49 protein-coding genes, 1 tRNA gene and 2 pseudogenes (1 of these 52 running past the window's edge) are annotated in these 53993 nt (G+C 34.4%); 34 read left to right on the top strand and 18 right to left on the bottom strand.

Features of this window, described 5'->3' with window-relative positions; genetic code table 11:
* From J3U66_RS06430 to J3U66_RS06365, 14 genes are all read left to right on the top strand, one after another.
* The coding region (locus tag J3U66_RS06430) for a DUF2345 domain-containing protein (RefSeq protein WP_267348445.1) at positions 1–1331 on the top strand (1331 nt) is incomplete at its 5' end.
* A 54-nt stretch (positions 1332–1385) separates the two neighbouring features.
* Entirely contained in the window at positions 1386–2621 is a 1236-nt protein-coding gene (locus tag J3U66_RS06425; RefSeq protein ID WP_267348443.1) for a hypothetical protein, read from the top strand.
* Positions 2622–2666: 45 nt separating this feature from the next.
* Entirely contained in the window at positions 2667–3053 is a 387-nt protein-coding gene (locus J3U66_RS06420; protein ID WP_267348441.1) for a hypothetical protein, read from the top strand.
* Positions 3054–3075: 22 nt separating this feature from the next.
* Entirely contained in the window at positions 3076–3459 is a 384-nt protein-coding gene (locus tag J3U66_RS06415; RefSeq protein WP_267348439.1) for a hypothetical protein, read from the top strand.
* Between the two features lie 247 nt (positions 3460–3706).
* The gene (locus J3U66_RS06410; RefSeq protein WP_267348437.1) at positions 3707–4690 is read left to right on the top strand and encodes a M15 family metallopeptidase; all 984 of its coding nucleotides are present in this window, start codon (positions 3707–3709) and stop codon (positions 4688–4690) included.
* Positions 4662–5120, top strand: coding sequence for a hypothetical protein (locus tag J3U66_RS06405; protein ID WP_267348435.1), 459 nt, complete (start codon positions 4662–4664; stop codon positions 5118–5120). The genes J3U66_RS06410 and J3U66_RS06405 overlap by 29 nt, the downstream gene beginning before the upstream one ends.
* Before the next feature lie 147 nt (positions 5121–5267).
* Positions 5268–5708 (top strand): hypothetical protein, encoded by a 441-nt coding sequence (locus J3U66_RS06400; protein WP_267348433.1) that lies wholly within the window; start codon positions 5268–5270, stop codon positions 5706–5708.
* 105 nt (positions 5709–5813) lie between these two features.
* On the top strand, positions 5814–6989 hold the full coding sequence (locus J3U66_RS06395; RefSeq protein ID WP_267348431.1) for a hypothetical protein: 1176 nt from the start codon (positions 5814–5816) through the stop codon (positions 6987–6989).
* Position 6990: 1 nt separating this feature from the next.
* Positions 6991–8043: a hypothetical protein gene (locus J3U66_RS06390; protein WP_267348429.1), complete on the top strand. Its 1053-nt coding sequence runs from the start codon at positions 6991–6993 to the stop codon at positions 8041–8043.
* 141 nt (positions 8044–8184) lie between these two features.
* Positions 8185–9162, top strand: coding sequence for a hypothetical protein (locus J3U66_RS06385; protein WP_267348427.1), 978 nt, complete (start codon positions 8185–8187; stop codon positions 9160–9162).
* A 329-nt stretch (positions 9163–9491) separates the two neighbouring features.
* Entirely contained in the window at positions 9492–10562 is a 1071-nt protein-coding gene (locus J3U66_RS06380) for a hypothetical protein (RefSeq protein WP_267348425.1), read from the top strand.
* Positions 10563–10592: 30 nt separating this feature from the next.
* Positions 10593–11654, top strand: coding sequence for a hypothetical protein (locus J3U66_RS06375; protein ID WP_267348423.1), 1062 nt, complete (start codon positions 10593–10595; stop codon positions 11652–11654).
* 81 nt (positions 11655–11735) lie between these two features.
* Entirely contained in the window at positions 11736–12389 is a 654-nt protein-coding gene (locus J3U66_RS06370; protein ID WP_267348421.1) for a hypothetical protein, read from the top strand.
* A gap of 581 nt (positions 12390–12970) precedes the next feature.
* The gene (locus tag J3U66_RS06365) at positions 12971–14152 is read left to right on the top strand and encodes an NAD(P)/FAD-dependent oxidoreductase (protein ID WP_267348419.1); all 1182 of its coding nucleotides are present in this window, start codon (positions 12971–12973) and stop codon (positions 14150–14152) included.
* Between the two features lie 14 nt (positions 14153–14166).
* On the opposite strand, the gene J3U66_RS06360 is transcribed toward J3U66_RS06365, so the two are convergent.
* The gene (locus J3U66_RS06360) at positions 14167–15603 is read right to left on the bottom strand and encodes a sigma-54 interaction domain-containing protein (RefSeq protein ID WP_267333812.1); all 1437 of its coding nucleotides are present in this window, start codon (positions 15601–15603) and stop codon (positions 14167–14169) included.
* A 256-nt stretch (positions 15604–15859) separates the two neighbouring features.
* Here J3U66_RS06360 and J3U66_RS06355 point away from each other — a divergent pair, with 256 nt between their 5' ends.
* From J3U66_RS06355 to J3U66_RS06340, 4 genes are read left to right on the top strand one after another with little or no spacing between them, the layout of a single operon-like run.
* Positions 15860–17257, top strand: a complete 1398-nt coding sequence (locus J3U66_RS06355) for a diaminopimelate decarboxylase family protein (protein ID WP_267333811.1) — start codon at positions 15860–15862, stop codon at positions 17255–17257.
* Positions 17258–17312: 55 nt separating this feature from the next.
* On the top strand, positions 17313–18725 hold the full coding sequence (locus tag J3U66_RS06350) for an APC family permease (protein WP_065633707.1): 1413 nt from the start codon (positions 17313–17315) through the stop codon (positions 18723–18725).
* Positions 18726–18742: 17 nt separating this feature from the next.
* Complete coding sequence (locus J3U66_RS06345) at positions 18743–19849, top strand: alanine/ornithine racemase family PLP-dependent enzyme (RefSeq protein ID WP_267333810.1); 1107 nt, start codon at positions 18743–18745, stop codon at positions 19847–19849.
* Between the two features lie 55 nt (positions 19850–19904).
* Positions 19905–21299, top strand: coding sequence for an amino acid permease (locus J3U66_RS06340; protein WP_267333809.1), 1395 nt, complete (start codon positions 19905–19907; stop codon positions 21297–21299).
* 134 nt (positions 21300–21433) lie between these two features.
* Here the strand turns inward: J3U66_RS06340 and J3U66_RS06335 are convergent, their stop codons facing one another.
* The 5 genes from J3U66_RS06335 to rpsP form a co-directional block, all read right to left on the bottom strand.
* Positions 21434–22036 carry a MarC family protein gene (locus tag J3U66_RS06335; protein ID WP_267333808.1) on the bottom strand — a complete coding sequence of 201 codons (603 nt, stop codon included), beginning with the start codon at positions 22034–22036 and terminating at the stop codon, positions 21434–21436.
* A gap of 164 nt (positions 22037–22200) precedes the next feature.
* On the bottom strand, positions 22201–22551 hold the full coding sequence (rplS, locus tag J3U66_RS06330; protein WP_065633703.1) for a 50S ribosomal protein L19: 351 nt from the start codon (positions 22549–22551) through the stop codon (positions 22201–22203).
* Positions 22552–22582: 31 nt separating this feature from the next.
* A complete protein-coding gene (gene trmD / locus J3U66_RS06325; protein WP_267348417.1) occupies positions 22583–23335 on the bottom strand; it encodes a tRNA (guanosine(37)-N1)-methyltransferase TrmD in 753 nt (250 codons plus the stop codon).
* A gap of 16 nt (positions 23336–23351) precedes the next feature.
* Positions 23352–23882, bottom strand: coding sequence for a ribosome maturation factor RimM (gene rimM, locus J3U66_RS06320; protein ID WP_141671527.1), 531 nt, complete (start codon positions 23880–23882; stop codon positions 23352–23354).
* A gap of 24 nt (positions 23883–23906) precedes the next feature.
* Positions 23907–24155 (bottom strand): 30S ribosomal protein S16, encoded by a 249-nt coding sequence (gene rpsP / locus J3U66_RS06315; RefSeq protein ID WP_025314644.1) that lies wholly within the window; start codon positions 24153–24155, stop codon positions 23907–23909.
* 431 nt (positions 24156–24586) lie between these two features.
* Here rpsP and J3U66_RS06310 point away from each other — a divergent pair, with 431 nt between their 5' ends.
* Positions 24587–24862, top strand: coding sequence for a hypothetical protein (locus J3U66_RS06310; protein WP_267348415.1), 276 nt, complete (start codon positions 24587–24589; stop codon positions 24860–24862).
* A gap of 267 nt (positions 24863–25129) precedes the next feature.
* Here the strand turns inward: J3U66_RS06310 and J3U66_RS06305 are convergent, their stop codons facing one another.
* The 8 genes and pseudogenes from J3U66_RS06305 to aas all read right to left on the bottom strand — a co-directional run bounded on the left by J3U66_RS06305 (position 25130) and on the right by aas (position 33420).
* Positions 25130–25504 (bottom strand): DUF956 family protein, encoded by a 375-nt coding sequence (locus tag J3U66_RS06305; RefSeq protein ID WP_267333805.1) that lies wholly within the window; start codon positions 25502–25504, stop codon positions 25130–25132.
* A 148-nt stretch (positions 25505–25652) separates the two neighbouring features.
* On the bottom strand, positions 25653–26564 hold the full coding sequence (locus J3U66_RS06300; protein WP_065633698.1) for a PTS system mannose/fructose/sorbose family transporter subunit IID: 912 nt from the start codon (positions 26562–26564) through the stop codon (positions 25653–25655).
* A gap of 17 nt (positions 26565–26581) precedes the next feature.
* Positions 26582–27382 carry a PTS mannose/fructose/sorbose transporter subunit IIC gene (locus J3U66_RS06295; RefSeq protein WP_065633697.1) on the bottom strand — a complete coding sequence of 267 codons (801 nt, stop codon included), beginning with the start codon at positions 27380–27382 and terminating at the stop codon, positions 26582–26584.
* Between the two features lie 20 nt (positions 27383–27402).
* Positions 27403–27951, bottom strand: a pseudogene (locus J3U66_RS12910) (PTS system mannose/fructose/N-acetylgalactosamine-transporter subunit IIB); the annotation flags it as partial.
* 47 nt (positions 27952–27998) lie between these two features.
* Positions 27999–28371 (bottom strand): annotated as a pseudogene (locus J3U66_RS12905) (PTS sugar transporter subunit IIA); the annotation flags it as partial.
* Between the two features lie 808 nt (positions 28372–29179).
* Entirely contained in the window at positions 29180–30091 is a 912-nt protein-coding gene (gene murQ / locus J3U66_RS06285; protein WP_267333803.1) for an N-acetylmuramic acid 6-phosphate etherase, read from the bottom strand.
* A complete protein-coding gene (lplT, locus tag J3U66_RS06280) occupies positions 30078–31286 on the bottom strand; it encodes a lysophospholipid transporter LplT (protein ID WP_267333802.1) in 1209 nt (402 codons plus the stop codon). The genes murQ and lplT overlap by 14 nt, the downstream gene beginning before the upstream one ends.
* Positions 31279–33420, bottom strand: coding sequence for a bifunctional acyl-ACP--phospholipid O-acyltransferase/long-chain-fatty-acid--ACP ligase (aas, locus tag J3U66_RS06275; protein WP_267333801.1), 2142 nt, complete (start codon positions 33418–33420; stop codon positions 31279–31281). The genes lplT and aas overlap by 8 nt, the downstream gene beginning before the upstream one ends.
* A gap of 194 nt (positions 33421–33614) precedes the next feature.
* Here aas and J3U66_RS06270 point away from each other — a divergent pair, with 194 nt between their 5' ends.
* Positions 33615–34589, top strand: a complete 975-nt coding sequence (locus tag J3U66_RS06270) for a hypothetical protein (protein WP_267333800.1) — start codon at positions 33615–33617, stop codon at positions 34587–34589.
* A 68-nt stretch (positions 34590–34657) separates the two neighbouring features.
* Here J3U66_RS06270 and gpsA read toward each other — a convergent pair whose 3' ends face one another.
* The 3 genes from gpsA to J3U66_RS06255 are packed head-to-tail and all read right to left on the bottom strand — an operon-like array spanning position 34658 to position 36659.
* A complete protein-coding gene (gene gpsA / locus J3U66_RS06265; protein WP_267343686.1) occupies positions 34658–35671 on the bottom strand; it encodes an NAD(P)H-dependent glycerol-3-phosphate dehydrogenase in 1014 nt (337 codons plus the stop codon).
* A 44-nt stretch (positions 35672–35715) separates the two neighbouring features.
* The gene (gene secB, locus J3U66_RS06260) at positions 35716–36189 is read right to left on the bottom strand and encodes a protein-export chaperone SecB (RefSeq protein ID WP_267333798.1); all 474 of its coding nucleotides are present in this window, start codon (positions 36187–36189) and stop codon (positions 35716–35718) included.
* A 29-nt stretch (positions 36190–36218) separates the two neighbouring features.
* Entirely contained in the window at positions 36219–36659 is a 441-nt protein-coding gene (locus tag J3U66_RS06255) for a rhodanese-like domain-containing protein (RefSeq protein ID WP_267333797.1), read from the bottom strand.
* 728 nt (positions 36660–37387) lie between these two features.
* On the opposite strand from J3U66_RS06255, the gene glnA reads away from it, so the two are divergent.
* The 12 genes from glnA to fruA all read left to right on the top strand — a co-directional run bounded on the left by glnA (position 37388) and on the right by fruA (position 52351).
* A complete protein-coding gene (gene glnA / locus J3U66_RS06250; protein WP_065633690.1) occupies positions 37388–38797 on the top strand; it encodes a glutamate--ammonia ligase in 1410 nt (469 codons plus the stop codon).
* 74 nt (positions 38798–38871) lie between these two features.
* Complete coding sequence (gene glnL / locus J3U66_RS06245; RefSeq protein WP_267333796.1) at positions 38872–39921, top strand: nitrogen regulation protein NR(II); 1050 nt, start codon at positions 38872–38874, stop codon at positions 39919–39921.
* Between the two features lie 11 nt (positions 39922–39932).
* Entirely contained in the window at positions 39933–41393 is a 1461-nt protein-coding gene (glnG, locus tag J3U66_RS06240; protein WP_267333795.1) for a nitrogen regulation protein NR(I), read from the top strand.
* Positions 41394–42026: 633 nt separating this feature from the next.
* The gene (locus tag J3U66_RS06235; RefSeq protein WP_267348413.1) at positions 42027–43226 is read left to right on the top strand and encodes a hypothetical protein; all 1200 of its coding nucleotides are present in this window, start codon (positions 42027–42029) and stop codon (positions 43224–43226) included.
* 265 nt (positions 43227–43491) lie between these two features.
* On the top strand, positions 43492–44448 hold the full coding sequence (locus J3U66_RS06230) for a siderophore ABC transporter substrate-binding protein (protein ID WP_267333793.1): 957 nt from the start codon (positions 43492–43494) through the stop codon (positions 44446–44448).
* A gap of 8 nt (positions 44449–44456) precedes the next feature.
* Complete coding sequence (locus tag J3U66_RS06225; protein ID WP_416379636.1) at positions 44457–45416, top strand: ABC transporter permease; 960 nt, start codon at positions 44457–44459, stop codon at positions 45414–45416.
* Entirely contained in the window at positions 45406–46377 is a 972-nt protein-coding gene (locus J3U66_RS06220; protein ID WP_416379590.1) for an iron chelate uptake ABC transporter family permease subunit, read from the top strand. The genes J3U66_RS06225 and J3U66_RS06220 overlap by 11 nt, the downstream gene beginning before the upstream one ends.
* Entirely contained in the window at positions 46374–47129 is a 756-nt protein-coding gene (locus tag J3U66_RS06215) for an ABC transporter ATP-binding protein (RefSeq protein ID WP_267348411.1), read from the top strand. The genes J3U66_RS06220 and J3U66_RS06215 overlap by 4 nt, the downstream gene beginning before the upstream one ends.
* 167 nt (positions 47130–47296) lie before the next feature.
* On the top strand, positions 47297–48325 hold the full coding sequence (gene cra / locus J3U66_RS06210; protein ID WP_267333789.1) for a catabolite repressor/activator: 1029 nt from the start codon (positions 47297–47299) through the stop codon (positions 48323–48325).
* 188 nt (positions 48326–48513) lie between these two features.
* The gene (gene fruB, locus J3U66_RS06205) at positions 48514–49716 is read left to right on the top strand and encodes a fused PTS fructose transporter subunit IIA/HPr protein (RefSeq protein WP_267348410.1); all 1203 of its coding nucleotides are present in this window, start codon (positions 48514–48516) and stop codon (positions 49714–49716) included.
* Entirely contained in the window at positions 49716–50651 is a 936-nt protein-coding gene (gene fruK, locus J3U66_RS06200) for a 1-phosphofructokinase (RefSeq protein WP_267348408.1), read from the top strand. The genes fruB and fruK overlap by 1 nt, the downstream gene beginning before the upstream one ends.
* Positions 50652–50659: 8 nt before the next feature.
* On the top strand, positions 50660–52351 hold the full coding sequence (fruA, locus tag J3U66_RS06195; protein ID WP_267348406.1) for a PTS fructose transporter subunit IIBC: 1692 nt from the start codon (positions 50660–50662) through the stop codon (positions 52349–52351).
* 64 nt (positions 52352–52415) lie between these two features.
* Here fruA and J3U66_RS06190 read toward each other — a convergent pair whose 3' ends face one another.
* Positions 52416–52988, bottom strand: coding sequence for a TIGR00730 family Rossman fold protein (locus J3U66_RS06190; RefSeq protein ID WP_267333785.1), 573 nt, complete (start codon positions 52986–52988; stop codon positions 52416–52418).
* Between the two features lie 149 nt (positions 52989–53137).
* On the opposite strand from J3U66_RS06190, the gene J3U66_RS06185 reads away from it, so the two are divergent.
* Positions 53138–53213 (top strand) — tRNA-Asn (locus J3U66_RS06185).
* Positions 53214–53697: 484 nt separating this feature from the next.
* A protein-coding gene (locus J3U66_RS06180) for a carbonic anhydrase (RefSeq protein WP_267333784.1) crosses the window boundary here: on the top strand, positions 53698–53993 show its 5' end (the start). It continues 442 nt past the right edge of the window; the window shows 296 of its 738 coding nt (coding positions 1–296); it begins with the start codon at positions 53698–53700; its stop codon lies off the right edge, out of view.

Here is a 53993-nt window from a genome sequence, read left to right as displayed (position 1 = left end):
GGTATCGGGTTAAGTTTAACTTTGACCTGAAAAGCTGGAACAGCGGTGAAGAGAGCTTATGGGTCAGACTGGCAAAACCGTATGCCGGTAGCCGTTATGGTTTTCACTTTCCGCTTATTGACGGTACGGAGGTGGCGATAGCCTTTACTAACGGTAACCCTGACCGCCCTTATATTGCTTATGCGATGCATGACAGTGCCCACCCTGACCACGTTGCAACGGCCAACAAACATCGCAATGTGATTCGCACAGCGACCAACAATAAACTGCGGATGGATGATAAACGCGGTCAGGAGCACATCAAGTTAGCCACTGAATATGGAAAAACCCAGCTTAATATTGGTCACTTAGTTAACCAGAATAAAGAGCAGCGAGGTGAAGGGTTTGAACTGCGCACTGATGAATGGGGCGCCTTAGCGGCGGCAAAGGGGTTATATCTGACCACCCAAACCGAACCGAAAGCGCAGGGCAAACAGCTGGATATGCAAGGTGCGATTACTCAGTTAGAAAACGCCTTATCGATAGCTAAATCCCTGCAAAATGCGGCTAAACAATCGGAAGCACACAGTGCTGATACCGACAGTCAAAATCAGCTCAAGGCAAACTTAACTGAACTGGCGCAAAGTGGCATTTTAGCTTATGCACAGGAGGGCATTGCGTTAACCAGTCCTGAAAACATCCAACTATCCACGAGTAGCAGTATTTCCTTAACCAGTGAAAACCAGACTGATATTACCGCCTTAAAAACCATCACCTTGTCTGGTGGTGAATCAATGGGGTTATTTGCTCACAAATCGGGGATGAAAGTTTTTGCTAACCAGGGGGATATAAACCTGCAAGCGCAAAATGCCAACCTGAATATGGCCGCCAAGCAAGATGTCAAAATTGACAGTGTTGATGGTGAGCTGACAATCACAGCCAGTCAAAAAATCACCTTAATTTGTGGTGGCTCTTATATCAAAATCAGTGAAGAGGGGATTGAGCTCGGTACAGCTGGTAATGTGTATATAAAAAGCAATGCCCTGCAAAAAATGGGCACTGCACAAAAAAATAGATCAGAGATAACATTACCTGAGACTATTGTAACTGAATTCTTGCCAAATAAATTAGACCAAAATGATAAATATAGCTTAAAGTTTCTTATGGTTAATGATGAAGCGGAACCATATAAAAAGACTAAATATTTAGCTTTTATGGAAGATGGTTCAGTTATATGCGGTGAAACTGATGATAACGGTTATACAGAAAGGTTTTATACTGAAAAAGAAGAAAAAATTACTATTCGCTTAATTCTAAGTAAAACGAGTAAAGGAGAAATTATTAACCTGTAAAACATTAATAATTAGATGGTTATTTTTTAACTATAAAAATAAATGATTAAAATAATGGTTCAAACTCAAATGACAGTATACAACATCTCCACAAGTATAAAGACAAATACCAATCATAAATATATTATTTATGAAATGGAGTTATATAAAATAGATGATAAGGGTAATAAAATTTATGCTTTAAAATCTACAGGCAAACAGCCATTACAATCTGATAAGAAAACGCTAGTTCATCCTTCACTAGATATTTCAGATCCAGATACTACATCTTATATATTAGAGCTAAATCTATACCATAAACTAGGTGAGGATGAATATGAAGTATTACCTGAACCTATGACAGCAATTATTCCGCTTAAGGGTTTTGTCACGTCAGAAAAAAAGTGGGGTATATCAAGGGAGTTTGAATACAATGAAACAACCGAAAAAACTCAATATGGAGGCGTACCTATATATGAAGTTAAAATAACTTTCAAATCAAAAGCTTTTGAGGTTAAAGAACTCCCACCAGATGTTCTGTTAGATCCTTTTGATAAAACTAAAGTTGAAAGAGCTTTAAAAGAAAGATTGAAAAAAAAATATGATTTTCCTGATCAAGGTGAGGCTAGTTTATGTGGACCGGCAGTGTTCTTTTATTGTTTATTAATGGATAGATCAGATTTATATCAACAGGTTGTAAAAGAACTTTGGGAATCGGGTGAAACTAAAATTGGCACTTTAAAAATAAAACCAAGTTATGGTTGTCGTCACCCCAGTAAGTTTTTTAAAGAAGATAATCAACCAAAAACACCTCCCATAGATTGGATGACCTTAGCGAGTTTAAGGGATTCAGAAAATAATCTTTTTGATTACGACTCACCTGATGATCAAGCTCAAGGTATTAGCACCGCCGGTGACCTTAAAACATGGTTTGAAAAGTCTGGTACTAAAATTTTATATGATATTAATACAAATATAATGACACAGATTACTGGACCACATTTAACTTTGGCCGATTTATGTCGTTTAAATTCTTATATACGCCCGGATACCCATGTTATTGTACTAATAGCCGCATCGCTACTTTTATATGGCGAAGAATCTACAACTAAAGATCACTGGATAGTTTGGACAGACAAATTAAAATTACTTAATGGTCAAGACATAACTGAACAAACCTCATTAACGGAAGAAGTTCAGCTTGAGCTATTTTCATGGAGAAAGGTGAAAAATTGGTTGAGAGCTGGAATCTTTTTGAAAGATGTTGTGCAATGTTCGTTTGCTGCTATTATCGTGAGTAAAATTCCTTAAAAAAATACTTTAGTTAACAAAAATTAAATAAACCTTGGAGTTTCTATGAAAAAATCACGATATTATTTAACCTCACTAATCAAACTACTTTTGATCTTTGTGCTTGCTGGTTGCGCATCAAAAGGGAAAATTTTACCGAAAAATTTACCTGATGCCACATTAAATAAACCTTATTATGCTGAAATTTTTATTTACGTTGGTCCAGGTCCTGTAATTGGTAGAAGTTTTCATTATCAAATTGAACCTGAAAATTCAGGAATTGAGTTAGCGCCTTACGATTTAAACTCACCTGCTGCATATAATCATCTTGCTGTAAAAGGAAGCCCTAAAGTAACCGGAATGATTAAGATTAAAATTGCAGGTAGTACTTATGGTACAATGTTCTCTGGAAAAGAATTTAAAAAAATTTATACTATTAACGTTGAACAATAGTATTTAAATTGGAATAAATTATATGAAAAAATCACGATATTATTTAACCTTACTAATCAAACTACTTTTGATCTTTGTGCTTGCTGGTTGCGTATCAAAAGGGAAAATTTTACCGAAAAATTTACCTGATGCCACATTAAATAAACCTTATTATGCTGAAATTTATATTCACCTTGGTCCTGTAATTGATAGAATTTTTGATTATCGAATTGAGCCCAAAAATTCCGGTCTTGAATTAGCGCCTTTCGATTTAGATGCAAAGCATGCATATAATCATCTTATTATTAAGGGAACTCCTATAGTAACAGGAACCATAGTAATTAAAATGCATGGTATTACTTTAGATACACTGCATCAACCGGCAGAAGAATTTGAAAAAAACTACACTATTAATGTAGAACAATAGTGTTCAAATTGGAGGTTATTATAGGAATAAATGGAATTTAATTTCAAGTTAGTCATAATTTATTTCAGATTTTTTATAAGTTTACACCAGAATTACTGTAAAAATTAAATACTCCAAGCAGAACCAATCTAAGGCTTCAATTTGGAATTTATACCATTAAATAATCTTATTTAACCATACAAACAACTTTTATGCAGAAACTCTAGTTTCAGAATGGTATGCCGAGGTAAATACTGAAGATAAACGGATGAAATGGGAAGCATTAAACAGTGAAATGACGGATGATGCGGAAAACTATTTGGGTTATATAAAATACGGTGATGAAGCAAAACGTGATGCATATGTTAGTAAGTTTGATGCAAGCGAACAAGAATCAATAAAACAAGGCTTAGAACAACAAAGAAGAGACTATGAGCGTTTTCCAGCAGATTATAAAGATGCCCCCGAAAAGAAATTAACACCGGAGCAACTTAACTTATTTGGCATAATAAAAGAGTTAGAGGAGAAGGCAGAATTATGGGAAAAAACCAAAGAAAAAGCGACAAAAATGCTGTGGTGGGAAGATGTAGTCGAAGGATTAGCTAAGCAAAGTCAACAGACAGAACAAAGTGACACTGAAACAGAAAAAGATAAAACAGAAGACAGCTCAAAGCAACAAACCGAAACATCATCAACGCCTGCCACGTTAAGCCAAAATGGTGAGGTTTGGTTTATGCATCCTGTGGCGATGGTGGATTATTATATGGAAGGGAAAAAAACTGAAACATGGGACAAAGTAACAAACTCAAGGATAGCATTATTACATCCAAAAATTCGTCAACACACTTTAGATTTTATAAATGATGCTGAAAGTAAGTTAAATTTGAAGTTAAGAGTATCAGATGGTTATAGATCTATAGAAGAACAAAATAAATTGTATGATAAAGGTAGAGTAAATTCGGATCCTATTGTGACAAAAGTTAAAGGTGGATACAGTTTTCATAATTATGGATTAGCCATTGATGTGGTCGAAATTTTAGATAATAAAGCAATTTTTTTAGATGATAAACACCGAAAAATTAAAGAAATAGTAGATATTGCAAAATCTTATGGTTTTTTATGGGGGGGAGATTGGATAACATTTAAAGATTATCCTCATTTTGAAATTACTTTTGGTTATAAAGCATCAGAATTATTAAAAAAATATAATGAAGGAGAATTAGATGATGAAGGTTATGTCAATATTAGTTAATTTCTTAATATGTTATCTTTTTATTGCAAACGCAAACGCAAACGCAAACGCAAACGCAAATGCAAATGTATTTGAAACTCAGTCCTTCTCATCTGAAGGAGCGGAATTAATTTGTGAAGATAAAAAAAATAGTGATTTATTATTAAACGTTTATGGGGAAACATTTAAAAGTAATATTAAAGTTATCAATAGTAAACCTCATAATTATAGAATAAAAGCTAAATTTAGTTATTATGATCGCCCGATTTATGAAAAATTCAGAAATATTTTAACTATTGATTATGATTTTTATATTGAAAATGATCAAGTCCTTGTATCGTTACTAGGCTCAGATTACAGCCAAAAAATAAATGAGATCTATGAATCTATTAAACAAATATTAAAAGAAGCTCATGAAAATAATAAATGTTTATCATGGAATTTTAAGTAAATATTTAAAAATAACTTGCGTTTTTATACCTTTACTCATAAAAGTGATTGTTTAATGAGCCAGATATTGAATATTAGCGAACGATTGAAATCATTTTTGGTTATAAAGTATCAGTATTATTAAAAAAACATAATAAAGAAAAATTAGATGATGAAAGGTATATTATATTTAATTAGTCTCAATATTTTATTATTATCATTCACTTTAAAAGCAGAAGAGATGACGCTTGAATCCTTACATTCGACAGAAGGAGCTTTGTTAAATTGTAAAAAAGATCAACTTGAACTAGGAATTTATGGTGAGACATACCGTTCAAAAATTATGGTCATAAAAGTGAAAGATAAACTTGAAGTAAAATCAAACACCGAATACTACAATTTACCAATAGGTTTTCATGATAAAAATTTGAAATCTGAAACTGTTTTTATTGTTGAAAGTAAATATTTTATTAAAAATAAAAAGATTATTTCTGCTATTTCACTTGATCCTTTATATTTAAAAAAGGCTAGAGAAGATTTGTCTACTTTAGTGGATGCGATAAAAGAAGCTCATGAAAATAATAAATGTGTATCTTGGATTTTTGAGTAACGGTTTAAAGAATATGAATTTTTACATCTTTACTCAAAAAGTGAATGGTATGAAGAGCTGGATGCGGAAGGAAAGCGGCCGGAATGGGAAGCATTAAACAGTGAAATGACCGATGATGCGGAAAACTATTTGTATTTGGGTTATATAAAAGACGGTGATGAAGCAAAACGTGATGCATATGTTAGTAAGATGGATGCAAGCGAACAAGAATCAATAAAACAAGGCTTAGAACAACAAAGAAGAGACTATGAGCGTTTTCCCGCTGATTATAAAGATGCCTCCGAAAAGAAATTAACACCGGAACAACTTAAATTATTTGTCATAATAAAAGTGTTAGAGGAGAAGTCAGAATTATGGGAAAAAACCAAAGAAAAAGCGACAAAAATGCTGTGGTGGGACGATGTAGTCGAAGGATTAGCTAAGCAAAGTCAACAGACAGAACAAAGTGACACTGAAACAGAAAAAAGTCAAACATCGCCCCCCTCAACTGAGCAAACCGAAACTTCATCAACGCCTGCCACGTTAAGCCAAAATGGTAAGGTTTGGTTTGTGAATCCGCTTACATTATATAATTTTGTTTCATGGAAAAGTTTGATAAACGTTGAAGTTTTCCTTACTAAGTATGAAAGCGAACATAAAAAATTTAAGAAAAACGAGAACGATATCGTTCCGAACTTTAATCAGAAATCTAAAGATGCTCTTTGTGGAATTATTGAAAGAATAAATCTATTTTATAAAAAAAATGATGACTTTAAACCGAACATTTACTATATATCTTATATGTTAGCAACAGCTCGTTGGGAAGCTAGCTGGGGAAATGATTTCTTCTGTGCATTGGAAGAACGTTCCGGTGGATTAGGAAAAGAATATTTTAATAAATATGACCCTGTATTAGCAAGCACTGAAGCTTTACGAAAAAATGCTAAGAACAATGGAAATATAGTCGAAGGAGATGGTTATAAATATCGAGGTCGGGGTTTAGTTCATTTAACTTGGAAAAATAACTATAAAAAGGCTAGTAATTATTTGGGTGTTGATTTTACAACCGATCCAGATAAAGCTGCGGAACTTGACTTTGCTGTACCAATTATGATTTGGGGAATGATGAAAGGGGTTTTTACAGGTAGTAAATTACCTGAGTATATCTATAAAAATCATATTGATTACAAAACTGCAAGAAAAGTAATTAATGGCAGTGATAGTGCTGATAGCATAGCTTCTTTTGCGAACTTGTTTGAATCAATTCTTCGACAAACATCAAATTTAACTGAGGAATTCTAGAGTGAAAAAAATCATCATATTGATATTATTAATGATAATCAGTAGTTTTAGCTACGCAAAGCGACCTTGTAATGTTAAATCATCTCAAGAAAATAAACAATTTAGTATTGATTCAAAAGTTTATAAATTCACTTCTTATTTTTGTGAAGATGAAAATGATGAGGAAGAAGTTTTTGCAAAAAAAGCCATATTAGAAGTGCAGGCAAAAAATACTAGCAAATTATATAAAAATGTTATTGGAATACGCGGAATGCTGAATATTGCATTCGAAGCATGGAATAATCAGCCTGCATTGTATTACTTTATGCCAGCAGCTGAATCTATTGAAGCACATATACCTATTATTGTTAAAAATAATGATTTAATGGTTCAATGTATATATATAAGCCAACAATTAAAAAATTTTATGGTAGCCAATTATTCGTATTGTGGCGATAAACAAATCATCCAAAATGGATTTGGTGAAGATGCAATTTTAAATCTATTTCCAGATTTTTATTTATACAATATATACGATAATATCTACTATCCAGAAACTAATAAATATTTATCTGATAAAGAATTCGATGCTTTTATTGGTAAAATAGATGATATCAGTTTTTATCGACGATATTCCTCACTTTCTGATTATTTTTTGAATAAATTCAGAGTAATAATAGTAAATAAAGAAAAAGAATACTGTTTTAAAGAATCAAAAGTTTACCAACGAATAGGGGAGGTAAAAACTGATGGAATTATTGGATTAGATATTTTTGATGCAAAAGGGAAAAAAACTTTTTATGATAAAAAGGCATTATTAGAATTATTAAATAAATCTAATGTAGAACCCAATATCAAATCTTACATCCAGCAAGAAAAAATAAATCTTTATAATGAACCCAATGATAACTCTTCAACAGATATTTATATAATAAAAAACGATATGGTAAAAATTTTGGATGTAATTTGGGCTGATGAACAACATTCGAGAGTCTGGTATAAGATAAGTTATAACAGTAAACAGAACGGTAAAATAATTAAATGGATTAAAGGGGATTCATTTACTATTTGGTAAATAAATTTATTAATAAAATATCTTATTATTACTAATGTAAAAATTAAATTGTGAAAATGAAAACCTTGATTTTCAATTATTGATAAAATTGCTCACCAACTATATGAAGAATTACTAAAAAATATTCTTAACAGGTAAACAATGAAAAAATTTTATATTTTTACAATATTGCTTTTCTTTAGTTTTCCGATATTTGCACAACTATGTAAGGAAAGTAAATTAAATGTTATTAAAGGTCAATTTATTAATGGTAATAATTTTGAAGGAAAATATATTTATTGTCGTCTGATTAATCCTGAAGAAGACAAAATGTCACAAATTGATTTAAATTTAAATATAGATGGAACAATTAATAGTTATATTTACAACGGAGGAGGTAATCCATCAATTCAAACTTCAAATTTAGGTGTAATTCCTATTTTTGATAAATTTGGTGGGATGGAAAGCCCAGCTAAAATAACTTATTTAACTAGTTTAGATAAAAAGTTAATCATATTAGGCGAGATCAATCTAGATTATTCTCAAGGACAAGTTGTTAGTTATTCTATTCAGAATATTAATGACAAACTAGACATTATGAACTCTATTTTCTTAGAAAAAATAAAGCATTATTTTATAGATAATACTCAATTGTCTTATCCTGATTATTTTTTATTGCTGTTATTTAATTCATTTTTGGAAAAAAACATTTCAAAAGATTGGATAAAGCAGTTTTATAAAAAATTAAATTTAAACCAGCATCAAGATATCATTAATATTTATAGTCAAAATGTATTTTTTAAAAATACGACACTTTGTAATAAAGATAAAAATGAAAAAAATGCATTTGGATGTGAAGTTAACAATACTCAATTATCGTTATGCTATGATTATATTAATTCAAAGTTGTTTTATAGACTTGGTAACCAGTCAAAATTAGAATTACAACTAGTAAAAATAATCGATGATAAAGACAAGAAAAAATCTGTAATAACTTTTACCAATAAAGACACTGATTATTTGGTGGATACAAATCTAGGAAAAGAAGGTGTGAGAATAAAAAGAAAAGAGATGCACTTTAAAAAGTTTGAATGTAATCCAAGTACTATTGAACCAATGATTTTGAATAGTTTCAATTAAATAGACTGTTTTTAAAAAATAATTAAATAAGATTTGAATAGTATTTTATTTGATTTTAAATTTTATAGTAAATCATATTTCAAGGAACGTTTTAGTTTTGAAAACAAATATTAATAAAGAAAGTCAAAAACGTGTTTTATCAGCATGAGCGAAATGGGTAGCTAAATAGAAAATTAATTGTTAGAAGAATTTCCATTCACCATTAAATAATTTAGCCGCAGTGACTGAAAATAATGCGGTTTACTTTTCCTGAACAATCCTGTTTGTTTCTCAATTCGATAAAAAAGCGGTATAAGTTATAGGAAAAAACCAAAGAAAAAGCGACAAAAATGCTGTGGTGGGACGATGTAGTCGAAGAATTAGCTAAGCAAAGTCAACAGACAGAACAAAGTGACACTGAAACAGAAAAAAGTCAAACATCGCCCCCCTCAACTGAGCAAACCGAAACTTCAGCAACGCCTGCCACGTTAAGCCAAAATGGTGAGGTTTGGTTTATGCATCCAGTTGCCCTTATGAATTACTTTAAATTTAAAGCAGGCATTGTGACTTATCATATCTATCAGGATGGAAAAATCGAAAAGCATATACCCGAAAAAATATCCCCTGGTTTTGAGCGAAAATATCAATATGTTTATCATGATAAAGATAATAACGAGCATGAAATTTGTATTTGTGAATGGCATACCATTAATAAGAAAGTGTTTGTAGATTCTCCTAGAGAAACATTTAACTATCCAGATCATGGAACTGTCGAGGAAACTAAAACTAACGTTAGTGATGGGTATATTGCAGCTAGAGCGAAATACAAAAATGGTGATATTCATGAATGGATAAAAATAGAAGAAGGTGTAAGTATTTATGAAAGACTAACTATGACTAATGGGAATATTGCTGAATATGGACGTCATGACAAACAAGGAGATGTATGGAAACTATATAAAAAGCTGAAGGAAGAAGCCCAAATGGTCCGAATGCCGGATAGTCTTAACTATGAAAATAGTGGTGTAATTATAAAATATGAACTTAAAGAAACTTTTCGAAAATATATAAATCCAGACTTACTGGCAGGTTTTATAGGCGCTCTGGCGGAGATTAAAGAAAATATTATTGTAACGGGTAGTGCCTACGAACAAGGCTCTTGTTTTCCTAGTTCTTTACACATAAATGGTCTGAGTATTGACACAAAGTACATTAAAAAAGTTAAAAATTTAACTGATTACAAAAAAGATAAAGAATTTGTTAACGCTTTAGCTAAATTCCATTTTAGAACGTTTCGAATAGGAGAGGCAATCTATAACTTATTTAAAGATATATCAGGAACAAAAAATGGTGGCGATTTACATAATAGCCATTTGCATACAGAAAATTTTGATTTTAATACCATTAAAATAATTGAATAATCGACGATTTAAATGAGAAGGATAAAGGGAATGAAAAAAAATTTTTTAACTTTGATTTTATTGTTTATTTTTTCTATAGGAATTGTTCATTCAAATGAATCACCGGATATTTGGGATTATTATAAAGTTTCAAAAAATTCTGTTTCTGGTAATGAATTAGGTTATGAGAGAGAATTTTTAACGGAAAAGTATTCGAGAATTAAACTAATATTAATCGATGGAAAAGTTATAGTTGATACAATTTGTGTTATCCAGTATGAAACATCAACAAATCTTACTACACCTTTATCTTATTGGAAAACTCCAGAAAAAGTGGAGGAATATAAAAAAATTTTTTCAGAAGAAGGGATCCTTTTAGGCGATCAATTTGAGGCAATCAAATTTACTAATAATCATGACGATAATTTATGCTTGGAAGCGGGTTTAACTGATTTAATAAAGATCGATAATTATTTTGTTTTTCTAACTAAGTCAGATTACTTAATAATATTTTCGAAGCAATTGAAAAAAAATAATGAATCTCCCATAACTTATCGAGGATTTAATTATCAGGTACCAAATCGAGAGTTTAGTTGGTTTGGTCATCCCATGTTGACTAATAAAAAAATTGTAGAGGATATGAATAAGAAGTGTGATTTTCCCGATGATGGATCTTATTTTGATTCTTATTTTTACAATGAGTGTGATTTAAACGAATTAGGTCAATATTTTGGTAAAGTTAGTGACACTTCATTTAATAAAAAGAAAGAGATATATCAAAAAGGAGAATATCGATACAATTTAACTAAAAAGCAGCATGGAGAGTTTGATTTCGAAATATTTTTGAATATTGAAAAAAATAATAAATTAATAGATAAATTATCAATTTTTAAAGAAAAAATTTTAGAATCGGCTGCTTTTGTACAGTATTACTATATTGATAAAAATTTTAAGAATATTTGGTTATTAAATTATGTTGGTAGTGACGAAACACAAGATATTGAAAAATGGAGACATTATAAAATAGATAATAGTGGGCACTTCAAGTTATTGGAATCGATTTCATGTAAACATCGTGATAGACAAAGAGTTGTAAAATGTCAAAAAGATTAAGAATGTCTTCGTTAAGGTTTTGTTACCTTTAAAAGAAATCAAAATATGATATTTGTTATTCGAATAAAAGGATAAAGACAGATGAAAAGAAGACTATTTATCATACTTTGTTATTTTTTTACTATTCATTCTCATGCTGAAGTTGAAAACAATCTTGATAAAAAGATTACAAACTATAAATCAAAAATATATCAAGGCGATAGTTTGGTTAGTAAAAAAAAACTTGTGAAAACAATAGATTCTACATGTTTGTCAGTTAATCTATATGAAAGTGGTAAAACACAAAAAGAAATAGATATGGAAAAAAAGAAGTGTATTTTATCGAAAATAACTTTTAATTATAGTGAAATAATTAATCAAATGGTATCAAATGAAAAAATATACCTTTCTCCAATAAATGGTATTAATATTTTCTTAAAAAAAACTAAAACACAAATTCATCCAGAAGATCTGAACATAGAAGTGAGACTTTTTACAGAATTAAATAATAAAATAATTGATGAAATTCCACTCTATTATGAGAAATATAATATTGAAAGTTTTTACGCAGAATCTCAATACTATTTCATTAATAATTATATATATATACTACAAGTTTCACATTTTGAAGAAGGTGATTGGCTTAAATCATGGAATAAATACTCTATTGATGATAATGGTAAATTTAATTTACAACAGTCAATTAAATGTACTTATAAATTTGAGAATGGAAAAGGAAAAAATATTTGTCAATAATCTTAAATTTTCTTAAAACTAAAAATTCTCATGCTAACGAGTTTATGGAAATAATAGACAAAGAAATTAATATGGTGTGTTTAACTTCAAAATCGCCGAATTATCACGATGAAACGAAGAATTTTACCTATAAGATTACCAAATGCTTAACAGAACAACTACGTCAAAAAATAGAGGACATAGATCAAAAATTGGCTGAGTAATTATTATTATAATAATAACTAAAATTTGGGGTAGCTGATATTAATGTCTTATGAGCATAAAAAAAGAAACTTCTCAGTTGGTTTTTATTGACAATGAGAATCAACAAAACAAGGTTTAGAACAACAAAGAAGAGACTATGAGCGTTTTCCCGCTGATTATAAAGATGCCCCCGACAAGAAATTAACACCGGAGCAAATTGAATTGTCTAACGAAATGAAAAAGTTAGAAGAGAAGTTAATCTTATACGATTATGAACCATTATATTGGTGTTTTAAATAAGTTTCAGCTAATCCATTTAATCAAGTATAAAATGACGACTATAAGTGGCAATTGTATACTGTTATAATCTAGCACCTTTTCTTTTGGACATATCAGTTATGCAAACCAAAATAACAATTGTCGGTGCTGGTGCTGCTGGGCTTTTTTGTGCGGGATTACTTGGTCAAAAAGGCTTTGATGTAACAGTCATTGATAATGGTAAAAAATTAGGACGTAAAATATTAATGTCTGGTGGCGGTAAATGTAATTTTACTAATCTCGATGTTGAGGCAAAACATTATATTTCGCAAAACCGCCACTTTTGTAAATCTGCATTAAAACGATTTTCCCAATGGGATTTTATCCAACTTGTTAATCAATATCATATTGCCTATCATGAAAAAGATCATGGTCAGCTATTTTGTGATAATTCAGCTCAAGATATTGTTGATATGCTTATCAAAGAGTGCCAGAAAGGGCAAGTTAAGTTTATGTTAAAAACACAACTTGAAGATGTGGAGGCTGAACAGCAAGGATTTAAGTTATCTACTTCTCAAGGCTTTGTTGATACTGATAAACTAATTATTGCAACCGGTGGACAGTCGATGCCAGCACTAGGTATGACCGCTATTGGATATAAAATTGCCGAAAAATTTTCGATTCCTGTTGTGCCAGTCAAAGCGGGGCTTGTGCCATTTACGTTACATAAGCCTTTGTTAGACGTGTTATCCTCGTTATCAGGAATTGCTGTTTTAGTTGAAGTATCTAATGAACGAATCAGTTTTAAAGAGAATCTACTCTTTACTCATCGTGGATTGTCAGGACCGGCGATTCTACAAATTTCGAGTTATTGGCAAGTAGGAGAAGAAATCACTATTAATCTTTTACCAGATTTAGAGTTTGAATCGGCATTTAAGCCTTTACTGGAAAATAATCGTAATCAAAGTCTAAAAAACTGTTTAGCACAAATTCTACCTAAAAGATTGGTTGAGGTATTAATACAACTTAATTTCATTTCTGACACTATTGTTAAGCAGCTTAATCCAAAACAACAGTTTGAATTGTATAAAAAGTTAACCCAGTGGCGCATTATTCCAAATGGTACTGAAGGGTATCGAACAGCCGAAGTGACCTTAGGCGGCGTGAGTACTGATGCACTTTCATCCAAGACAATGGCAGCCAATACCCAACCAAACCTGTATTTTATCGGCGAAGTTGTCGATGTTGCTGGTTGGCTAGGTGGGTATAATTTTCAGTGGGCTTGGAGTAGCGCTTTTGCTTGCGCACAAAGCTTTAATTGATTTTATATTGTTATCTAACTATCGATAACGCCCATTTGAATATGATATTTTTTGACTTTATATTGTAAAGTTGTACGGGAAATATTCAATAATTTAGCCGCAGTAATAATTTTGCCATTGGCTTGATTTAATGCATCAATAATTAATTGACGTTCATAATTTTCCACTTGTTCAGTTAAATTATTACCGTTAGGTGGGGTAGTTGGATTATTTTTGTCGGATTGATTATTTGTTTCAACTACGGCATATGGGCTGTTAATATCAAATAATTCTTCATCTAAGGTTATTTGTTGTAATTCGCCCGGTTCACTTTGTAATACCATACTTCGTACAATTGCATTTTCTAGCATTCTTACATTGCCAGGCCATGGTGCTGACATTAACTGTTTAAGTGCATGTTCACTAATACCACTAATAATAACGTTAAAATCATTTTTATGTTTATCGATAAAATAACGCGCTAAAACCGGAATATCTTCTGTTCGTTCTCGTAAAGCGGGTAATTTAATTAAACCAACATTTAAACGATAAAAAAGATCGCTGCGCATTTTACCACTTTGTAACAGTTCCGCTGGGGATTCATTCATTGCTGCCACAATTCGAACATCTGAATGTATCTCTTTATTCCCCCCTAATTGCCAATAGGTTTTTTCCTGAAGAAATCGTAATAATTTGCTTTGCATATCTAAAGGCATAGCATTAAGTTCATCTAAAAATAGTGTGCCTCCGTTGGCGAGTTCTAAATAACCTTGTCGATTTTCAGCACCCGTAAATGCCCCTTTAACGGTTCCAAACAAAGTACTTTCGATAAGCGTTGTCGGTAATGCACTACAATTAAGTGAAATAAAAGCCTTATCACGGCGATGGCTGGTTTGATGAATTAATCGAGCAAATAATTCTTTGCCCGTGCCTGTTTCACCTACAATCAGTACAGGAACATCGTTTCGACCTAAAATATTAGTTTGATCGATAACATCCTGCATTTTATTCGAAACAAAAACAATTTCAGGTAAAGGTTGTTCTTTATTTTGATACAGTTTTCTATTGAGTGTGAAGACTTGATCTTGAAGTTGCCTTACATCAGATAAATTACGGCCTATTTCTACCGCACCAATAATCTCTTTTTTACTGTTGTAAAGTGGTACTGTAGTATGTAAATAATCAACAAGTTTACCTAAATGATTATAGTAAGATTGGTAATTATCTTGATATTCCTTACCTTGTTGTAATGCTTGTAACATTGTACTATCTTCTTTCTTCAAATTAGGATAAACTTTGAGCAATGGTTTACCAATAGCTTGCTCTTCTGAGTAACCATCAAGATCTGCGCTTTCCTGATTGTAATAAATATATTTACCTTCTTTATCAATAATGGCCATTGGCTGATGCATTAAATCAAAAAAATGTTTAAATAGTTCTAATGCTTTTAATAATTCAGGATCGATTATCATGATATCCGTACCTTTGAAATTAGGATTATTTGCTAAATATAACTAGCTTTAGTTTGTTCAACCATCACTAATAATGACAAATATTCGTCATAAAAACATATTTTTTACTAAATGACTAATATTATTTCTATGCCTATATATTTAATTTATTGATTTTTAATTGTTTTTAAGTTGGCATGCTGATTGCATTACCTGAGAAAAGCCTTTTTTCTTATTCATTGTGTACTTTTTTATGTACTAATTAACTGGAGGTCATATGTCTGACACAATTATGTCTAATTATAACAAAATACGCACCAATCTTATAACCAAAGATCGTCGTTTTAGTGCGGAAGGTAGCAAACTTTGTTTTGATGGCATTGATTTAGTCGATTTAGCCAAAAAATATCCAACCCCTTTTTATGTGTTTTCTGAAAAAGAGATTGATCGTAACGTTCAAGAAATTAAAGATGCATTTAAGGCACATCCAAATACCAAAATTTTCTATGCATCTAAAACTTGTTCAGTCATGGGCGTACTCAAAGCGATTAAAGATGCGGGTATTTACGCTGAAGCTAATTCAATGTTTGAAGTGCGTAAATGTTTGGAAATTGGTTTTCCAGGAAGCCAAATTGTTTTCAACGGTGTGGTTAAAAAACCTGTTGATTTAGAATTTGCTATCAAAAATGATCTTTATATTATTAATGTTGATAGCTTATATGAACTTGATATTATTGATGAAATTTCACAGCGTTTGAAAAAAGTAGCAAACGTGTGTGTCCGTGTTGAACCAAATGTACCTTCTGCAACTCATGCAGAGTTAGTCACTGCTTATCATGCTAAATCAGGTATCGACCTTGAACAAGCTGAAGAAACTTGTCGTCGTATTCTTGAAATGCCTTATGTACATCTTCGTGGTTTACATATGCATGTTGGCGATCAGGTACCAGAAGCAGAACCTTTTGCTAAAGCAACCAAAGTATTAGTTGACGAATCACGCCGTTTAGAAGAAGTACTTGGCATTAAATTTGATTTAATCAACGTTGGTGGTGGTATTCCTGTTCCATATAAATATGATGAAGAAAATGGTAACCCATTAGAAGACAACATGTACGCAGGTATTACAGCACAAGATTTTGCTGATGCGGTAATTAAAGAAGTACACAAATGGCGTAAAGATGTTGAAATTTGTATTGAACCAGGACGTAAAGTAACAAGTTCAGCTGCTGTATTGTTAACCGAAGTAGCTTGTGAAAAACGTAAGACTAATTACGATTTAGACGGTAACATCGAAGAGCATGTTGAATGGAAATTTGTTGATGCAGGTTATAGTGTTCTTTCTGATAGTCAACATTTTGATTGGTTCTTCTATGTTTTCAATGCTTCAAGAATCAACGAAGCACATGATGAATACATCAAATTAGCAGGACCATTATGTGATGGCGGCGACTATTATCATGTAGGGGTTAAAGGTGAAGAATTTTTAATGCCAAAAGATACTCAAATTGGTGATATTGTCGCTTTCCTTGATGCGGGTGCTTATACCATCGAAAGTCAAACTGTTTATAACAATCGCCCACGTACTGCTGTTGTTATGATTGATAAAGAAGGCAAAGATCGATTGATTCGCCGTGAGGACACTTACGAAGATATGGTTGGATACGACGTGTATTAATCATGAGTTATCTGGGGCACATCGTGCTCCAGATATTATAATGTGAGGTTATTTTATGAGTGATTCTAAAGGTTCAAGTTTACTTGGTATTAAAGACATTGTATTTATGAATGTTATTGCAATACTAAGTTTACGTCAAATTCCTAATGTGGCGCCTTATGGGGCATCAGCAATGGTGCTTTGGTTACTTGCTGCATTTTGTTTGTTTTTCCCATTAGCGATGGTCTGTGGTGAACTTTCCACAGGTTGGCCGAAAGATGGTGGGATCTTTGTGTGGGTAAAAGAAGCGTTTGGTAAACGCATTGGTTGGATTGTTGTTGTTTGCTTCTTATTTTCTTGTGTGCTGTTTTTCCCACTCATGTTGCAATTTGGTTTTACCGCAATTGGCTATATGTTTAGTGCCGATTTGGCGCAAAATCAGGTGTTTATTGGTGTAGGATCGATGGTGGTATTCTGGATTTTGACACTGATGAATATTCGCGGTATGCAGTGGACCAAAATTATCAATAGTGTGAGTGCATGGCTTGGGGTATTTATTCCTGCTGCAATTATTGTGTTATTAGCCATTGTTTGGTTATTAACCGGTCACCCGATGGCAACTGATTATAGTCATGTTAGTGATTGGATCCCAGATTTAAGCAGTTGGGATACTATCGTGTTTTTATCTAGTATGATGTTTGCTTTTGCTGGTCTTGAAGTGGCGCCTATGATTGCTGGACGTACTCGTGATCCACAACGAGACTTCCCTAAAGCGATGGCGGTATCGGCAATTGTAATTGTTGGTATTTACATGATTGGTACTTGGGCAATTAATACTTTATTACCTGCTGCTGATACTGATATTGTTGCTGGCGTAATGCAAGCGATGGAAGCAGCGGCTAAAGAGTTACATATGCCTTGGTTATTACCGGTTATGGCAATTTGTTTATTCTTTGGTGCATTAGGTCAAATTAACTCATGGTTAGTTGGTCCTATTTATATGTTACAAGAAGCATCTAAAGAAGATAATTTGCTTGGTGAACGTATTGGTCGTTTACATCCTGTATATCAAACACCAGCATTTGCTTTAGTTATCCAAGCAATAATTGTAACGGTACTTTGTTTCTCAACGTTTGTATCACCAAGTATTGCGGCAGCTTATTGGATGTTAACCGCATTAACAACAATTTGTTACTTTATTCCTTACTTAGTGATGTTTATTGCTTACTATCGTTTACGTATTACTCAACCAGATGTACCACGTAGCTTTAAGATACCAGGTAAAGTATTACCAATTGTTTTACCCGGTTTAGGATTCTTATCTACGCTATTTGCGGTGATCTTAGTCTTTATTCCACCTGCACAAATTGATATGGGTGGTTATGTTGAGTATATTGCGAAAATTGTTGGTGGTGCAGTGCTTGCAATTGTCCTAGCTGAATGGATATATTACCGAGCACAAAAACGTAATCGTTTGCAACAACAATAATATAGAGGAGTAAGAGTATGTACAAACCTATATTGGAAATTGATTTGCGCAAATTAAGGAATAATGCGCGAGTCGAAAAAGAGATACTTGCTAAGCACGGCATTGAAGTGATGGCGGTCAATAAAGTCTTTGACGGTTGCGTTGAAACCGCCAAGGCGGTGCTTGATGGTGGTATTGATGTAATTGCCGAGTCAAGAACTTACAATCTAAAAAAACTTAAAGACGCGTTAAATTGCAAAACGTGTTTATTACGTAGTCCTTGTTTGAGTGAAATTAGTGATGTTGTTAAATATGCTGACATTAGCTTAAACAGTGAAAAACAAGTTATCCAAGCACTTTCTGATGAAGCGGTTAAACAGCAGAAAATTCATCAGGTTTTATTAATGGTGGATATGGGTGATTTACGTGAAGGTATTTGGTTTGAACATGTTGATGATATCATCGATACTGTCAAGCTTATCTTATCGTTACCGGGTGTTGAACTTTATGGTCTTGGAACAAACTTCAATTGCTATGGTACGGTTTTACCGACTGTAAAAAATGGAGTAGACTTTTTACAAATTGCGCGTAAAGTAGAGCAAGCTTGTAACATTAAGATCAAATATTTATCAGCGGGTAACTGTACGAGTTATCATTTACTTGATAAAGGTGTTTGGCCTGAAGGCTTAAATCACATCAGAATTGGTGGTTTACATGAGTTTGGTATTGAGTATGTGGATATGAAGTATTTAGATGAATTCCATCACTCAAATAAACCTGTCGATAAAGCATGCAGTAATTTGTATAAATTGTATGCGCAAATTATTGAACTCAATAGTAAACCAACTGTTCCTGTTGGTGAGTTAGGTGTAGATGCGTTTTTAAATAGTAAAACTTTTGTTGATCATGGTACGCGTAAACGCGCACTTCTCGCTTTTGGACGTCAAGATGTACCGTCTGAAAACTGTGTACCGATTAATGATAGTATTACTGTTTTAGGACAGACCAGTGATCATACTATTGTCGATATTGAAGATGTTACTGAAACATTGCGTGTTGGCGATACCATTGGTTTTGAACTTGATTACACAGCCTTACTTATGGCTTGCCAAACAAATGGTGTAGAAAAACGTTTTATTTATTAATTCGTGTTAGCTGCTGGTTACGCCAGCAGCTGTTATTAATTATTAGGCGGTTTACATGGCAACATCAGAATCACAAGAAAGTCCTTATCCCAGTAGCTTAAAGAAAAATCTAAAAAATCGTCACTTATTGATGATTTCGTTAGGGGGATCAATCGGTACGGGATTATTTATTGGTATTGCAGCACCGCTTAGTACAGTAGGCCCATTAGGTACTATTATTGCTTATTTAATGGCTGGCAGTATTATGCTTGCAACTATGTTATGCTTAGGTGAACTTTCTTGTGCTTTTCCCCACGCTGGTTCTTTTCAACATTATGCATTAATGTTTATTCCGAACCCAATTTGGAGTTATACCATTGGTTGGTTATATTGGTTAAGTTGGGTGCTGTCGATGGCAGCTGATTTGACTGCTGCTGCTATGATAGCCCATCAAGTTTTTCCTGCAATTCCTATTTATCTTTTTAGTCTTTTAATCCTTACAGTTATTACTTGTGTGCATTTAACTTCTGTTCGTGCATTTGGTGAAAGTGAATATTGGTTTTCAACCATTAAAGTCTTGGCGATTATTGCGTTTATTTGTATTGGCATTTATTTGTTATGTCAAGAATATAACCAAACCCACGTGTTACCAACACTTAAGACAGAACATGGCTGGTTTCCAAATGGTTTTTTATCGATTTTTGTCTGTATGACCATTGTAACTTATTCGTTTCAAGGTGTTGAGTTAATTGGTAATGCTGCTGGTGAAGCGCAATCACCACAAGCAGTATTACCCAAAATTATTACCGGCGTTGCTTTTCGAATCATTTTGTTTTACGTGTTAGCGATTGCGGTATTAGCACTAGTTTATCCTTATGGCACAGAACATACCGAGATCAGCCCTTTTATATGGGTATTTAATAAGGCAGGTATTAGCTTTGCTTCTTATGGGATGCTGTTTGTTATTTTTTGTGCTGCCATTTCAGCTGCTAATTCAGCAATTTATGCTAGCTCAAGAATGTTATGGTCTATGGCTCAAGATAACTTAGCCCCTAAATATTTTTCAGATGTGAATAAACGAGGTGTACCAACAAAAGGGATTTTATTTATTGCACTGATTGCATTAGTATCCTTATTTTCTAAATATATTGCGGCTGAAAAACTTTATATCTATTTAGTTGCAGGTACCGGACAGGTCGGTTGTTTTGCTTGGATTGTTATAGCTTGGTGCCAGTACCGTTTTCGTAAAGGCGTCAATACTGGTCAGTACCCTAAAGAGATGATTAAATTCAGATCGCCTTTATTTCCTTGGTTAGCCATTATATCAATTATTGCAAATACAGTGATTATTATGGGGGTTTGGTTTGATGAGTCAGGTTACTTCATTCTATTATCTGAACTAGTGTTAATTGCTATTATTCTTATTTCTTACTTTTTTTATAAAAAACGTAATCCCGACAAAAGCCATTAATCGGCACTTTGTATGTAATCGAGTCAATAAACATATTGTCTTGATTACATAGGACTGATTATTAGTAACAAACTGTATTATTGTTGAAATCAAATATAATCACGTTTTGTTAATTATATCTCAATTTGTTTGTACTATTTTAGAAAAGCAGCTACACCAGTAAAAACAACTTGTGCCGCAATAGCGGATATAAGTAATCCAGTCAATTTTGATAAAATTGATATACCGGTATTTTTTAGCACTTTAGCGATTGTTTTAGCGCATAGCAACATAGCATAGATACCTGAAGATGCAATGAATAATGAAATTGCACCAATCAAATTTTGTACAACACCCAACGAACTCGAACCTAACACAATGATGGTACCAATGGATGCCGGCCCCATACATAAAGGAATTGCTAAGGGCACAACACTAATATCTTCATCGCTACTTATTTTATTCTTTTCTGGTGAGTCATTCATCAACGAAACCGCTGTAATAAAGAGTAAAGCGCCCGAGCCAATTCTAAATGCATCAAGAGTAAAACCAAAAACACTAAACATAGTATTACCAAAAAAGAACAGTACAATACCAATAATAAAAACGGCACACGATGTTTTAAGTGCTGTTTTGCGGCGTAGTTGTTCATCATATTGTTTTGTGCCACTTAAAAATGCGCTCAAAACTGCTGGTGGTGTCATTAATGCGAACAATTTTATAGTTGTTGCAAGAATTTCGAAAAGATAGTCACCCATAGCATAACCTTCAAAAGAATAATAAAATTTGCTTTAACTTTGTCAACGCTAGATAGTTGGCAGGAAACAGTATGTTTTAAATATAAAAACGGTCACCGTAAAGGTGACCATCATTAGACAGATATATTTTATATTGTTTTTTTAAATCATTAACCAATAAAGAATTAGTTAAGGCGCTCTTTAATACGAGCCGCTTTACCACGAAGTTCGCGTAAGTAGTAAAGTTTAGCTTGACGTACTTGACCACGACGTTTCACAGTAATTGAATCAACAATTGGTGAGTGAGTTTGGAATACTCGTTCAACACCTTCGCCATTCGAAATTTTACGTACTGTAAATGCAGAATGTAAACCACGATTGCGAATTGCAATAACCACACCTTCATAAGCTTGAAGACGTTTTTTGTTACCTTCAACAACCCATACTTTTACTTCAATCGTATCGCCTGGGCGAAAAGACGGGATGTCTTTTTTCATTTGTTCTTGTTCTAATTGCTGAATAATTGCATTTTTCATAATGTTATCTCTTACTAGTTATACTGAAATTTTAGTTGCTTTGTTTATCACGGTATTCTTGTTGAAATTCAGTGAGTAAACATTGCTCTTCATCAGTCAGAGCTAGATTTTTAAGAAGATCGTCTCTTCTCAACCAAGTTCGTCCTAGTGATTGTTTCAATCGCCAGCGACGAATCGCTTCATGGTGACCAGACATTAACACATCGGGCACCGCCATTCCATCTAACACCTCTGGTCTGGTATAGTGTGGACAATCAAGTAAACCGTTAGCAAAAGAGTCTTCTTCTGCTGATGATTCATGATTCAACACGCCAGGAATAAATCTTGCTAGAGCATCAATCATGGTCATTGCCGGTAATTCACCGCCACTTAACACGTAATCCCCAATTGACCATTCTTCATCAATTTCGGTTTGGATAACGCGTTCATCTATACCTTCGTATCGACCACAAATCAAAATCAATTTTTGATATTGTGACAACTCGCAAACACCTTGTTGGTTTAATTTGCGCCCTTGCGGGGAAAGATAGATTACTTTTGTATCGTTACCAGCTACTGCTTTCGCTGCATGAATGGCATCTCTAAGTGGTTGTACCATCATTAACATGCCGGGACCGCCACCATAAGGTCTGTCATCGACAGTCTTATGCTTATCATGCGCAAAATCGCGCGGGTTCCAATAATTTACTGTTAACAGTCCATTTTTTACGGCTCGACCAGTTACACCATAACAGGTAATAGCTTGGAACATTTCGGGAAAAAGGCTAATTACGCCAATCCACATATTCTTACCTTACCAATTAAAATGCTGGATCCCAATCGACCACAATCATTTTTGTTGTTAAATCAACTTGTTTAATAAATTGTTCTTCAACAAAAGGAATTAAACGTTCTGTTGCTCCAAATGCATCTTTTAGATTTGCTTTAACAACCAACACATCATTAGAACCGGTTTCCATTAAATCAGTGACCTGACCTAAGTCATAACCATTAATTGTTTTTACTCGGCAACCAATCAGATCTTTCCAATAAAAATCACCATTATTAAGTTCTGGTAATTTTTCTGCATCGACAAATACTTCGGCATTAGTTAATGCATTGGCTTGATCACGATCGTCAACACCTTTGAGTTTCACAATCATGTCTTGATTATGGGGTTTAAAGCTTTCTACGATTACTTCTTGCCATTGCCCAGCACGCTGAATATACCAAGGTGTGTAATCAAAAATACTATCTGGAAATTCTGTAAACGAAAAAATCCTGAGCCATCCACGAATGCCGTAGCTTGAACCAAGTTTACCCACAACAATTAGATTCTCAGTATTCATCATTACAATTACTATTAGTTACTAATATTAAGCAGCTTTTTGTGCTTGTTTGATCAATGTATTAACACGATCAGAAACGGTTGCACCTAAACCTACCCAATGATTTACGCGATCAAGATCTAAACGTAATTCTTCCGCTTTACCTTGTGCAATTGGATTAAAAAAGCCAACGCGCTCAATAAAACGACCATCACGTGGGTTACGGCTATCAGTGACAACTACTTGATAAAAAGGGCGCTTTTTAGAGCCACCACGAGCTAAACGAATAGTTACCATAACATCCTCTTAAATTAAAAAATAATCTTTATCTTGTCCAACATGGACAAAATCAAAGCCCCGAAATTATACTCTTTCTGGCAAAAAGTGCAATGGCTGTTTATGGCTGATAAAAGGTAATACATTTATTAATCAATATCTATAAATAATCAATCTCACCAATAATAATTACTGGGGTTGATTCGGTTCAAAAAACAATCATTAACAGTCGTTTTAATCTATATCTTTACCCATTAATGCCGCACTTAGCCCTTTTCCATGCATATCAAGCGCTAAAGAGCAAGTTATGCCACGGGTGATTGCACAATTTTTTTATACCTCCAAATAGCTGATAACTGTTTGACTAGCTGTCATTCAATTAGCGTTGAGTCAATTGCAATAATCTCTTTGACAGCTTTACGAGCACATCACCCATGACGGTAACATGATCTTTGGCTATTTGTTTAAACGTTACTTGCGAAAAATCGGCAACTCGTTCTGTAATGACAATATTAGCAGAAATACCGACTTTAAAAGATATTCATGCAGATTTATTGTTTTCAGGTGAGTTTTATTTGATTTGCCACAAAGATAATGTTCTTGAGCAGAAAAAATCATTTGAATTAAAGGAGTTAGAAAGGCATAACTTTATTGCTTTTTTAAAAGGTATAATTATTTGTATTTATACTAAAACAATTGACGCAGCTATAACATTCAATATGCTATAGAAGTTAGGCTGTAGACATTTATGATGGGATTAGTTTCAGTTAATCATGGGATTAGTATTACAACTAGGTTAACCTTATTTCAATTTGAACATGACAATATTGCGATAATCTTATTTGAAGGCATCTTTCTCAAAAGAGCAGTTTATCTGATTAAGCAAAGAGATCGACAATTACTAAAATCAGCTTAAAAATTTTATCAATTTATTAGGAATAATAACATGATAAATTAATATATTAATTTATTTGTATATTGTACTTAATATTGTCTTAATTTTTTGTTTTTTTCTTAAAGAAAGCTCGTTTTAACACGTCAAAAAAACCTAGTGAACGTACCATTTTTTGTCCATCAATATAAACACGAATAGCTCTAAGTACTTGTTTAGGTTGTTTAGAAGCAAAGGTAAAAGTACCATCTTTTTTGGTTTGAATTGAATAACGTGGAATCCATTTACCACCAAATAGTACCGATGCAATAACAAAATCGACTTCATTCCAAGGAATTTGAATATATTTGCGCGGATCATGCTGATGATAAAACTCAAAAGCTTTGTCTCCGATTATAATATTGCCATATTCCGTTAAACCAGTAAATGCTGTTGCTTTTACCGTTAAATCAATCTTCGTGTTTAATGATTGAACCATCTATTGTGTCCCTAAACCAGACTTGAATTAGTGATGATATCCTTTTCATCATCGTTATGTGATGAAAAGGATAGTTTGATTATTAAGAATTTGTTGCTTTAAACTAAAACGGTATATTTTAAAAATACGTTGGTTAAAACATTATCTTTTATAAAAGACCAATAACGTGGCCAATAATACCTACAACAAATAATCCAAGGATAATGATAATAGGTGAGACTTTTTTACGTAGTAACCACATACATAAAAATGTTAAAAGTAATGGTACAAGTCCTGGTATTAATTGATCCAAGTTATTTTGCAAGGTAGTCACTTTTTCTTGTGTCAAAGATAATCCAGCTTGCATTTGTTGTAATGCTTTTTGAATGCCTTCCGCACCAGCGGGTAATGCATTCCAATCAATAAATGCACCATTATCTAATTTTACGGTTGAAACGACTGGTTGGAATTTTATCGATACCCACCTTTGTACCAAAGCCGCCAGTACAAACATCCCTAAAATAGACGCACCTTTCGTAATTTTTTGGAGTAAACCACCAGATAAATTATCGGTAATTTTTGAGCCAGTACGATAACCAAACTCTTGGGTATACCACATGAAGCTCCAACGAATAATGTTCCAAAGTAAGAAAAATAGAATTGGCCCCATAATGTTACCGCTAAGAGCAAGCGATGCTCCAAGTGCACCAAGCATTGGTCTTACTGTAAACCAGAATACAGGATCACCCACGCCAGCTAACGGTCCCATCATCCCAACTTTCACCCCTTGGATCGCAACATCATCAACCGCAGCGCCGTTGGCACGCTCTTCTTCTAGCGCAAGCGTTACCCCTAGCACAGGTGATGCTAAATAGGGATGAGTGTTAAAAAACTCTAAGTGACGTTTTAATGCAGCAGAACGATCTTCTTTGCTGGTATATAATTTTTTGATAGCTGGGATCATTGAGTAAACCCAACCACCATTTTGCATACGTTCATAATTCCAAGAACCTTGGAGGAAAGTCGAACGCCAAGCAACCGCTAAACGATCTTTTTTGCTTAATTGAATTCTATCAGTCATTTTTTTTCTCCAAGTTCTTAGTAATCATTTAAAATGTCGTCAAGTGGATCGCCTTTATCGCCGCCATTTGAAGAGTTTCCACGTTCAGAAAGGCTAAGATAGATTAACGCCAAGGCAATGCCGAGCGCACCTAGCGCAATTAAGGTTAATTGTGATATCGCTGCAACCACAAAGCCAATAATGAAAAATGGCCATACTTCGCGGTTTGCCATCATATTAATGACCATGGCGTAACCAACCGCAACAACCATTCCTCCGCCAATTGCCATACCTGTTGTTAACCATTCAGGCATCGCTTCTAATGCGCCTTTTACCGTTTCAGCAGGGATAAATAAAAGAGCTGCTGCTGGGATTGCGATTCTTAGACCTTGCAAACAGATCCCCAAAATTTGCAATAATTCTATTTTACGAATATTTGCTTCTTCTGCTGCAGCATCCATCATATGGACTAATGGAACAGCAATAGTTCGCACAATCATAGTTAAGAATAATCCAGCTACAGCAAGTGGAATGGCAACTGCAATTGCGGTTGAAACACCAGCGACACCTTGCCCACCTAAAACTAAAATGATAGATGAAGCCACTGCGGCTAATGCTGCATCAGGTGCGACTGCTGCCCCAATGTTTGCCCAACCTAATGCAATCATTTGTAATGATCCACCTAATACAATACCCGCTTCTAAATTTCCGGTCACAAGTCCAATCAACGAACAAGCAACCAAAGGTTGATGAAATTGAAACTGATCTAAAATCCCTTCCATACCAGCTAGGAAGGCAATAACTATCACCAAAATGATAGCAATAATTGATAATGTCATAATATAACCCCTTAAATAAACTAATTCTTTTGCTCAGCTAATTCTTGTTTCGCTTTCTTTAATAATTCATCCATATTATCGTTAGAATCATTAGGTACTTTACGAACGTCAAATTTGACGTTTTTAGCTTTTAACTTTTCGAAGGTTTCAACGTCTTGTGCATTCATTGATAACACTTTATTAACCATGACCTTACCCACAGAATGTGCCATCGAACCAACATTGACAACATTGATATCAACACCACCTTCAATGGTTCTTAATACATCTTCAGGGTTTTCAAATAGCAATAAAGCTTTGGTATTGCCAAAACGAGGATCATGCGAAACTTCAATGATTTTTTTGATAGGAACCACGTTTGCTTTCACACCAGGAGGCGCCGCTTCTTCAATCAGTTTTTTTCTTAACTGGTCCTTAGCAACTGAATCTGATACGACAATAATACGGGTAGGATTGGTTGATTTTGTCCAAGAAGTGGCGACTTGACCATGTAATAAGCGAGAATCGATACGAGCTAACACAATTTTCATCTTTCCATCACCGACAACTGTACCTTCTGGAATAGCTGCAGCGGGTTTAGATGTTTGTGTTTTGGCAGGTTCAACTGTTGCGCGAATGCCTTCTTTAGCAGATTCTAAAATTGCTGATGCAATTTCTTTGGCTGTTTCCATCGAAAAGCGTGATGAGTAAGCTTCAATTAACATAGGTAAGTTTAAACCAGCTACAATCGCCCAATTACTATGTTCACCACATAAATTATTCGCTTGATTGAAAGGTGTTCCGCCCCATAAATCCACTAAAAAAAGCACTTCATCTTGATTATCGAATGTTGCTATTGCAGCAAGCATTCTCTCTTTTAAACTTTCAGGACTGTCACTTGGATGCAAGGTAACCGCTTTAACGTTTTCTTGTTCACCAAATATCATTGTTCCTGATTGTAGAATCCCTTCTGCAAACTCGCCATGAGTTGCAAGAATAATTCCTACCATAGATCTTCCTCCAAATATTTATCTCATTGGATAATAATAAATTACTTTAAATGAGCACCAAAAACTAGTTTGGTTTAGTTAAGTCATATGTAAAAACATTGAACATAAATAGTCTGTTTATAAAAAATATGAGGTACATAGTTGTTTGTAAAACAAATGTTTATATTCCTAATTTTTATATAATTAACTGTTAAATCATAACATTTATTAATAAGTTAAGTATAGATAATCTATTTTTTTATAGAAGAATTTTATCTATTTTTAAAAAATCATTTATTTTTGTTACGAAATTTTGCTAATTATTGATCATCCATCTAATAATGGATACTGTTATTTTATGCTTATTGATAATCAGTATTTACTCTTATTATATGATGATTATTACTGGTTATTGACGCAAAATTAATTATCAGTTATTTAATCCATAATGATGGATTTTGATATTAAATCAACAAGTTGTTGACTAAAACATCTACCATTTTAGACTTTTAGGATGATTTTCTTCAAAGCTAATTGATTGGTTTTTGTCCATTTCGTCAGGTATGTTTTGCTAACATGCAACTCAATATTGCTGCTGATTTAATTTTAAGGAGTTTTTTTATCGCTCAACTTTAGATCACATCAAACAATGTCAAAGATAACTGATGTGATCTATACGCTAAATTAGATTGTCTTAGTTTTTTGATTTACCAAATGCAACTGTAAAAATTAAATTGAGATTATTTTCGTCAAATGTACTATATTGCTATTTTTTAAAAATACATTTGAACTAAAAATCACCTTTTTTAAAGGTATTTTAATCGTTATTTTATAAGCCATGATCTTTTAGCGCACGACGAATAAATCCACTATTTTCTGATAGGACCTTTTTGGCTTGCGTAAAAGATAGATTAGCTAAAATCATTAAAATAGCTGTTTTACAGTGTCGATTACTTTGTTGTAATGCTAAAGTCGCGGTTTGTCGGTCACAATCGGTTGCTTGCATAACAATTGATATTTGGCGCTCAATCAGTTTAGCATTGGTTGCTTCAACATCTACCATCAAGTTACCGTAAACTTTGCCAATCTTAATCATACTTGCTGTGGTTAACATATTTAGTACAAGCTTTTGTGCCGTGCCCGCTTTCATTCTAGATGAGCCGGTGATCACTTCTGCACCAACAATGGGAGTGATTGCGATATCGGCTAATTCAAGCATGGGAGCTTTGGGATTGCAGCATAAGCTTACAACTTTGCACCCCAGTGATTTAGCAAAGTGCATGGCACCAAGAACATAAGGTGTGCGCCCACTAGCTGCAATTCCGACTAAAACATCGTTGGCTGATAAATTGATCTTGGTTAAATCACGTTCAGCTAATTGTGGATTGTCTTCAGCATTTTCAACAGCATGAAAGATTGCCTGCTGACCACCAGCGATTAAGCCGATGACCAGTTCAGGCGGTGTGCCATAAGTTGGTGGGCATTCACTGGCATCTAAAATGCCTAAACGCCCCGATGTGCCAGCACCAATGTAAACTAATCTACCTTGATTTAACAAAGCATGACTAACTACATCTACTGCTTGAGCTATGTTGCTTAATTCTTGCTCTACTGCTAAGGCAACTTTTTTATCTTCATTATTGATAATTTTAAGAATTTCTAATGTAGAGCAATTATCAATTTGTTCACTATTGAGATTGCGGCTCTCGGTTAACATAGAAGATAAATTAATATTTTGCATGTTTTCTTAATCCTAGCCATAGAAGAAATATTATTAGCGTAAATAAGCAACCAAAACCTACACCAATAGCAATAACAGGGAGGTTGAGCGCAACGGCTAAGGTATAAAGCCCTAACATGATCATCATTGCACTATATTCGCTTAAGTTTTGGATTGATATGACACTACCTGCACCAACTAAATCTTTGCCCATTTTTTGGATCAAGGCATTGAGTGGTACTAAGAAAAATCCACCTAGTGCACCAATGATCACTAATAAAATATAGGATGAAATGATATGGCTTTGCAATGTAAAAGCTATAACGGCAATGCCCATCATGATTCCAGCAGGAATACAACGTAATGTTTTATCGATCGAAATAAATGCACTAGCTAAACCAGCGCCAATTACAATGCCGATGGCAACAATGGCATTAAGATTGGTCGGGGTTGAATTGTCAACAATACCTAAAACCACAGGCACCCAGCTAATCAATAAAAAACGTAATGTAATGCCTGCTCCCCAAAATAGGCTGGTGCCTAATAGCGTATATAAAGCTTGTTTATTACTGAAGATGATTTTGACTGTGCGGGTAAAATCTTTCACCATACTGGTAAATTTCCAGTGAATATCTTTTCTTGCAGCAGGTAACTTGGGAATAAATATGTTAGCAATTACGGCGAGTGCATACATTAAAACACAAGTAAGTAAGGATGCACTGACATTCATATCGGCAATATGCCCACCAGCCAAAGAACCCAGCAGAATTGCTGCAATTGTTGATGCTTCAATTAAACCATTCGCTTTTATTAACTTATCACCCGATGTCAGCTCGCCTAAAATACCATATTTTGCTGGAGAGTAACCGGCAGCGCCAATACCCACTAAAAAATAACCGATAAAGGGACTAATATTTAAGCAGATACTTGCTGCGCCAATTAATTTTAGACCATTGGCTATCATCATCGCTTTGCCTTTGGACATACTATCGGCAAATTGGCCAACAAAAGGAGAAAGAATTATAAAAGGAACAACAAAGCTAATTTGTAATACTGATTGGCTCCATTGTGGGTAATGCAAATTTTTAATATAAGCAAGAATAGCAAAAAAGATTGCATTATCCGCAAATGCTGAAAAAAACTGCGCTAGCATGGTTGCTACCATGCCTTTGCTTAATAGTGAATATTGTTTCATAGTAGATTCTGACTTATTCATCGGCCATTTTTCTTAGCGTGATAAAATCGATTTTACCCGTGCCAAGTAATGGTAACTCTTTAACAACCCGAATATCACGTGGAATGGCTAATGTCGGTATACCCAGTTCTTGAGCGGCTTGATTGAGTAATTCTCGATTAATGTTAGACGATGTGGTAAACAGTACAATTGCTTCGCCTTTAGCCGAGTCTGTTTTCACTGTTGCGCCATTCATCGAATCGGGATCGACTTTTTTGGCTAGAGCTTCAACACTTTCTAATGACACCATTTCACCGGCAATTTTAGCAAATCGTTTTAAGCGTCCTTTAATGGTAACAAAACCTTCGTTATCAATAGCGACAATATCGCCAGTATCATACCAACCTTTTTCGACCTTGCCGTTTTCATCTGTGGCAGCAGGGACTTCAAGTTTACCTGGATTTTCAACACGTAAGTAGCCTTTCATCACGTTAGGCCCTTTTAATTGTAGTTCGCCACCATCGGTAATCCCTGATATCGGAATTAATCGTGAAATCATACCCGGTAGTAATCGTCCAACTGTGCCCGCTTTAAAGGCCATAGGCACATTAAGGGCAACAACCGGTGCACATTCGGTCACACCATAACCTTCTAAAATACGAATACCAAATTTATCTTTCCATTGTTCTCGAACTGAATCTGGTAGTTTTTCAGCACCCGCAACTACGTAACGTAAGCGCATAAAATCATAAGGGTGTGCATATCGCGCATAGTTAGCTAAGAATGTTGGTGTACCAAATAGAACAGTACAATTTTGGTCATAGATAATTTCGGGAACCATACGATAATGTAATGGATTTGGATATAAAAAGGTTCGACTGCCTGAAAACAGCGGTAAAAATAGACCAGCAGTAATACCAAAAGCATGAAACAGTGGCAAAGCTGACATAAAACGGTCTGCTGGTGTTGGATCGATAACTGTTCGAATTTGTTCTACATTGGCAATCAAACTATTATGGCTATGTACCACACCTTTAGGATTACCTTCAGAGCCGGAAGTAAAGAGTACTAATGCTTCGTCATCACTAGATTGACGACGCTGAACCAAACGTGGAATATATTGATGAATTAAAATATATAATTTATCACTGAAGGTTAAGCTTTTACGTAAATCTTCAAGGAAATACCATTTAACACCCTTGACTTCTTCAAGTAAGTAATCAAGTTTACCTTTTTGGATGAATTTTCGAGAAGTAATAATGGTTTTAATTTCAGCCGCTGTTACCGCACAGGTTATGCCTTTGGTGCCTGCTGTATAATTAAGCATTGCTGGAATTCTGTTTTTAACCGATAAACCAAAAATAGTTGCAACAGTAATTGTTGCATTTGGTAATAACAGCCCGACTCGTTCTTTTCTTTTCGTTATTTTAGCAATGATGCAACTAACACCAATAATTTGTTTAAGAAGGTTTCGGTACGACGCTTCCGATGTTGTCGGGTCTTGCACCATACGTGACTTAACCCCGTATTTTACTTGTGCTTCAAGTAAAGCTTCAAATAGTGTCAATTTGGGGCGACTTTCCATGCGAGCATTCATCATAATTTCATGCAGTTTTTCGCCTGCAATGTAACGCCTATCTCTGGCTTTTGGCGCATTTGGCATTGGAATAGAGGTCGGCTCAAGAACATGAATAGTTATCTTTGGAAACAAATGCCGTTTGAATAATCCTTTTAAACGACTGGTTAAGGTAAACTCCGCCCCTTCAATCCAAACTGGTACGATAGTCGCTTTAGAACGAGCCGCAACAAAAGCCGCACCATCATAAATTTTCATTAACGAACCTGTTATTGTGATTCGGCCTTCAGGGAAAATCACAATTGGCCGGCCTTTTTCAATTTCACGAACTAATCGTTTTATTGCCATAGGACTGATAGGATCCATTGGCACAAAATCAACATAACGCTTTGCTAAACGTACCAACCAATGGTCTATATAGCCTGCGTAGATAGCAAAAACAGGTTTTACTGGTAAAAAAACACCGATTAAAACGCCATCGAGGAAGGAAACATGATTAGGCGTGATAAGAAGCCTATCTTGTTTTAAATTATCTAGATTGCCATGAACTTTAACATGAAATAAAATCTTAAGAAAAAATTTTAGTATTTTAAATAACATCTGATTTCTCAATTGTCGTGCAAAATTACACTTTGTCATAATAGTGAAAAAGTAAGCAATATACAAGATAAGCAATTTATCCTGTTATTTCAATTAAAACAAAACATTATTATAAATGCCATTAGGGCTATTGAATAATTAGACAATCGATGTTGCTCAAAAAAATAAGCATTAAAAAATGGACTGGAGATAAAATGTTAATATTAACGGCTAATGAGATTAAAAAAGTTTATACCATGCAAGATGCGATTGCAGCAGATAAGCAAGCTTTGAAAATTTATACCGAGGGTAACAGTGAGGTACCATTACGGATTAATTTTGATATGCAAAAGGGGCAGAGTTTATTTATGCCTGCACATATAAAAGGGAGCGATATTGTCGGCATTAAAATTGTGTCAGTCTTTCCTGATAATCCAACCTTAGGTAAGCCATCAGTACCGGCACAAGTCTTATTGCTTAATCCACAAACAGGTGAAGTTTGTGCAATGTTAGATGGCACTTATGTTACTCAACTTCGAACTGGTGCGGTACAAGGCGCGGCAACAGATTTATTAGCGCGTAAAGATGCTCGTCGCGCGGTATTGATTGGTACGGGAGGACAAGCTGTATCTCAGTTGGAGGCAATGCTAACTGTTCGTCCACTAACAGACGTGGCCATTTTTGATATTGATAGTGAAAAAGCCAAACAGTTCACCGAAGCGATGAAAAGACAATTTGAACATTTCTCTGCTAATTTTTATTGCTCACAGGACTTGGATCAAGATATTAGTCAAGCCGATATTATTACTTCTGTGACGACTTCAAAAGTAGCGACGTTTAATGGTGCTAACGTTAAACCAGGCACTCATATTAATGGTGTTGGTGCTTATACGCCAGAAATGCATGAAATTCCAAGTGATGTAGTGAAAAAATCGTCTATTCGTGTTCTTGATACTAAAGCAGGTGTTTTTGCTGAAGCCGGCGATATCATCGATCCGATCAATCAAAAGTTAGTGTCTAAAGATGATTTTTTAGAATTAGGCAATTTAGTGATGGACTCTACGCTATGTCGTGAAAATGATCAACAAATTACGTTATTTAAAACCGTTGGTACCGCTGTGCTAGATGTTTACGTTGGCTATGATATTTACTTAAAAGCCAAACAAAAAGCAATCGGCTTAACAATATAAAATAGGGCAATAGCCCTTTTTTTTACACAAATTTTTAAGTAAGCAATAGCCTTTTATCGATATAAAACTTAACTTTTTAATTCTTCTTTTTGCGAACGCCCAAGTAATGCCATTGCCGCTTGTTTTGGATCTTTATGTTCATATAGGACTTGATATATCTGTTCTGTAATTGGCATATCGACGTGATTGTTTTTAGCTAATAGCCAGACTTCTTTGGTGTTTTTATATCCTTCGACAACTTGAGCTATCGTTTTTTGTGCTTCTTCAATGGTTTTATTTTGACCTAATAATATACCAAAGCGACGATTACGTGATTGATTATCAGTACAAGTTAAGACCAGATCACCAAGCCCAGCCATCCCCATAAAGGTGGCAGGGTCAGCGCCAAGTTTAGCACCTAATCGCATCATTTCAGCCAATCCTCGGGTAATTAGCGCTGTTCGAGCATTGGCACCAAAACCAAGTCCATCAGATAGACCTGCACCAATAGCAATAACATTTTTGACAGCGCCACCTAGTTGTACGCCAATAAAATCTTTACTGCTATAAACACGAAAACTTTTACTACAGTGAAATAAATTCTGTAACTCAGTTAAAAACAAATCATCGGTCGATGCAACGGTTACCGCAGTGGGTAAACCTGATGCGACTTCTTTGGCAAAGGTCGGACCAGAAATGACTGCTAAAGGAATTTCATTACCTAGAATTTCTCTTGCTACATCTTGTAATAAACGTCCTGTGTCGGCTTCTAAACCCTTTGTCGCCCAAACGATTTTTGAATCTTTACGTAAAAAAGGTTTAATTTGCTTTAAAATAGTAGCAAAAGCGTGACTAGGTACTACAATAAGTAAGATGGGTGCAGCACTAACAGCGGTTTGTAAATCCGTTTCAACCTGTAATTCAGGTGGAAAAGCAATATCTGGTAAAAATTGCTTATTTTGCCTATCTTGCTGCAAAATAGTCATTTTATCAGGGTTATGACCCCATAATCGTGTTGGATGACCATTACGAGCCAGTAATATTGCTAAAGAGGTTCCATAGGAACCTGCTCCAATGACTGTTACTACAGCGCTTTTTTTCATGAATAATCCGATAAACTGATTAAAAATTTATTGCCAAACAACCACTATTGTAGTGTTTCAGCAGAACTAGCTTCAGCTTGTTGTTGAAGATAGTTAAGGAATAGTGCATCAAAATTTACTGGCTCTAAATTGAGTTGAGGGAATGTACCTTTGGTCACTAAACTTGACACGACTTCTCGAGCATAAGGGAACAATATATTTGGACAGTAAGCCCCAACGCAGTGTTGTATTTGGTTTTCATCAAAGCCAATTAATGAAAAAATACCGGCTTGAGTAACTTCACATATATACACAACTTCATCTTGTGACTTCACTGTTACTGTGACGCGCAAAGCAACTTCATACACGCTTTCATTCAAAATTTGAGATGATGAATTAAGTTCAATATTCATGTCAGGTTGCCATTGTTTTGTAAAAATTTCTGGCACATTATTGGTTTCGAACGAAACATCTTTAGTATAAATACGTTGAATTGCGAATTGTGTTTCGGCTTGTTGTGTATTGTTTTGTTCAGTCATGATAAAACCTTATTTATTTTTAAATTATATTATTTTCTAACTAATGGTAAATTTTCGCCATTCCATCCAGCAATGCCATCTTTTAAGGCATAAACATGTAAAAAACCTTGTTTTACAAGAATTTCACCAATATTTGTTGATGATAAGCCATTTTCATCGATTAAAATAATAAGATCCTCTTTGAATTTATCAATGGTTTTGGCGCTTGCATTTTTAATATCAATCGGCAAGATATTATGAGATTCAGTCACATGCCCTTTTTTGAAGCTATCAGCAGAACGAATATCAACAATAACGGCATTTTGCTTATTGATCATATTGATTGCTTGAGCATTATTAATAATCTTAACTTTCGATAATTTGCTTTTAATCGTTAATACAATGATTGCAATGAATAACACAATCCAACCGAGTGAAAGTAAAAGGTGATTTTTTACAAAAGGAATAATTTCGAGTGTAATAAAGTCCATACTTATGTGATTACCTGATTTTTTCGATATAAGCTAAGATTATAGCGATATTATGCGGTGAAATATAGTACCATTATGTGAAAACATTATTAATGTCATGATGATTATTCGATTTTTAAGTTAAAAATAGATAACTTTAAACAGAATGATATTGATAAGTGGTTACTCAATTGATTACGTTTTTCTAATTTAGTGATATGAATTCCAATCAAATATTCTCCAAATAACGCAAAGAATCTTTATTAGTTTCTCCTATTTTTTGCATATCATGGTGACCAATTTTTCTGGTTTGTTTCAATATTAACCATCGAACAGACAACAAGTAGCACTTACTTTTTCTAATACTAAAATAACACTGAGCAAAACTAAAAATTATTATTGAATTATCATGAGGCATTAAAAAATGCTGGAGTAAAGTTCAAACAAAATATCTGTATGCACCAATACTGAAAGTTTATAAAAGCTGCAACTGTATATAACTTATTTTATATTGGTTTTAGTTTAAGCTTTTGTAATCTTTGATTAGGTAGCAATGATTGGTTTTGGTGCATTACTTTGGTGCTTATTGCTTTATTTTGGTGCAATAATAATATTTGTGTTATTATCAGGTTAGCTTATTGACCACTTAAGCATGGTTAAAAAATGGCATCATATTTGCATAACTGTAAACAACTTGGCAAAAATGCCTTTTAAACTGAACAATTATTTGTCCTTAATGGAGAAGATACATGTCTACACAAAAAGTTTTAACACTAATTAAAGAAAACGATGTTAAGTTTGTTGATTTACGTTTTACCGACACAAAAGGTAAAGAACAACACGTAACAATTCCTGTTAGCCAAATTGATGCTGATTTCTTTGAAGATGGTAAGATGTTTGACGGTTCATCAATTGCAGGTTGGAAAGGTATTAATGAATCAGACATGGTATTAATGCCAGATGCATCAAGTGCGGTAATTGATCCATTTTTTGAAGATGTGACGTTAAATTTGCGTTGTGATGTTTTAGAGCCTGCGACATTGCAAGGTTATGATCGCGATCCCCGTTCAATCGCTAAACGTGCTGAAGAGTTTTTAAAATCATCAGGTATTGCTGATACGGTTATTTTTGGACCAGAGCCAGAATTTTTCTTATTTGATGATGTGCGTTTTGGTACGCCAATGTCAGGTAGCTTTGTACATATTGATGATATCGAAGCCGCTTGGAACTCAGGCACTAAATATGAAGAAGGCAATAAAGGCCATCGTCCAGCAGTTAAAGGTGGTTACTTCCCACTTCCTCCCGTTGATTCATCCCAAGATATTCGTTCTGAAATGTGTTTAATCATGGAGCAATTAGGTTTAGTTGTTGAAGCGCATCACCATGAAGTAGCAACAGCAGGTCAAAACGAAATTGCTTGTCGTTTTAATACATTAACTAAAAAAGCCGATGAAGTGCAAATTTATAAGTATGTAGTACAAAATGTTGCGCATGCTTATGGTAAAACAGCGACATTTATGCCTAAACCGATGTTTGGCGATAATGGTTCAGGTATGCACTGCCACCAATCATTAGCCAAAGATGGGGTAAACTTATTTGCAGGCGATAAATATGCGGGTCTATCTGAAATGGCGCTATATTATATCGGTGGTATTATTAAACATGCTAAAGCAATTAATGCCTTTACCAACCCTGCAACTAACTCGTATAAACGTTTAGTCCCAGGTTATGAAGCACCAGTGATGCTTGCTTACTCAGCACGTAACCGCTCTGCGTCAATTCGTATTCCTGTTGTGACTAGCCCTAAAGCACGTCGCATTGAAGTTCGCTTCCCAGATCCAGCCGGTAACCCATACTTATCATTTGCAGCGCAGTTAATGGCTGGTTTAGATGGCATTATCAATAAAATTCATCCGGGCGATGCGATGGATAAAAACTTGTACGATTTACCACCAGAAGAGTCTAAATTAATTCCACAAGTGGCTGGCTCACTTGAAGAAGCACTTAATGCTTTAGATGCAGATCGTGAGTTCTTAACTCGTGGTAACGTATTTACTAATGACACTATCGATGCTTATATTGATTTAAAACGTCAAGATGTTGATCGTGTTCGTATGACTCCACATCCTGTTGAATTTGAGTTGTACTATAGTTTATAAGTTATTTTCGATTTAACTTAAAGTACTCCACCGCTAATCAGCGGTGGTGTCTAGCGAGGGCGGGAATTGAAACGATGACATTTGATAATGAATCTGATGCTAATCTTGTTCTCGATTCAATAATCACAAGTATTTTATTGCTCGATAAAAATCTTCATATTCTTTATGCCAATACGGCAGCTCAGCAATTATTATCGCAAAGCACAAAAAAATTATTAGAGAGTTATTTGCCTGATTTATTGAGCTATTATTCGTTGGATTTTGAACTCATGTTAAGTGCGTTAGAACAAAATCAAGGTTTTACGGATAATGAAGTCAATTTAGTGATTAATAATGAATTGCATATTTTATCATTAACGGCACAATTATTAGCAAATGGACGCATTCTTATTGAAATGGCGCCATTAAATAACCATAAGCGCCTTAGCCAAGAGCAATTACAACAAGCTCAACAAAGTGCTGCTCGAGAATTAGTTAGAGGGCTTGCTCATGAAATTAAAAATCCATTGGGTGGTCTACGTGGCGCGGCTCAATTATTATCTCGGGAATTACCTAAAAATGAATTACAAGATTATACACAAATTATTATTGAGCAAGCCGATAGACTCAGAAACCTGGTTGATAGATTACTGGGCCCTCAGCAGCGGTTACAGCAAAAAGAACAAAATATTCACAAAGCAATAGAACGAATCTATGCTTTACTCTGTTTAGAAAAGCCAATTAATATTCAAATTTTACGTGATTATGATCCAAGCTTACCTGAGTTAATTCATGATTCTGAACAGATAGAACAAGTGATTTTAAATATTGTCCGTAATGCATTGCAGGCTATAGGAACAAAAACAGGAACAATAACGATAAGAACAAGAACGGCCTTTCAGGTGACTTTACATGGACAACGTTATCGACTTTGTGCCCGCATTGATATTGAAGATAATGGGCCTGGCGTACCGGTTCATATACAAGATACCTTGTTTTATCCAATGGTGAGTGGTTATGAAGGGGGAACAGGAATTGGACTTTCGATTGCACATAATATAGTCGATCAACATCATGGAAAAATTGAATTTAATAGTTGGCCTGGACATACTGAATTTTCTGTCTATTTGCCAATTAAACAATGAGGTAAATTAAAATGAATGTTTGGATTGTTGATGATGATAGTTCAATTCGATGGGTATTAGAAAAAGCACTTACCAATGCTCACTTTAACTGCGTTACTTTCGCGAATGGTCAAGAAGTGATTGATGCGTTAGATACGCATGTGCAAAAACCTGCTGTATTGATCTCGGATATCAAAATGCCAGGACTTGATGGGTTAACCTTGTTACATTATGTGAAAGAACAAATACCGAATTTACCTGTAATTATCATGACAGCCCATTCAGATCTTGATGCAGCGGTCAATGCTTATCAAAAAGGTGCTTATGACTATATTCCTAAACCATTTGATGTGGATGAAGTCATTCAATTAGTTGAACGCGCAATTTTACAAACGCAAACAAACAAGACAAGTCAAACCACAACAGCAAAAGCCTCAACCGGTATTATTGGTGAAGCCCCCGCGATGCAAGAGGTTTTTCGTATTATTGGGCGGTTATCTAAATCATCGATTAGTGTATTAATAAATGGTGAGTCAGGAACCGGTAAAGAGTTAGTTGCCAAGGCGTTACACATCCATAGTCCGCGTTCACAATCGCCTTTTATTGCTCTTAATATGGCCGCAATTCCTAAAGATTTGATTGAATCCGAACTTTTTGGGCATGAAAAGGGCGCTTTTACTGGCGCTGCTCAAATCAGACATGGTCGATTTGAACAAGCTAATGGTGGAACTCTATTTTTGGATGAAATTGGCGATATGCCGTTAGATGTGCAGACGCGATTATTACGCGTACTTGCTGATGGACAATTTTATCGAATTGGTGGTTATTCACCGGTTAAAGTCGATGTACGGATTATTGCCGCAACCCATCAAGATCTTCAAGCGAGAGTAAGAGAAGGTAAATTTAGAGAAGATCTTTTTCATCGTTTAAATGTTATTCGTATTTTATTACCACCGTTACGAGACAGAGCACAAGATATTCCAAAACTTGCTGAACACTTTTTGCATACAACTGCAAAAGAATTAGGTGTTGAAAGTAAAATTTTTAGTCCAGAAGCTTTAAAAATTTTATGTATGTCAAAATGGCCAGGGAATGTTAGGCAGCTTGAGAATACCTGTCGATGGGTCACAGTTATGTCCTCAAGTAAAGAAATACTGGTACAGGATTTGCCACCTGAACTACTACAAATGTCTATGCCTAAAAATTCAATAGAGTATGAACCCCACTCTCAACCATTTCATCAACCAGAACTTGAAATGAATTGGCAAAATTTACTTGAAAATTGGGCTAAACAAGCATTAATTGCAGGTAAAACAGGGATATTAACCGAAGCAGTAAACGATGTTGAACGTATTTTATTGAATTGCGCGTTAAACTTTACGCGTGGTCATAAACAAGATGCCGCACATCTATTAGGATGGGGACGTAACACGTTAACAAGGAAGTTGAAAGAATTATCAGATGATACACAAAATAAATTAGATGAGCTTTGATCATTAATTAAATAAGTTAGTTTGATTACTTTTGAATTAAAGTTTTTAAACTAACTCAATTAAAGTTTATTTGAACAACGACTTTTCAATTCTTAACAAAAAATTTGTATATTTATTTCTGATTTTCTCTCATTATTAATTAGAACCATAATTAACATTTTTCTATTTTTAGAGCAATGTGATTCATTTAATATGATTTTGGTTGTTATTCTTTTAAAAAAAAACAAAAAATAACTTTTCGCATAAAAAAACGAATTTATGCAGAAATATATTGACATTTAGGAAGGGAAACATATATAATGTTTAAAACGCAAAACGCAAAACGCAAAACCTGTAAAACCCTATTTATCGTTAGATAAATCGTTATATTTAAGTTTATTCTTTCACTCTAATCATTTTCGATCCTCAATTAACTTCTTATTCTCCTTTTTAAGAGGAAAAACAGCTCTTTTTAATCAGAAAATATTTAATTCAGTTTCTTTTTATTTAAAATTTATTGGTATCATTTTAGGATTAATCACTGCTAATTCAGTTAATTCGTTAACTGCCACCACTTCAGCTGCAATTCATGGCAATGCACCATATTTAACTTTTGATAATGGAGCCACTAGCAGAAATAAAACAGATCCGCTTTTGAATATTACGCTTTACGATGGCCGAAGTTATAGCATCAAAGATAGTTTATCGACAAAAAGCAACCCAATTCGACTTCCTGCTGGAGGCGAAAAATTAAAAAATATTAAAACTGAACTTCCTTTAAATAAACTGAAAATCAGCTTGTTAGATCTAATTTCAAGTAAGGGTTATTGGAAAGATAATGATGGTGATAAGTTGTATACTGTTTCTGGCAATTTAACGTTAACGGTTAAAAGCGCTGATGGTGAAATGGTAAATAACCCTGAGCAGCTTTTGAATGATGCTTGTAATTCTCCCTATCAACTCAGTTTAACCAGTGATAGCGGCATTTTATCAACTCGCTATGGCTTGCCAAATTCTTCTAATTTTATTGGTAATCAAGCAGTTTACTATCTTATCCCTAATAAAGTGACCACTCCTTATTTTTGCTTTGCTCGGCCTAATTTAAAGTATAATGATAGCGATCCTTTTCCAAATTTTACATCTATGTCGGGACCAACAAGTCAATGGGATGGTAGTAAAGGATTTAAACTTCAAACCTTATATCAACCTTCGACCAATTTTCCAACCACAGCATCAAAAGGACTGTATTTTTATTTAACGGTAGCAGGGGCATTATCAAGTGAATTAAGCTATAGTAAATCGCCACAAAACTCTGGGATTAGCTTAAATATTACAACCGATAATATTAAACAAATCAATGTTGCTAAAGTAGAATTTCAAGGACCAGATAATGGTTCAAGTGCTGCAGAAGCTGCAACTGCAAAAGATCCAACTACTTTTACCATTTATTCAGATAAGAATAAAAAAAATATGATATACCGCTTCACAATAAGTAAATGGTTTATAGCAAAACCTGGTTATATTGACTATCCTTCTGCTAAATCCTACTGTGAAAATTTAGGTTACAAAATAGCTAATATTCTCGACTTAACTAATGCAAATGGTTGGGAATGGCAAGGTGGTTTGCCTAATCAACCCAATAATTACCAGCGTAGGATTGGTCAAACTTTATTTGCTGAATGGGGATTTACTGATAAGAATTATTATACAAATAGTGATCTAGAGTATGGTGATTATTGGACTGGGCAAATATACGACAATCTGAATGAGCCTTATCTTGTCCATTCAGATACCGGTGATGTATATCATGGTTATCTTGGTGGTAATAAACAGCGAGTTGCTTGCGTTAACTGATAGCTTTAACACAAATTTAGTATGAAAATTATTTCCTCATAGCCAATTATAACGGTGTGAGGAGTCGCACTAATAACATTGCCATCTTCACTGGATAAAATGTATTTATTCGATTGTTATATTTCTAATCTACCTAAAATACCCATTCTTTTATTCTATTAAAGTTAATTGAATAGCTTTATTTTTTTCGTTACAATCTAATGCAAATGATAATTGTTATATTTATCATTTCTTTTTTTATCAAGAATGATGATTAGGAGCCAAAATGTATTCACGTATCAAATTTAAGTTTATAGTGTTGTTAACAGCGCTATTTGTGTTAGCGGGATGTGATGATAATAAAAAAAATGAGCAAAGTTCAGTTAATAAAATAACCATTGAGCATGCGCAAGGTAAAACTGATGTACCTGAAAACCCTAAAAAGGTGGTTGTTTTTAATATCGCAACACTCGATATTATGGATGCTTTGAATATTCCTGTCTCAGCGGTTCCTCAATCTGATGTGCATTTCCCTGATTTTTTATCGAAATATAGTGATAAAAGTTATACTAATGTGGGGACGTTATTTGAGCCAAATTATGAAGTTTTAAGTTCATTAGCGCCTGATGTTATTATCGCAGGTGGTCGTGCGAACGATGTTTATAATAAATTAAATGATATTGCGCCAACTATTTCTCTTGATATTGATCCAAATAACTTTTTGGCAAGTTTAACACAAAGAACTGAACAATTAGGCACGTTGTTTAATAAACAAGATCAAGCTAAAAAGCTTATAGCTGATTTTAATCAAAAAATTGAACAACTTAAACCAAAAACAAATACCGCTGGAAGTGCACTAGTCATTATGGTTAATGGTGGCAAAATGTCAGCATATGGACCAAAATCTCGCTTTGGTTTTATCTTTGATATATTAGGTTTTAAACCTGCCACAACATTCCAAGAAGCAGGGCGTCATGGTAACGCAGTTACCTCTGAGTTTATTTTAAGTGTTAATCCACAGTGGCTTTTTGTTTTAGATAGAGATAATGCTATTGGAAATAAAGAAGCGCAATCAGCTCAACAAGTTTTAAATAATGATTTAATTCAAAAAACGGATGCATGGCAAAATAATCATATTGTCTATTTAGATTCAACCTCAATGTATATTGCTGGTGGTATTCAAACTTATAGCCACTTAATGGATCAAATAAGCGAAGCTTTACAAAAAACATCAGCTAATTAATCAAAGATATGGTTAAGTCGTTTTATTTTATTACAGGCATTTTCATTTTGTTGATAATGTCTGTAATAAGTTTATTTATTGGGGCTGGGAATGTCACGCTCTCTGATCTTTGGATCGATAGTACGATGCGAGAGATTTTTTTTGTTAGCCGCGTTCCCAGAACCGTTGCTTTATTATTTGCAGGTAGTGCCATGAGTGTTGCCGGTTTAATAATGCAATTGTTAACCCAAAATCGATTTGTTGAACCTACTTTAGTTGGCACTACTCAATCAGCCAGTCTTGGTTTATTAATTATGATGGTTCTTGCACCAAGTGCAAGTGTGATGACAAAAATGGTTGTTGCCAGCTTATTTGCTATGGCGGGTACAATGATTTTTATGGCGATTTCCCGAAAAATCATTTTCAAATCAGCATTGATGGTGCCGCTTATTGGTATTATGTTGGGGGCAGTCATTAGCGCGATTACAACATTTTTCGCTATGTATTTTGATTTATTACAATCGCTTGGTGGTTGGGAATCAGGCGACTTTTCAGGTATTTTACAAGGCCGTTATGAATTATTATGGTTAGTCGGCGGTTTGACATTGCTTGCTTGTTGGAGTGCCGATCAATTTACCGTTGCAGGTTTGGGACGCGACTTTTCAGTTAATGTAGGTCTTAATTATCGTCGAGTCATGTTGACGGGACTTATTGTTATTGCATTAATTGGTGGGATTGTTGTTGTGGTCGTTGGTGTTTTACCTTTTTTAGGATTGATTGTGCCAAACATTGTAAGTTTATTATTTGGTGATAATGTTCGTAAAACGATACCTTGGATCTGTTTATTTGGCAGTGGATTAGTATTAATTTGTGACATTATTGGTCGGCTAATTCGTTATCCCTTTGAAATTCCCGTGAGTGTTATTCTTGGCGTAGTTGGCGCTATTATTTTCTTAATATTATTGAGTCGAAGACGCCATGTCAGTTAATCAAAAACGTTATACAATAAGTCAAAAAAGAGTATTTTTGTTATTTATTCTGTCTTTAATTTGTATAAGTTGTTTTATGACTTTAAACCTTAAAGGCAATATTAGTTATATATTGATGCACCGAACTTGGATTGTGCTAACCATGATTCTGGTTGCTTTTGCTGCATCGACTTCTACCTTACTTTTTCAAACCGTGACCAATAATCGAATTTTGACTCCATCAATTATGGGATTTGAATCTTTGTTTGTGTTAATCCAAACGATTGTGATCTTTTTTATTGATACACAAGGTATTCCCTATATTGGGATTATTGGTAAATTTGTATTTGAATCATTATTATTAATTTTATTTTCTCTCTTTTTATACCGTGGTTTATTCACTAAACTCAAACAAAATCTACATTTAGTTTTATTAATCGGTATTATTTTAGGTACGTTGTTCCGTAGCTTTTCTAACTTACTGCAACGTTTAATGACGCCAACAGAATTTGCTGTGTTACAAAGTCGAATTTTTGCAACATTTACCCGTGCTGAACCTGTCTTGATTATCTTTTCATTAATAATAGCCGCTGTGATTGGTGTATTTTTGTGGAAAATGCGATTTCGATTCGATGTACTTGCTTTAGGTCGGGATAATGCGATTAGTTTAGGTATCGATTATCAAAAGAGCGTTACAATAATTTTATTACTCGTTTCTGTTTTAGTCGCAATATCGACGGCATTGGTTGGACCGTTTACTTTTTTGGGTCTATTGATCGCTAATCTTGCTTATAGTATTAGCGGATCAAGCCAACATCGTTATTTACTGCCTACCGCTTTTTTATTGGGTATCATTTTTCTGGTCGGTGGGCAAATGTTTCTAGAGCGTGTGTTAAATATGGTTGGCGCTTTATCTATAGTGATTGAATTTATTGGTGGTTCTTTGTTTATTTTCTTATTATTGAAAAAGGTTCCAATGTGATTGAAATTGAAAATGTTTGTAAAAATTATCAAACTATACCCGTATTAAAAAATGTCAATGCGACTATTTCGCAAGGTGGGATTACGGCAATTATTGGACCGAATGGTGCAGGTAAATCAACGCTTTTATCGATTATCAGTCGACTGTTATTGGCTGATGAAGGTGTTGTTAAAATTCAAAATATGGATGTTGTTAATACACCAAGTGATAAACTTGCGACCTATTTATCTGTTTTAAGACAAGAAAATCGGTTTACCAGTCGGTTAACTGTTTTTGAACTTGTTGGCTTTGGGCGTTATCCTTATACCAAAGGGCGCTTAAATGCTGATGATTATAAGCATATCAATCAAGCTCTGGATTTTTTGAATCTTACCGAATATAAAGATCGTTTTATTGATGAGTTATCCGGTGGTCAGCGCCAGCGTGCTTATGTGGCTATGATTCTTTGTCAAGATACCGAATATGTCTTACTCGATGAACCACTCAATAATTTAGACATGAAACATGCGGTTGCTATGATGAAACAATTACGTCGAGCAGCAGATGAACTCGGTAAAACCATCGTTATTGTCATTCATGATATTAATTTTGCATCCGTTTATTCAGACTATATTTTGGCGATGAAAAATGGTGAGCTTGTTTATCAAGGTAGTCCAGAGCAAATTATGAATTCACAACTTTTAGAGGATATATTTGATACTCCTATAAAAATTGAGAATGTCCAAAATCAAAATATTGCGATTTATTATTAACTTATTTTTTATGCTTGATATCGAACATAAACGAATTCAAACTTTAACCAGTTGAACAATGATTGTTCCTGCATTAACACTGTTAATCATCAGATAAAACAATTAAGGTTTACAATTTCTCTTTATTCATGTTTAATTGCCAACAATATGTTTGCTGAGACTATATTATGAAATTAGACGAAATTGCTTTGTTAGCGGGTGTGTCTCGAACTACAGCTAGCTATGTAATTAATGGAAAAGCAAAAAAATATCGTGTTAGTGATAGAACGATTGAAAAAGTCTTAGCGGTCGTTAAAGAGCATAACTATCAACCAAATCAAGTCGCAGCAGGACTAAGAGCTGGTAAAACACGCACAATAGGTATTATTATTCCTGATTTGGAAAATAGTAGTTATACAACCATTGCCAATTACTTAGAGCAATTAGCGCGCAAAAATGGATATCAATTATTACTTTCATGTTCTGAAGATAAACCAAGTATTGAGCAAGAGTGCGTAAGGCATCTTCAGCAGCGGCGAGTTGATGCTTTAGTCATATCTTCATCGTTTGTGTCTCCTCAAGATTATAGGTTTTATGATGGTTGGCAAAATAACCAAATTCCATTATTTGCCTTAGATAGAACATTATCCAATAATCAATTTAGAAACATCGTTGGATCTGATAAACAAGATGCCAAAACGTTAGGCTCCACGTTTAGTCAATTTGTTGATGGAACTGTCGTTTATATTGGTGCTTTGCCTAATTTATCGGTTAGTCAATTACGTCTTGAAGGATTTGAATCAATTGCAGCAAACCAGTTTAATAAAGTTGATTTTTTATATGCAAATAATTATAGTCGCTGTGACGCCGAAATTGTATTTAGTCATTGGTTAGAAACGCATGATATACCCGATGGTATTTTCACTACCTCCTTTTCATTATTACAAGGCGCGATTGATTCAATTTTAAAAAAATTTGGCTATCTACCCAATCAACTGACGATTGCTACTTTTGGTGATCATGAACTGCTTGATTTTTTACCGTGTAAGGTGATATCGCTTGCTCAAGATCATCAAGAAGTTTCACAAGTTGTTATCGCATTATTAATGGAAAGCTTGCGTGAACAAAGTTATAAGCCTGGTACAACCATTATTCCTAGGCGGTTGCTATATAGAGGAAGCTTGGGTAGAGCCTGTCTGAGCGATTATAAAAAATAACTTTTTTAAGTTTTAATCAAAAAATTGGATCTAGATCACATATTAATTATTAATAGAGATAATTTATTTGATAAATATTTTAATTGTATTCATCATTGCTGAAACGATTCAATATAATTCAATTAAGGATTTAGAATTGTTGAGTTATTTTAGCAAACCCAACATTTTAACCCAGAGGTATTTATTCTATGTTTCATTTAGTTAAAGAAAATATTCATTTAAATGAACAAGCGACTAACAAGCAAGAAGCAATAAAAAAAATTGCCGCAGCATTAACGAGTGCAGGTTTTGTTGAAGATGGATATGTTAAAGGTATGCTAGAGCGAGAAGAGCAAGCTGCAACCTATCTGGGTATTGGTATCGCGATTCCTCATGGCACAACAAAAACTCGACATTTAGTGAAAAAAACAGGTGTACAGGTATTTTGTTTTCCAAATGGCGTTGAGTGGGGTGATGATGGTGAAAAAGCTTACTTGGCTATTGGTATTGCGGCAAGCTCTGATGAGCATTTAGAATTACTTCGCCAATTGACACATGTTCTTGGTGAAGATGGCGTTGAAGATAAAATTAAAAAAATTCAAACAGCGGATGAAGCAATTGCTATTTTAACTGACAAAGTAGAGCAACAAGATAACAAATTTACCATTCATCAAGATTCAGTGTTATTAGATATTCAAGCAGATAGCCTAGCAACCCTACAAGCATTGAATGCTTCGCGTTTAAAACAGCACAATGCAGTGAATGCTAATTTTATTGCCGATGTGCTTGATAACAAACCTAATTATTTAGGCAATGGGATTTGGTTAAGTGATAGTAAAAATGGTAATTTAAAAAATGCGATTGCCATTAGCCGTACAGTTAGTCATCTGAGTGAAGATAGTAAACCTGTAAAATTACTTATAACAATGTCGGTTGTTGATGATTCAGTTGCAGAAGTTGTGCATCACATCGCATCGTTGATTTTTAGACAAAAATTAGACCAACTTTTAACAGCAAATGTCGAGCAATTAAGTCAGCTACTTATTTCTGGTTCTGATATCAATAATTCTGAGCATGTTGAATCGATCCCTACTCTTGCTCAATCTAATGCAGCCGAATCAAATGATAATGAATTAAGTCGTGAATTTGTTATTCATAATGAAAATGGCCTGCATACCCGCCCATCATCTGTATTAGTTAAATTGGTAAAAGAATTCAATAGTAAAATAACGGTTGCCAATTTAGATGGTAAAGGTGAGCCTGTAAGTGCAACCAGCTTAATGAAGATTGTAGCTCTAGGTGCTAAAAAAGGCAGTCGTCTTAAATTTACTGCTGTTGGACAAGATGCTGAGCAAGCGCTCGAAGCCATAGGTCAAGCCATTGCTAGCGGATTAGGTGAGGGAACTGAATAATGACTTATCGTGTTGCAACAATTACATTAAATCCCGCTTATGATCTATTAGGTTTTTGTCCTAAAGTTGAACTTGGTGATGTTAATTTAGTCCAGACAAATGCACTACTTGCTGCTGGTAAAGGGATTAATGTTGCCAAAGTACTATCAGATCTGGATGTTAAGTTAACGGTAGGCGGTTTTTTAGGTAAAGAAAATCGTGATGGTTTTAACTTGCTGTTTAAATCACTAAATGTCGTCGATAAATTTCAAACCATTGATGGGCGCACCCGTATTAATGTTAAATTAACTGAAGAAAATAGCGAAGTTACCGACCTAAATTTTTCTGGTTTTACGATTAACGATCAAGATTGGCAGACTTTCGTTACCGATTCATTAGAATGGTTAAAAGATATAGATATGGTTGCCATTAGTGGTAGTTTACCTGCTGGCGTATCTCTGGAAAAGTTTACAGAATGGATGAAGCAAGTTAAAACAATTTGCCCTAAAGTGGTATTTGATAGTAGCCGTGATGCTTTAGTAGCAGGTCTTAAAGCCAACCCTTGGTTAATTAAACCAAATGATAAGGAACTTGAAATGTGGGTTGGTCGAAAGTTATCTACGCTTACTGACATCAAAACAGCTGCTTTACAAATTATCGATAGTGGTATTGAAAATGTGGTCATCTCACTTGGCAGCAAAGGTGCATTATGGGTAACAAAAAATGAAGCGTGGATTGCTAAACCCCCAAAATGCCAAGTTGTTAGTACAGTTGGTGCGGGTGACTCAATGGTCGCTGGATTAATGTATGGTCTTATGACTAATCAATCAATTAAAGATACGTTAGTGTTTGCATCAAGTGTTGCAGCGCTATCTGTTGAACAAGCAGGCGTAGGCATTTCTGATCGTCAAGCTGTAACAAATATGCTCGGCAAAATTGAAATTAACGCTGGATAGGAGTATTCATGAATATATATATTGTTGAAGGTAGTAATACAGGTCCAGTAAATGGACGATTAGCTAAAGCTGAACTTATTTTAGCTGCTAATGCTTTAAATTTAAATGTAGTTGAAAACGCAGCAAATGCCGATGTGATTGTTGCAGTGGGTACAGGATCAATTGCTGATACGTCAGTGATGGGTAAAAAAGTTTATGTTGTTGAACATATCGATGATGTTTTTGCCAATTCGAAACAAATATTAAACGATGCGCCAAATAAAGCAAAAGTTTATGAGCAAACAGCGACAACAGCTTCAGCTTCTGCTACAGGGATAAAACGCATTGTTGCTGTTACTGCTTGCCCAACAGGTGTGGCTCACACATTTATGGCAGCCGAAGCCATTGAAGAAGAAGCAAAAAAACGCGGCTGGTGGTGTAAAGTTGAAACACGTGGATCAGTTGGCGTGGGGAATGAATTAACACCTGAAGAAGTTGCTTCTGCTGATGTCGTTATTGCTGCATGTGATATTGATGTTGATTTAAGCAAATTTGCCGGTAAAAAATTATACCGTACTAAAACTGGTCCTGCTCTTAAAAAGACCGCTCAGGAATTAGATAAAGCATTCGAAGAAGCAACAATTTATCAACCTACAACCAATACCTCATCAGCTAAATCAAGTAATGAGAAGAAGAGCGTTTATAAACATCTATTAACCGGTGTTTCGTATATGTTACCTATGGTGGTTGCAGGTGGGTTAATTATTGCGCTTTCTTTTGCATTCGGATCATTTGAAATTGTTGATGGCGTACAAAAATTAATTGGTGAGCCACATTTGGCACAGATTGGTGGACTGGCGTTTTCACTGATGGTGCCATTACTTTCTGGATATATTGCCTATTCGATAGCCGATAGACCTGGCTTGGCCCCTGGTCTTGTCGGTGGTTTGCTTGCGGTATCAACCGGGGCAGGTTTTTTAGGGGGCATTATCATTGGTTATTTTGCTGGTTATTTAGCCTTGTTAATTACTCGATATTTACCACTACCAAAAACGCTTGAAGCATTAAAACCTATTCTAATTGTGCCTTTACTTGCAACATTGGTAACAGGTTTAGTCATGCAGTTTATTGTCGGTACGCCTATAGCATGGTTAATGAATGCTTTAACTGAGTGGTTAAAATCAATGGGTACCGCAAATGCCGTTATTTTAGGTGCTATCTTGGGTGGCATGATGTGTACAGACATGGGCGGACCAATTAATAAAGTCGCTTATGCGTTTGGTACAGGTTTGATTTCTGCTCAAGTCTATGCACCAATGGCAGCAGTAATGGCGGGCGGCATGGTTCCTCCATTAGCGATGGGATTAGCAACTTTAATTGCTCGTAAAAAATTTGCTAAAGCTGAACAAGAAAGTGGTAAAGCGTCTTTAGTTTTAGGTTTATGCTTCATCTCTGAAGGGGCCATTCCATTTGCAGCGCGTGATCCGTTACGTGTTATCCCTTGTTGTATTATTGGTGGTGCAATTACAGGTGGTATGGCATTAGCCTTTGGTTCAGAATTGATGACGCCGCATGGTGGGTTATTTGCATTAGCAATCCCTGGCGTTGTTAAACCTGTTGGTGGTTATTTATTGTCAATCTTAGTCGGCTCTGTCATTGCTGGTGTCGTTTATGCGGTTATTAAAAAACCGGAAGTTGTTGCTGAAGAAGTTACACAGTAATTATTTTTATACTTACAAAAAACGCCATTTTATAATGGCGTTTTTACTTTTTGATAAATAATAATTACTTTTTCACCCAACGCTGTAGGTCTTTAGCAATAAAATCATCCATTTTTTGTAATATATTTGTTGCATCATCCGATACGATTAATGTGTTATAAAAACTTTCTCGAATAAACCCCTCTTGTACTGCATGCTTTAAAAAGTTCAGCAGAGGTTGCCAAAATTGGCTATTGAATAGCGCGACAGGTTTTTCATGGTAGCCTATTTGCATCGCCGTCCAAACTTCAAAAATTTCTTCTAATGTGCCTGTTCCACCTGGCATCGCAATAAAACCATCAGCTAGTTCAGCAAGCCTTGCTTTGCGTTGATGCATATTTTGAACAACTTCTAACTGAGTAATGCCATGATGCGCAGTTTCGGCTTTAACTAAACGTTCAGGAATAACACCAATAACCTCACCACCATTAGCTAATACGGCATTAGCAATAATCCCCATTAACCCTTTATTGCCACCACCATAAATTAATCGCCTATTTTGTTTGGCAATGGTTTGACCAAGTTGTTCAGCTGCAACACGATATTCAGCACGATTGCCTTCACTGGCACCACAAAACACACAAATATTCTTTTTCATAAACGTTTATTTTACCTATCTTGTCATTTTTAACTTATTTTAGCATAGACATAGACAAATTTGCTTACAAGCTGAGCAATTGATTTTATTTAGTGTTTTAACGATTGACATAAACGTAATAGATGGTTAATATTTTGTCCGTCAAGTGTTCCTCCATAGTTCAGTCGGTAGAACGGCGGACTGTTAATCCGTATGTCACAGGTTCAAGTCCTGTTGGAGGAGCCAAATTCAGTTTTTAAGAACCTGCATTGAGCAGGTTTTTTTATGTCTAATCATCTATGATGGATTTTTGGTCTGTGATTAGCCTTATATGATTGCTTATCTTGCTATCACCTAGTTACTTTTTCCAAATTACCTAAAGTAATAATATAAATTCAAATTGTTACTCACTCTATAACACTTTCCACAAAAATTACTCCAACTGTATTATTGACTTCTATTAATTCTATCTTCATTAACTAAAAATTGTGAATAAAATTCAAATTTCTATTCTTTATTGATCCCCTGATAATATTAAGTATAGCTGTGATGAGCATGAACTTCATTCATGTTATGAAGATTGATGTCAAATTAACAACTTAATTTTTAAAAATGTCAAAGATTTTTTTTATAAAAAAACAAAAAAGTCTTAGTGGTATATTCTAGTAAGGCAATTTTTTGAGGCGTATAATTTGAGACCCGTTAATCAACGTTCTAGTGAAAAATTAAGATGAAACTTAACATAATCATGGCGGCTTTAATGGTAACGAGTTTATCATGTGCTGCTGCAGAACATTCTTCACATTGGGGGTATGAAGGTGAAGATAAACCTGAAAATTGGGGAAAACTATCACCAGAATTTTCAACTTGTGAAAATGGCAAAAACCAATCACCTATCAACATTGAACACGTGTTCAAAACTCATCATGATAAACTTAAACTGGTATTCAAACCAGGTAAGCAAGAAATTATCAATAATGGTCACACTATTCAAGTTAATGTTGGTGAAGGTAATACTTTACAAAT

The organism is Gilliamella sp. B2969 (assembly GCF_026536195.1).
GTDB lineage: Bacteria > Pseudomonadota > Gammaproteobacteria > Enterobacterales > Orbaceae > Gilliamella.
The sequence above is the reverse complement of the archived record's forward strand: the minus strand, read 5'-3'. Positions and strand labels throughout refer to the sequence as shown.

Excerpts from the sequence above, each read along its gene's own strand:
- J3U66_RS06425 (WP_267348443.1), top strand. The coding sequence starts at position 1,386 with ATGGTTCAAACTCAAATGACAGTATACAACATCTCCACAAGTATAAAG.
- J3U66_RS06420 (WP_267348441.1), top strand. The coding sequence starts at position 2,667 with ATGAAAAAATCACGATATTATTTAACCTCACTAATCAAACTACTTTTG.
- J3U66_RS06415 (WP_267348439.1), top strand. The coding sequence starts at position 3,076 with ATGAAAAAATCACGATATTATTTAACCTTACTAATCAAACTACTTTTG.
- J3U66_RS06410 (WP_267348437.1), top strand. The coding sequence starts at position 3,707 with ATGAAATGGGAAGCATTAAACAGTGAAATGACGGATGATGCGGAAAAC.
- J3U66_RS06405 (WP_267348435.1), top strand. The coding sequence starts at position 4,662 with ATGATGAAGGTTATGTCAATATTAGTTAATTTCTTAATATGTTATCTT.
- J3U66_RS06400 (WP_267348433.1), top strand. The coding sequence starts at position 5,268 with ATGATGAAAGGTATATTATATTTAATTAGTCTCAATATTTTATTATTA.
- J3U66_RS06395 (WP_267348431.1), top strand. The coding sequence starts at position 5,814 with ATGACCGATGATGCGGAAAACTATTTGTATTTGGGTTATATAAAAGAC.
- J3U66_RS06385 (WP_267348427.1), top strand. The coding sequence starts at position 8,185 with ATGAAAAAATTTTATATTTTTACAATATTGCTTTTCTTTAGTTTTCCG.
- J3U66_RS06380 (WP_267348425.1), top strand. The coding sequence starts at position 9,492 with ATGCTGTGGTGGGACGATGTAGTCGAAGAATTAGCTAAGCAAAGTCAA.
- J3U66_RS06375 (WP_267348423.1), top strand. The coding sequence starts at position 10,593 with ATGAAAAAAAATTTTTTAACTTTGATTTTATTGTTTATTTTTTCTATA.
- J3U66_RS06370 (WP_267348421.1), top strand. The coding sequence starts at position 11,736 with ATGAAAAGAAGACTATTTATCATACTTTGTTATTTTTTTACTATTCAT.
- J3U66_RS06365 (WP_267348419.1), top strand. The coding sequence starts at position 12,971 with ATGCAAACCAAAATAACAATTGTCGGTGCTGGTGCTGCTGGGCTTTTT.
- J3U66_RS06360 (WP_267333812.1), bottom strand. The coding sequence starts at position 15,603 with ATGATAATCGATCCTGAATTATTAAAAGCATTAGAACTATTTAAACAT.
- J3U66_RS06355 (WP_267333811.1), top strand. The coding sequence starts at position 15,860 with ATGTCTGACACAATTATGTCTAATTATAACAAAATACGCACCAATCTT.
- J3U66_RS06350 (WP_065633707.1), top strand. The coding sequence starts at position 17,313 with ATGAGTGATTCTAAAGGTTCAAGTTTACTTGGTATTAAAGACATTGTA.
- J3U66_RS06345 (WP_267333810.1), top strand. The coding sequence starts at position 18,743 with ATGTACAAACCTATATTGGAAATTGATTTGCGCAAATTAAGGAATAAT.
- J3U66_RS06340 (WP_267333809.1), top strand. The coding sequence starts at position 19,905 with ATGGCAACATCAGAATCACAAGAAAGTCCTTATCCCAGTAGCTTAAAG.
- J3U66_RS06335 (WP_267333808.1), bottom strand. The coding sequence starts at position 22,036 with ATGGGTGACTATCTTTTCGAAATTCTTGCAACAACTATAAAATTGTTC.
- rplS (WP_065633703.1), bottom strand. The coding sequence starts at position 22,551 with ATGAAAAATGCAATTATTCAGCAATTAGAACAAGAACAAATGAAAAAA.
- trmD (WP_267348417.1), bottom strand. The coding sequence starts at position 23,335 with ATGTGGATTGGCGTAATTAGCCTTTTTCCCGAAATGTTCCAAGCTATT.
- rimM (WP_141671527.1), bottom strand. The coding sequence starts at position 23,882 with ATGATGAATACTGAGAATCTAATTGTTGTGGGTAAACTTGGTTCAAGC.
- rpsP (WP_025314644.1), bottom strand. The coding sequence starts at position 24,155 with ATGGTAACTATTCGTTTAGCTCGTGGTGGCTCTAAAAAGCGCCCTTTT.
- J3U66_RS06305 (WP_267333805.1), bottom strand. The coding sequence starts at position 25,504 with ATGGTTCAATCATTAAACACGAAGATTGATTTAACGGTAAAAGCAACA.
- J3U66_RS06300 (WP_065633698.1), bottom strand. The coding sequence starts at position 26,564 with ATGACTGATAGAATTCAATTAAGCAAAAAAGATCGTTTAGCGGTTGCT.
- J3U66_RS06295 (WP_065633697.1), bottom strand. The coding sequence starts at position 27,382 with ATGACATTATCAATTATTGCTATCATTTTGGTGATAGTTATTGCCTTC.
- murQ (WP_267333803.1), bottom strand. The coding sequence starts at position 30,091 with ATGCAAAATATTAATTTATCTTCTATGTTAACCGAGAGCCGCAATCTC.
- lplT (WP_267333802.1), bottom strand. The coding sequence starts at position 31,286 with ATGAATAAGTCAGAATCTACTATGAAACAATATTCACTATTAAGCAAA.
- aas (WP_267333801.1), bottom strand. The coding sequence starts at position 33,420 with ATGTTATTTAAAATACTAAAATTTTTTCTTAAGATTTTATTTCATGTT.
- J3U66_RS06270 (WP_267333800.1), top strand. The coding sequence starts at position 33,615 with ATGTTAATATTAACGGCTAATGAGATTAAAAAAGTTTATACCATGCAA.
- gpsA (WP_267343686.1), bottom strand. The coding sequence starts at position 35,671 with ATGAAAAAAAGCGCTGTAGTAACAGTCATTGGAGCAGGTTCCTATGGA.
- secB (WP_267333798.1), bottom strand. The coding sequence starts at position 36,189 with ATGACTGAACAAAACAATACACAACAAGCCGAAACACAATTCGCAATT.
- J3U66_RS06255 (WP_267333797.1), bottom strand. The coding sequence starts at position 36,659 with ATGGACTTTATTACACTCGAAATTATTCCTTTTGTAAAAAATCACCTT.
- glnA (WP_065633690.1), top strand. The coding sequence starts at position 37,388 with ATGTCTACACAAAAAGTTTTAACACTAATTAAAGAAAACGATGTTAAG.
- glnL (WP_267333796.1), top strand. The coding sequence starts at position 38,872 with ATGACATTTGATAATGAATCTGATGCTAATCTTGTTCTCGATTCAATA.
- glnG (WP_267333795.1), top strand. The coding sequence starts at position 39,933 with ATGAATGTTTGGATTGTTGATGATGATAGTTCAATTCGATGGGTATTA.
- J3U66_RS06230 (WP_267333793.1), top strand. The coding sequence starts at position 43,492 with ATGTATTCACGTATCAAATTTAAGTTTATAGTGTTGTTAACAGCGCTA.
- J3U66_RS06225 (WP_416379636.1), top strand. The coding sequence starts at position 44,457 with ATGGTTAAGTCGTTTTATTTTATTACAGGCATTTTCATTTTGTTGATA.
- J3U66_RS06220 (WP_416379590.1), top strand. The coding sequence starts at position 45,406 with ATGTCAGTTAATCAAAAACGTTATACAATAAGTCAAAAAAGAGTATTT.
- cra (WP_267333789.1), top strand. The coding sequence starts at position 47,297 with ATGAAATTAGACGAAATTGCTTTGTTAGCGGGTGTGTCTCGAACTACA.
- fruB (WP_267348410.1), top strand. The coding sequence starts at position 48,514 with ATGTTTCATTTAGTTAAAGAAAATATTCATTTAAATGAACAAGCGACT.
- fruK (WP_267348408.1), top strand. The coding sequence starts at position 49,716 with ATGACTTATCGTGTTGCAACAATTACATTAAATCCCGCTTATGATCTA.
- fruA (WP_267348406.1), top strand. The coding sequence starts at position 50,660 with ATGAATATATATATTGTTGAAGGTAGTAATACAGGTCCAGTAAATGGA.
- J3U66_RS06190 (WP_267333785.1), bottom strand. The coding sequence starts at position 52,988 with ATGAAAAAGAATATTTGTGTGTTTTGTGGTGCCAGTGAAGGCAATCGT.